Below are 57,671 nucleotides of genomic sequence, written 5' to 3' on the forward strand. Positions count from 1 at the left end.
ATTAATTCAGTACCTCATTTATTTTTCAAAATTAAAAAATAAGTATAAGATTTAAAATAAATTAAGTTGTTCATTTTCTTTTTCTATTGTCCCCCCTCCTTTTTTAAATGTTCTTAAATAACGTTGTTGACAAAGGCGTAATACATTTCTTTTATCTTGCGCGCTCATCGTTGACCAATTAAATCGCTCTTGCCGATTACGATAGCATCCCATGCAATAACCTTGAGCATTCATTTCACAGCGCCCAATACAAGGGCTAGGAATATCAAAAAATTCTAATTGATCTTGCATTTGATTTCCCCCCCCTGTTGTTTGTTACTATAGAGTATAGTTAATGGAGAGATTATCTGCACAATGCACAGATTGAACTGTTAAGGGTGTAGTAAAATTGAACTTTAGGGCTTTAACGCGCTATAGTACTGCGCCATCAGTTTATCTGTAAGGTTTAATCATTAAAAAACACGAGAGGTTTATATGCGAGTACTTCATACCATGATTCGTGTAGGCGATTTACAACGTTCTATCGATTTTTATACCAAAGTATTAGGTATGCAACTTCTACGCACTAGCGAGAATGAGGAATATAAATACTCGTTAGCTTTTGTTGGCTATGGTGATGAGAGCACGGGTGCAGTTATTGAGTTAACCTATAACTGGGGCGTAAATAGTTATGAAATGGGAACGGCTTTTGGCCATGTTGCGCTAGGTGTTGATGATGTCGCAGCAACCTGTGAAGCGATTCGCCAAGCTGGCGGTAATGTTACCCGTGACGCAGGCCCAGTAAAAGGAGGTTCAACTATTATTGCTTTTGTTGAAGATCCAGATGGGTATAAAATCGAACTCATCGAAAATAAAAGTGCAAGTCACGCACTAGGTAACTGATTTTATTTAAACCAGAAAGATAATTTATTTATCTTTCTGGCCTTGCTTATTATTAATTTCCGATATTTTATTTTTATCGGATAAGTACAATTTGATGCCTGAAATAAATAATCCCAATAAGCTTTGTAACCGTTTTCGAGGTTACTACCCTGTTGTTATTGATGTTGAGACAGGTGGATTTAATGCAAAAACAGATGGTTTACTTGAAATTGCAGCCATTACATTAAAAATGGATGAACAAGGTTGGTTAAAACCTGATAATACGCTACATTTTCATGTTGATCCCTTTGAAGGTGCTAATCTAGAACCTGCTGCCTTAGAATTTACAGGCATTGATCCAACAAACCCACTTCGTGGCGCAGTCAGTGAATATGAAGCCTTGCATGCTATTTTTAAAATGGTACGCAAAGGAATGAAGGATGCTGATTGTAACCGTGCCATTATTGTGGCGCACAATGCAAATTTCGATCATAGCTTTGTAATGGCGGCTACAGAACGTGCCGGGTTAAAACGAAATCCTTTTCACCCTTTTGCCACCTTTGATACTGCGGCATTAAGTGGATTAGTATTGGGGCAAACTATTTTGGCTAAAGCCTGTATCACCGCAGGAATACCTTTTGATAGTAAACTTGCTCATGGTGCGTTGTATGATACGAATCGTACATCATTACTTTTTTGTGAATTAGTTAATCGTTGGAAAAAACTCGGTGGATGGCCATTACCAACACCTTAATCCTATCATTTCAATGATAACGATATGAATAACAGAAAAAAGCCAGTTCATCACTGAACTGGCTTTTCTTATTGAATACTTAATTTCTTTTTATCGCTTTCAATACCAATATACTAAAAGAAAAAAACAATAATTAGGCTTCTTCTTCGCCGCGATATTTATCAGCAGTCTCTTTTAATAACTTCTGTAATTCACCGCGCTGATACATTTCTAAAATGATGTCACATCCACCGACTAATTCACCATCTACCCATAATTGTGGGAAAGTTGGCCAGTGTGCATATTTTGGTAATTCTGCACGAATATCTGGGTTTTGCAGGATATCAACATACGCAAAACGCTCACCACAAGCAGAGATAGCTTGAACTGCCTGAGCAGAAAAACCGCAACTTGGTAATTTTGGTGAACCTTTCATGTATAAAATAATTGGGTTTTCATTGATCTGGCGTTCAATTTTTTCAATAGTCGTCATTTGTAAGTCCTTACAGCCTTTTATATTCAATATGCTTTATAGGGGAAAACATGAAAGAAGAATACCACTTTATATTGGAAAGCTCTATATAAGTTTAGTTATCAATATAAAACAATAGGTTGGTGTTAAATCACAATGCTATTGACGAGAAAATACACGATAATACATAAAAAATAAATCAATACGTTACAGATGTTTATGGGTGTGTTTTATCTCATTATTTCACTACCTACTACCAGCACATTCACTTTCTAAAATGCTAGAAAAAAAGCCTCAATTAAGAGGCTGAGAATATTTCGATTGAGAAAACTCTCAGTACTCGAATCGATTGGCTTAATTACATGAATTATTACTGTATGGTTCCGTTGTCCAAAAGGATCAAGCAACCCAGTGTATTAGCAATATCCGTTATTTCACCTTTCATTTTTGCAGTTTGTCCTTTCTTAATTTTAAGAACATTTTCTTCTTCACTTGGTTTTAAAGTATATGAAGCACTGGCTTTATTATTAAATGAAATAGCAACGACTTTAGGTGGTGTTGGTTTATAGAGGTCATATCTGACTACCTCATCCAAACTTGCAATCGTAGTCACCCTTCCTTCCAAGATAACCCACTTTCCTCTCCATTTTTTCTTAGCGGCTATCTCATTATCACTAAAGTCCTTACATATTCCTGCATAAGTCGCTTCAGTTACTGTCGATTCCATCGATGGAACTATTTGGTTTACAGCACTATTAACTGAACGGATAGCTTCGTTTATTTTACACCCTGATAATAATGTAATTATAGATAATAATAACACTTTCTTTTTCATACAAATTCCTTTACGAAGTCAAAAAAAGACATATAAAAATAGAGATCTAATAGATAAGTAATCACTTAATTAAATAAAAAACTTCCTCGCCAACATCGTGGAGAAATGCATTACCGCTTTAAAAAAGCTTAATGTTTTTATTTTATATTAATTGAATATACAAAAGAATAACACTATAAATTTCTACTATATTATTTAAAATAAGAAAAGTCTTGTCACATTGTTTTTTCATAAAAAAATAAAAAAAATATCAAATTACGATTACTTTCTCTCTCATCCATATTTATCATTGACTTACTTATTTTTATATTTTGACAACTCATCTCTAGATCTCTAATTTTTCACCCCACTAAAACTTCTCATTAAATTAACTTATCCAATTTTAATATACCGATTTAAATACAAAACTTATTGTAGCAACACTCGTAAAATGCCCAAACAATATCTTTATTGGAGTACATTTAGTTATTTATCTCACCAAGTTAAAAAATAAAGAATAATGTAAAAAAATAAAAAACAAGCATCTCTATATATAAGATAATAATAAAAGCCTGCCATACGGCAGTTATAGTAGTTTATGGAATAATCAACAACCTGAGTGTCGAGTTTTTGAGAATTAGAGCTTTAAAGCTATCCTCCCAAAAAGATATAATGTATATAGATAGGCTTGTTATAAATCCTGATGAGTATTAATTATGGACATGATTTTACTGTTTCTTTTAGTTGGATGTATCACTGGCTTTTTTGCTGGGTTACTTGGTATTGGCGGCGGTGCAATCATTGTTCCAGTGGTTATGTATGTGGTCAGCCAGCAAACCATTCCAACAGATATGATAATGAAGATAGCCTTATCTACCTCATTTTCTGTCATTATATTTTCCACTGCGTCTTCGGCGTATTCCCATAACAAGCATAAAGCCATTTTATGGCAACAATTTCCTTTATTATCCATTGGCACTATCATTGGTATGCTTGTAGGGACATTTTTAGTACAGAAAATGTCAAACACGATATTACAAATCGTATTCTGTATTTTTATGGTATATACCATCTATGGTTTATTAACCAAAAAGAAAGAAGCGGAACGCATTGAAAACGTAAAAGATCCCGTTATTTCAAAACCTGCCTTAACAAGTGGTGGCTCTTTAATTGGTTTTATATCCAGCTTTATCGGCATTGCTGGTGGCACTATTACTATCCCTCTTTTAAGTCATTGGGGATTTAATACACGTAAATGTATTGCAACCTCTTCAATGATTGGTGTCATCATTGCTTCTATCGGCACAACAATGGGCATTGTCTACGGTTGGAATCAAACAAATATTGATGACTATTACTTGGGTTTTATCTATTTACCTGCCTTTATCGGAATAAGTATAACTAGCATACTCTTCGCACCTGTCGGTGTTAAAGTTGCTTATCGACTTCCCATACCAAGAGTTCGTCAAATATTTGCATTATTTCTATTTTTAGTCGTGGTAAAAATGCTATATACGCTTATTACAGGGTAAGCAAGTGATCTAAAAATCATATTCCGTTAAATTATTCTATACAAACAATACTAAAATCTAATATTTATAATAGTATTAGATTTTAGTAAGTTAGCGTATTTATAGATAAAATAAAATGGACGAGTCTTATTAGGTAATCTTCACCTAATTAAAATAAATATATTTAAGTATCACGGATAGCTTTATTCTTTTCTCACTTTGACTTGTAAAGCAAAAACAGGATCCGTTGTACCACACATAGTACGCCCTACTGTGGCTTTTATTTTTATCCGTACATTGCCACTTTTAGGTGCTGTTCCTTGTAAACGAGCAAAAATGATAGGACGCTCTTCTTGGCGTATGACATGCTTTTGCCAATCTTCATGTGTAATAAGAGAAAGCCACTCCCCATCTTTATTTTTCACCATTAATGTCACAGTAACCCATTCTGGGTTTTCCACAATATAATAGGGGGCTAAACCAGAAAATACGCCAATTTCAACCTGTTGATCATAATTTTGATTAACAATAGCTTCCGGCATATAGATTTTTTCTTGCGATTCTGACGGTGTCAATAAAATACTGGTACTACATGCAATGCCATAGAACATGCCGCAGCCATTTAGCACACTACAAAAAATAAGTAGAAATAGACTCTGGACTAATCGTTTCATAGAAAAATACTTGAAAATAATACTTCCGTGCATGCTTTTATCACTCCATTGAAAAAACTTAAACTATTGTCGGCAAATTTAAGTCAACCCTTATATCATCTCAAATATTATTTTTATTGTTTAGCATTAAATACCGTTCCTTGCTGCCAATCAAGGACTGAAATTCCCATTTTATTTGCTAATTCAATAACAACAGGAAGAGCTTCATCTACTTTAGAGTAAACAAAACCAATAACTGGGATTTTGGTCATAAAGTTATTAATTAAAGGCCCATCACACCACACACTATCATCTATTTCATCATCGGGTAATTCGCAAAGGCACGGATATAGATGATAAATTTCTTGATAAAAATGCAACATTGATAGGCTTACTTCCTGAATATCTTCATCTTCATATTTTTCAAAGTATTCACACGCTTTTTCAAAATCATTCGGAATAGGAAAATCAAATAGTGCAATATTATAACTCATTTTAACTCCTACACTCTATTTACGTAAATTCAATCTAAAATATCGCTACTACGATAAATATATAAATAATAAGGCTTATGTGAATACATTATTTCTATGCTCCCTTCTTTAGCCTCAATATTCTCTATTTCAGAGAATACAAATGTTTTATTCTCACTTAATGATTCATATTCGATTATTTCTAATTCCTTGCAGTTATTTACCAAAGCTAACAATGCTTTTTTATCCTTAACTAAAGGATAAATATTTTTCATTTTCTGAGCTAAAATATCACAAACAGAGTCGATGTCATTGCCACCAAAATAGGATAGATTTACGCCGATTAACTTACCCTTATAAAATTTTAATGCATTTCTATCAGAGTCTTTTTCAAACGGAGGCTCATTATTAAAAAAACAAGTGATAATATCTTCCTTTGTTTCACACACGCCATTTTTTATAAAAGGAATATCATCAATTGATCTTCCAAAATCTAATTTCAAAGGTTCATTACTTTTAAATCCAAACCCAGATAAAAATATTATCATGCCAATAGCTATAAATATTTTTTTCATATTTGTACATTCCTTTGAGAATAAATTTGTTACGATGTATCAATTGTAGTCTCTTACCCCAATCCATCCAAACTAGGTGACGCTATTAAATCATATTAATAGAATAAAATTTACTCTCTCCTTTTTTGCTTCTCTCATTATAAATGCGCTTTTGCTACTTTACGTGTAGGCAAGAGGGATATACTCTTATGAGTATTACTAATCTATATGGCTTATAACTATAGATAAAATATATTTAGCTGTTATTTCAGCAGGTTTTTGTTAAAATAATTAGCAAAATAGCAACAAATTAGTGATTCATTTGCCTCATTTTATCAATTTAGATGAAATGATTTCAGGCACAAAACCCGAAATAGATAGTATAAAGGAGTACGCAATGTCTTTCGAATTACCAAAATTACCTTATGCGTTAGATGCTCTTGAGCCACATATCTCTAAAGAAACATTAGAATACCACTATGGTAAACATCACCAAACCTATGTAACCAACTTAAACAATCTGGTTAAAGGTACTGATTTAGAAAGCAAATCTTTAGAAGAAATCATCAAATCTACTGATGGTGGTATCTTCAATAACGCGGCTCAAGTATGGAATCACACTTTCTACTGGAACTGTTTAGCACCAAATGCAGGTGGCGCACCAACAGGTAAAATTGCTGATGCTATTAACAAAGCATTTGGCTCTTTTGAAGAATTCAAAAAGCAATTTAATGATGCTGCTGCTAAAAACTTCGGTTCTGGTTGGACTTGGTTAGTTAAAAAAGCAGACGGTTCAGTTGCAATTGTTAACACCTCTAATGCGGCAACCCCAGTTTCAGGTGCAGACAAACCTCTGTTAACTGTGGATGTGTGGGAACACGCTTACTACATCGACTACCGTAATGCACGCGTTAAATATTTAGAAGAGTTCTGGGCACTGGTTAACTGGTCATTTGTTGAAGCTAACCTAGCTTAATGGAACTTAGTGATCAAAAGTGAATGATTGCGATTCATTTTTGGTGACATAATAACAAAGGGCCTTAAGCCCTTTGTTATATTCAGATATTCGATAATTTATTATTTCAATTGATCGGATATTTCATAAAGCAGTAATTAGAACAACATAGTTGAAAATAAAACAATCATAACAAGCGCTGCTACTGCTGTGCTCAAACCAAATTTCAGATCCGTATCCATCTATATCTCCCTCAATATGATTATAATACACGTTATTAACCATAACCTTGTCATGGTTAATTATTATCACATATCAAAATTTGCTAAAATAGCGACCAGTGCACAATTTATAACATTGATTAATACTTTCACTTTTGAGCTAGATCATACAAAATTCATAGCTAATCGCTAAATTATTGCCAGTGTTTGCCCTATGTATGACTATACTGGCAGTTAAACCACAAAATTAGATAAAAGAGACCAATGAAGGTCAGGAGTTTTCCACACCATGGCAACAATAAAAGACGTGGCAAAACGCGCAGGCGTATCAACCACGACTGTTTCTCATGTGATCAACAAAACACGTTTTGTTGCTGAGAACACACGGGCAGCAGTTTGGGCCGCTATAAAAGAATTAAATTATTCGCCTAGTGCCGTTGCGCGTAGTTTGAAAGTCAATCACACCAAATCTATTGGCCTGTTAGCCACGTCCAGTGAAGCTCCTTACTTTGCTGAAGTGATTGAAGCAGTTGAAAACAGTTGTTATAGCAAAGGCTATACACTGATTTTATGTAATTCACACAATAATCTTGATAAACAAAAAGCCTATTTAGCGATGCTGGCACAAAAACGTGTTGATGGATTATTAGTGATGTGTTCTGAATATCCCGATCATCTGCTGACTCTTTTGGAAGGCTATCGTAATATTCCCATGGTTGTCATGGATTGGGGTAAAGCCCGTGGTGACTTTACAGATACCATTATCGATAACGCTTTTCATGGTGGTTATATCGCAGGCCGTTACCTTATTGAACGAGGTCATCGCGATATCGGTATTATTCCTGGACCATTAGAGCGCAATACTGGTGGTGGCCGTCTACAAGGTTTTTTAAAAGCCATGGAAGAAGCCAAGATCACAGTAAAAGATGAGTGGATTGTACAAGGTGACTTTGAACCTGAGTCAGGTTATAAAGCAATGTATCAAATGCTAAATCAAAAACAACGCCCTACTGCAGTCTTTTGTGGCGGTGATGTGATGGCAATGGGAGCAATCTGTGCTGCGGATGAGTTAGGTTTACGTGTTCCTTTTGATATTTCAATTGTAGGTTATGATAATATTCGTAATGCACGTTATTTTACCCCGGCACTAACCACTGTCCACCAGCCTAAAGAACGTTTAGGTCAAATGGCCTTATCAATGTTGCTTGATCGCATCGTTAACAAACGCGAAGATGCCCAAACAATCGAAGTACATCCTCGATTGGTTGAGCGTCGTTCAGTTGCTGATGGTCCTTTTATCGACTATCGCCGCTAATTTCTATTCAGCTAACTGAGATCTAGCGAAGCCATTCCTCATTTAAGGTTTGGCTATCTCCAAGATAATCTAACAACCACGTCAAAGCAGGCGATTCACTTTTATCAACCCACGTCAGACAGCATGGACTGTCTGGCAATGGCTGTGCAAGTTTTAATGTAACTAGCTTACCTTGGGCTATCAATGGCTCAGCACGATGCCAAGGCACCATTCCTACACATAATCCTGCCAACAAACACTCAAGCCCCATATCCCATGTTGGTACAACCATTCTACGTTGGTTATTTAACGCCCAAGTGTCACGCTTTGGTAAACTACGTGATGTATCCTCTAAACATAAGCTAGGATAGGGTCGCATTTCATCATCGGTTAATGGATGCTCTGCTTTAGCTAATGGGTGATCAACATGACAAACACAGCGCCAAGGCATAAAACCCATATCCCTGAAACTATAACGCTCACCAATAGGTGACGCTCTTGTTGCACCAATTGCCAAATCAACACGACCATTAACTAAGGAGTCCCATACCCCATTAAATACTTCTGGGTAGACATATAACTCAATATCAGGAAAATGGCGATAAAAATCGAGAATAAGTTGTTGTGTTCTTTCGGGTTTAACAATGCCATCAACTGCTATACTAAATTGACCACGCCATCCATTGGAAACTTGTTGGCATAGGTGTCGAGTGTCATTCATTTTTTTGATAACAGATCGCGCTTCTTTGATGAAAATTTTACCCGCATCGGTTAATTCCACATCACGATGACGACGCTCAAATAAAGGAACGGCAAGCCATTCCTCTAATTGCCGAACAGTATAACTAACGGCGGAGGGCACTCTGTGCAATTCTTGAGCAGCGGAGCTAAAACTTCCTGTTCTTGCGACTGCATCAACAACTTCTAAAGAGTATTCTGACCACATAGAGTTTATTCCTTTGAAAATTTTTCACAGCATTAACCAAATATTCCCGTTTCACAAGTAAAATAGGTCTTAGTTACAATACATAAAATGTTCTACATCACATAGCATAGAAAATAAAATGAATACTAAAACGTCCACACAATCAAAAACACCTATGAGCTTCATGGTGTACCTAGCAGGTTTGAGTATGCTGGGTTACTTAGCAATTGATATGTATTTGCCTGCATTCGGTATGATGCAACGTGAACTTGCTATCAGCGAAGGCGCTATCAGTAATAGCTTAAGTATCTTTTTATTTGGTTTTGCTGTTGCTCAATTACTTTGGGGACCACTTTCTGACAAAGTCGGTCGTAAACCTATTCTTCTTATTGGTTTAAGCCTTTTCTCTTTAGGCTGTCTTGGTATGTTGTGGGTTGAAAGTGCAACAGGCTTACTTGCGATGCGCTTCTTACAAGCCTTTGGTGTCTGCTCTGCGGCTGTTATTTGGCAAGCATTAGTTATTGATCGCTTTGATGAGTCTCGCGCTCAACATGTTTTTGCTCTAATTATGCCACTGGTTGCATTATCACCTGCGCTCGCCCCTTTAATTGGTGCATCGTTATTAAATCACGGCGGCTGGCGTATGATTTTCATGCTATTAATGGCAGTAACACTTGTTTTAATGTTACCAACATTAATGCTGAAAAATATTAAACAAAAATCAGTCTCCGATGCAAACCAATCTACTGCGTCATTTATGACATTACTGAAATCTCCTCTATATACAGGTAACGTATTAGTTTACGCTTCTTGTAGTGCAGGCTTCTTTGCTTGGTTAGCAGGTTCACCTATTATTCTCGAGAAGATGGGTTACTCACCACAGGATATCGGTTTAAGCTATATTCCACAAACTATTGCATTTATGGTCGGTGGTTATGGTTGTCGTATTTTACTATCAAAAATGACGGGTAAGGCATTATTACCCCTGCTGTTAATTGGTTATGCCGTTAGTATGACTGCATTATATCTTGTTGCTAAATTTACTGAACCAACATTAACCACTATCTTAATTCCGTTCTGTATTATGGCTGCAATGAATGGTGCTTCTTATCCAATTGCTGTATCTAATGCTTTATCAGCTTATCCTGAAATCAGTGGTAAAGCTGCGGCATTACAAAATGCGCTACAACTGGGCCTTTGTAGTTTAGCAAGTTTTATCGTGTCTGCATTTATTAGCCAACAACCGCTTATTAACACCACCGCAATTATGGCGTTAACTGCGATCCCAATGGCGGTTGGTTACTTTATTCAGCGTAATAAATCCGTTAGCAAACACACAGTTCAAACAGCAGAATAACCGCACTCCATATTTTAGGAATATTCTTAAAAAGGCCATTTTATAAAAAATGGCCTTTTTCTTTTCTAGAGAAAAGTAATCCACATCTCTATACTTACCTATACGCTGTAATGGCGTTTTATTTATTTTTCTTTCGGATTTTGAGGCATTAAACAGATTATTAGCTGATTATGTCAGATTAGTTGTCTTATTAATTCTATTCGTTCAATCCATATTGAACACAATACCATTTTAATACTGTCAATCTGCACACATCCTTTCTTAGCTTTATGTCTCAAAACCCGCTTAGTTTACGCCGGAGAGTATATGAGTACATCTTGTGTAGAAGAAGGCCGAAAGACCTCTAATGATCCTTATAAAAGGATCGCTATAGAACTATTAACTCATGCAGATATTCGAGTAAATGGCTCTGAACCTTATGATATTCAGGTTCACAATCAAAATTTTTATAAAAGAGTATTGCAACAAGGCTCATTAGGTCTCGGTGAAAGCTATATGGACGGTTGGTGGGATTGTGAGCGACTTGATATATTCTTTCATAAAGTATTGCGTGCAGGCCTTGAAAATAAGCTTCCACAAAACCTACGTGATATTTTCAAAATTGCGACGGCCCGTCTTTTTAATCTACAAACACAAAAACGTGCATGGATGGTTGGTAAAGAGCATTACGATCTTGGTAATGATTTATTTACATCTATGCTTGATCCTAATATGCAATATTCCTGTGGCTATTGGAAAAATGCAGATAACTTAACGCAAGCTCAAGAGCACAAATTAGATCTTATTTGCCGGAAGCTAGATTTGAAACCCGGTATGACTTTATTAGATATCGGTTGTGGTTGGGGTGGGCTCGCCGCTTACGCAGCAAAACATTTTGGTGTTTCTGTCACAGGTGTCACCATTTCTGTTGAACAGCAAAAATTGGCACAAGCACGATGCCAAGGACTTGATGTTAATATTATTTTAGAAGATTATCGCGATTTACATGAACAATTTGATCGTATCGTTTCTGTCGGTATGTTTGAGCATGTTGGTCCTAAAAATTATGCGACGTACTTTAAAGTAGTTCGTCGTAACTTAAAAGAAGACGGTCTATTTTTACTGCATACCATCGGATCTAATCGCGATAAAGTGAATGTAGATAGTTGGATAAGTAAATATATTTTTCCTAATGGTTGCTTGCCGTCGATTCAAAAAATTGCACATGCAATAGACGGTAATTTTGTGATGGAAGATTGGCACAACTTTGGTGCCGATTATGATAAAACTCTAATGGCATGGTATCAGCGCTTTTTAACCTGTTGGCCAGAAATTGAATCAAATTATACACCGCGTTTTAAACGCATGTTTAGCTATTATCTAAATGCTTGTGCTGGTGCATTTAGAGCCAGAGATATTCAATTATGGCAAATCATGTTGAGCCCTAAAGGGCAAATTGGTGGTTTACAAATTCCACGTTGATTTTTCTTAAAAACAAAAAAGCCAGTTTAATAATTGAACTGGCTTTCTCTTTAGTCTGGCTTGAAAAACAATAAAGCTAATAAGTCATAATGTCATTATTGCTCTTCGTTTTCACTTTGTTGTGTTGCTAATAAAGCTTGTTGCTGTGCCATAACACGTTCGACTGTATCCACAATCGCTTGAGTCTGAGGATCAAGTTCAATATTCACTTTATCGCCAAGGCGTTTACGACCGAGTGTCGTTCTATCACGTGTTTCTGGAATTAGATGAACACAGAATCGATTATTAACCACATCACCAATAGTCAGACTAATACCATCAATACCGATAAAGCCTTTATGCAAAATGTATTTCATCATCGATTTATCAAAGATGCGAAACCAAATTTGTAAATTGTTTTCTGAAGTAATAATTTTGGCAACTTCGGCAGTTGTGGCAATATGACCAGACATCACATGCCCTCCTATTTCATCACCGTATTTAGCTGCGCGTTCAATATTAACTTCAGAGCCCACGTTTAATTCACCAAGGTTAGTAAGACGTAACGTCTCTTTCACTAAATCAAAGCTAATGTGCGTACCTTCAATTTTAGTAACCGTTAAACAGCAACCATTATTCGCAACAGAGGCTCCTGTTTCTAAGTTACCGACTAACTCTTTTGGTAATTCAATGATATGGGTACGAAAATCGCCTTTATCTTCTATAGCAATAACTCGCCCTTTTCCCTGAACAATACCTGTAAACATCTTACATCTCCTTGGGTAGATAAACTGGTAAACTCAATTTAGGCTTATGTTAGTTAGAATAACATAGCTCTTATTAATACGAAGGAACAATTATCGTATTTATTCCTTGCTGAGAATTGCCGTTAAATATAACGTAAAAACACCTAATAAATTATCAAAATCCTGTGTTTAAAAAGCTAAACATCTTTCGTTGCTAATTAAACTTTTATCATTAGAATATGCGTTCTTGAGGATCTCTTTACGCCATTTTAACAATATGGCGTTTGTTCTCTTCCTTTCCTTCCTTTTTCTTATAATAAATAAAGGTGTATGCGTGCAGAAGTACATAAAAGAAGCGCGTAGCTTACTTGCTTTAGGTATTCCCGTTATCATCGCGCAATTTTCCCAAACAGCAATGGGTGTGGTTGATACTGTTATGGCGGGTGCTGTAAATGCGACAGAAATGTCAGCGGTGGCAGTAGGTACGTCTATTTGGTTACCAACGATTTTACTGGGTCAAGGCATATTAATGGCATTGACGCCAATCGTTGCACAATTAAATGGCTCAGGGCAACGAAAACATATTGCAGATCGTACACAGCAAGGTTTTTGGCTCGCGACGTTCTTATCAATTATGGTTATAGCCATACTTTATAACAGCCGATTTATTATTGAAGCACAGCATGATATTGAACCCGAATTGGCGGAAAAAGCCATTGGCTTTATCCACGCCATTATGTGGGGTGCTCCTGGCTGTCTTTATTATCAAGTTCTGCGAAGTCAATGTGAAGGGTTATCCAAAACGAAACCCGGTATGATCATTGGTTTTGTTGGCTTATTAATTAATATCCCTGTTAACTACGCCTTTATTTACGGTAAATTTGGTGCGCCACAATTAGGGGGTATTGGTTGTGGTGTCGCAACTGCCTCTGTTTTCTGGGCAATGTTCTTGATGATGCGTTATTACGTACGCAGGGCACCAACACAGCGGGATGTAATGCCAGTAAAACGGTTAGTGCTTCCACAATTTCATACCATAAAACGTATTACTTTTTTAGGCCTACCTGTTGGTTTAGCTTTATTCTTTGAAGTCACACTGTTCGCCGTTGTTGCATTATTAGTATCACCTTTGGGCGTTACTGCAGTTGCAAGCCATCAAATCGCACTGAATTTTAGCTCATTGATGTTTATGTTCCCTTTATCGTTAGGTATAGCGGCAACTATCCGTGTGGGTTATAACTTAGGACAACGTTCTACAGAGCAGGCTCGTATTTCAGCAATTACAGCCCTTGTGGTTGGTTTAATACTGGCAAGTTGTACCGCCGTTTTCTCTATTATCTTTAGAGAAAAAATTGCCTTAATGTATAACGATAATATTGAAGTCGTGACACTGGCCTCTCATCTAATGTTATTCGCTGCGCTTTACCAGTTATCAGATTCGGTGCAAGTTATTGGCTCGGGTGTGTTACGTGGGTATAAAGATACACGTTCTATCTTCTTTATTACTTTTATTGCCTATTGGGTCATTGGTCTACCTTCAGGTTATATCTTAGGTCGTACTGATTACGTTGTTGAAGCGATGGGCCCAGCCGGTTTCTGGATTGGCTTTATTCTTGGCTTAACTGCATCCGCAATTATGATGGGTTCTCGTATTTGGTGGATCCAACGTCAATCTGATGAAGTGGTGTTATTACGCTCAGAACGTTAAACAAAAAGGTTAATTCGGCAAGAGAATGACACAAATATCAACAAATAGCTTTAAATACGAGCAGTTGAGTATAAATTTGTGTTTTTCCTCTTGCCAGAATCGGATCATCTCGTTAATATTCGTTCCCGTTGTTACCCAGAATAGATAATGCGTCCATAGCTCAGTTGGTTAGAGCACCACCTTGACATGGTGGGGGTCGGTGGTTCGAGTCCACTTGGACGCACCATTTATTTTTCAACAACATCTCAATACAGTGCGTCCATAGCTCAGTTGGTTAGAGCACCACCTTGACATGGTGGGGGTCGGTGGTTCGAGTCCACTTGGACGCACCATTTTTCTTTCTCTTTTTCTGATTTTTACTCATCTTACCTACCCTACAAAATAATTAATTCAGCTTGCAAAAATTTATTGCGCAACAAAATGTTTAAAAAACAAGCAGTCAGCACCGTATTTTGATCACATCACTTAAATTTACCTTTTTTCGATTTTATTCATAGAAATTAACCTCTATAATACGAAACATAATTTTGTTGAAAGGTTTCAGCGTGTTGATTTACAGGCATCTTTAGAAAACAGAACAAATGAATCGTGATAGACTATAATGTATGATGTCTACCAACCTTTGATACAAAATAGTGATAAGTTTTTTATGATGTTGCTGGAACATTAACATGTTGCGCAACTTATCCATTAGAGATGAGTTTACATATTCTGTTTCGCACAGTTGATTAAAAATCAGCGACATTAACCCTTATTCATCCATTACAATACAACCATTAAATAGACTGCCATGAAAAAGACAAAAATTGTTTGCACCATCGGACCAAAAACCGAATCTGAAGAAAAACTGAATCAATTACTGGACGCGGGCATGAATGTTATGCGTCTAAACTTCTCTCACGGTGACTATGAAGAGCATGGCAACCGTATCAAAAACCTGCGTAACGTTTGTGCTAAAACAGGCAAAAAAGCCGCTATTTTATTAGATACTAAAGGCCCAGAAATCCGTACCATTAAATTAGAAGGTGGTAACGATGTCGCTTTAGTTGCTGGCCAAACTTTCACTTTTACTACAGACAAATCTGTTGTTGGTAATAAAGATCGTGTCGCTGTAACTTATGAAGGTTTCGCAAAAGATTTAACCGTTGGTAATACTGTATTAGTTGATGATGGCCTTATCGGTATGAAAGTAACAAAAGTTACTGATACTGAAGTTGTTTGTGAAGTTTTAAACAACGGTGACTTAGGTGAAAACAAAGGCGTTAACTTACCTGGCGTTTCTATCGGTTTACCTGCATTAGCAGAAAAAGATAAACAAGATCTTATCTTTGGTTGTGAACAAGGCGTTGACTTTGTTGCAGCTTCATTCATTCGTAAACGTTCTGATGTTGAAGAAATGCGTGCACACTTAAAGGCACACGGTGGCGAAAACATCATGATCATCTCAAAAATTGAGAACCAAGAAGGCCTGAATAATTTCGATGAAATTTTAGAAGCTTCTGACGGTATCATGGTTGCACGTGGTGACTTAGGTGTTGAAATTCCTGTTGAAGAAGTTATTTTTGCGCAAAAAATGATGATCGAAAAATGTAACGCGGCGCGCAAAGTGGTTATCACTGCAACGCAAATGTTAGATTCGATGATCAAAAACCCACGTCCTACTCGTGCTGAAGCGGGTGACGTTGCGAATGCTATCTTAGATGGTACTGATGCTGTTATGCTCTCAGGCGAAAGTGCAAAAGGTAAATACCCAGTAGAAGCGGTTACTATCATGGCTACGATTTGTGATCGTACTGACCGTATCATGCAATCTCGCCTTGATTACAAACAAACAGCTGCGAAATTACGCGTAACTGAAGCAGTTTGTCGCGGTGCGGTTGAAATGGCTGAGAACTTAGATGCACCTCTGATTGTTGTTGCTACTTTCGGTGGTAAATCAGCACGTTCTATCCGTAAATATTTCCCAACAGCACCAATTTTAGCCTTAACAAACAACGAAGAAACCGCTCGTCAACTTCTGTTAGTTAAAGGTGTTACAACTCAATTAGTTAACGAAATTTCTTCTACTGATGACTTCTATCGCATTGGTAAAGAAGCCGCATTAGCGAGTGGTTTAGCTCATACAGGCGATCGCGTTGTTATGGTAACAGGTGCATTAGTTGATAGCGGTACAACAAATACTTCATCTGTTCACGTTCTGTAATTTAACAATACATTAATTGTTCAAACGCCACTTTTTAAGTGGCGTTTTTTATTATTTACTTACATTCCATTTATTTTTTCTCTTTTCTTTGCCACTTCTTCTATCTTTTTAGTAAGCCTTTTATTCATATACGCTAAATAAGGATATAAAATGTCTGATGACACAATAAATTCTAATGTCTTTGCTTGTACTACCCTTGCGATTAAAGATAAAAAAAGTCGTATTTACCATGGTAGAACAATGGAGTTCTCAACAGACAAACCCGCTTCAATATTTGCATATTATCCTAAAGCACATACTTTCCAACAAAATGCTCCTGACGGCACACCAGGACTAAAATATGCCGTTAAATACCCTTTTATTGCCATTACAGCGCCAATTAATTTAGAAGGGACAAAAGACGTACTTGAGGGCGTCAATACTCAAGGACTTTCTTTTAGCTTGAATATGCTTCCTGATTCAAAGCTCGACGATATTCTCCCTCAAGATTACGCAACGTCAGTGCCAATTGCAGCAATCGGTGAATGGGCTTTAGCACAATATGCAACCGTTGAAGAGCTAAGACAAGCCATTCCTAAAACGGTTTTTTGGTCACAAAAACTATTACTTTTACGTAATTTACCCAGCCCTTTTCATTATGCTTTTTACGATAAAACTGGAGCTTGTATTGTTGTTGAGGTTTCTGATGGTCGTTTACATATTTATGACAATCCAACTTATTGCATGACCAATGGCCCATTATTTCCATGGCATCTTACTAACTTAAATAATTACACTCATCTTTCTAATGTTAATATCTCCACCAGCACATTGGGAAATGTAAAGGTCAAACAACCAGATAGCGGGATTGCTTTAGCTTCCCTACCAAGCTCTGATACTTCTGTCGATAGATTTATTCGTGCCGTTTACTATACAACTTATTACCACCAAGTGTCTGATCCTGATATACAACTCATTGAATTAGCCCATATCATGAACCGTTTTGATCGCCCTAAAAATTCCACAATCGATCCATTGCTAGGCCATGACACGTTAAAAGCGCTTCATACAAGTGAATTTTCAGTGTGGACAACGCTCACCGATTTAGAACGAGGAATACTCTTTTTTAGAGGATATAACAATCTCAACTTCCAAAAATTTACGCTTGAAGCATTTAAAAATGAAGCAGAACCTATTTTCATAAAAGTAAATTTAAAAGGTGATTTATAGATAAAAGCGTGAATAATAATGAAAAGCACAGATAATATGTTTTTCTATCAGACTTTTATGAATAAAATTCTTTTGTGAAATAACACGCATTTTTTGTACTGAATATTTGCGTTTTAGGTGCTATTTTTCCTATTGTTCAGTTAATGAGTAAGTAGAATATGGTAAATAAATCCAGCATTTTCTTATATCTGTGCCATACTTATTAGTGGCTTCATATAAATGCTACTTGTTCCTTTACACAAATTAATAATAGAGGTTGTAACTATGAAAGCGAAACTTGTACTAGGTGCGGTAATTCTGGCTTCAGGCTTATTGGCAGGTTGTTCTTCTAGTAATAATGCACAGTTAGATCAAATCTCTTCTGATGTAAGTAGCCTGAATTCTCAAGTTCAGCAACTGAGTAGTGATGTACAATCTGCTCGTGCTGAAGCTAAATCAGCTTATGACGAAGCAGCTCGTGCTAATCAACGTTTAGATAACCAAGTCACTACTTATAAAAAGTAGTTTGACTCACCGATAAGCTAAAAAGCTTTAGGTAAGCATTAATCACAAAGCCCTAACAATGTTAGGGCTTTGGTTTGTACACTATTAGGTTTTATATAAAATTATATTCTTTTAGATTTTCTTGAAGCTTGTCGAATTTCTCAAATTTTAAGTTATTTTTATATAAGGTAACTCCCTATAAAAAAAACAGATACCTATAAGCATCTGTTTTTTCTATAAGTTTATGGGGAATTAATCAATCGTCACATCCACAGGTATCCCCGAGCGACGAATAAGCTCTGCATCGACTTTATCTTTATCGATTTTGCCACTTTCATACCAAGCATTAAATTGCTTCGTGAATGTAAAAGGCATGGTTTGTGGATCATCATCTTCATTGCGTGATAGTGGCTGATGCACTTCAATAAACTGTCTACCGTCTGTGGTTTCAGTAAATTTAATCGGTTTATTAATAATCTGAACTCGGCTTCCTTTCGGCACCACATTAAATAATGTTTCAATATCATTTGGACGTAAACGAATACAGCCTGAGCTCACTCTTAAACCAATACCAAAATCAGCGTTAGTACCATGAATAAGGTATTCCCCTCTGCTATGAGCCAATCTTAAAGCATAAGCTCCCATAGGGTTTTCAGGGCCTGCAGGGACAACCGCGGGCAATGTTATCCCTTTTGCAGCATAATTTTTGCGAATATTGGTCGTTGGTGTCCAGGTGGGATCTTTTATAAGTTGAGAAATGGACGTCACCATTTCAGGTGTTTCACGCCCTAATTGACCAATACCAATAGGATAAACATCAACTGTGCCACCTTCCTTGGGGTAATAATAAAGGCGCAATTCGGCGAGATTGATAACAATACCTTTTCGCATAGTGTCTGGTAAAATCATTTGCAGTGGAATAGTTAATGTTTTACCAGCATCGGGTAAAAGAGGATCAATACCTGGGTTTGCCTCCATCATATTGAGCAATCCCACTTGATATTCAGATGCTATCGCTTCTAGTGAACGCTTATCATCAGGTACAATGTAAGATTGATTATCACCAATAATACGCTGACCATCATCGGGTAATAGGTATTCTGTAGCATAAGATAAGTGACTACTCATCCCTAATAGCGATACCCCCAAGAGAGTTAACCATTTTTTCATCGTTTATCCCGTGTGTTAGAAATAAAATAAACTGACTATTATGATGATAACATTATCATTGTTATGCTATTCATATAATTAGTCAGTTTAGATCATTAATGAGGGATCTGGTAACATTTACGCCACAGTGTATTCTGAAAAACGCTTAATAAGCGTCGTCACCATTGCATGTAAACCTTGTGTTCTAGATGGCGTTAAGTGACTTTCCAGTGCTAATGATGAGAAGTAATGTTTTACATCCGTCGCTAAAGCTTGCTCAACTGTTTTACCTTGAAATAAGATAATAACCAAGGCTACTAGCCCTTTAACAATACTTGCATCGCTATCACCAGCAAGGATAAGTTGTTTATTCTCATTAAGAGAAACCGCGATCCAAACTTGGCTTTGGCAACCTTCAATAAAGTTAGCTGAAATACGTTGTTTATCTGTTAGAGGAGGAAGACGCTCACCTAGCTCCATCATATAAAGATAACGTTGTTCCCAATCCTGACAACGGGAGAAATTGCGTAATAATTTTGCTTCATCTGGCAAATTAGCAACTGCCATGAATAACCTCTTTGTTTTAATCTTTAACCTAATAGCATTTCGACACGCAATAGCGCATTAACCAGTGTATCTATATCGTTTTTATTGGTATACAACCCAAGAGATGCGCGACACATTGCAGGAACCTGATAATAATCCATAATTGGCATTGCACAATGGTGCCCAGTACGGATCGCAATACCATAATTATCAAGAAAAGCACCCACGTCATACGCGTGATGTTTACCTAAATTAAAGGCTATCACACCTTGGCGAGAATCATTGCCATACAGCGTTAATGATTTTACTTTTTGTAGCTGCTCTTGTGCATACTTCATTATACTATTTTCATATTCCGCAATATTGTTCATGCCTAAATTTGAAAGATAATCTAATGCTGCACCTAAGCCAATCATCCCCATAATATTAGGTGTACCTGCTTCAAAACGCCAAGGCGCATCCGCATAGGTAATATCACCATTGATATGGACATGTTTTATCATTGCACCACCGCCTTCCCAAGGTGGCAATTCATCGAGCACTGTTTTTTTACCGTACAACAAACCAATTCCTGTTGGCCCATAAAGCTTATGAGCACTACAAACAAAAAAGTCGCAATCGAGTTGTAAAACATTAATGGATTGATGCATTGCACTTTGCGCACCATCAACTAAAACATGTAATTCACCACCATGTTGATAAGCATATTGGCGAGCATCATAAATAATTTGTGCAATAGGGTTCACTGTACCGAATACATTTGATTGATGAGTAATACTAAGTAATTTTGTTCGTTCATCAATTAAACTAGGTAACTGACTTAGGTCCAGCGTACCATCATGTAATAACGGTAAAATACGGACATGAAAACCATACTGTTTTGCCAGCATATACCACGGAACAATATTCGCATGATGTTCCATTTCTGTGATGATGATATTGTCACCATCATTTAAAAATCGTTGGCTATAAACATTCGCAATTAGGTTGATCCCTTCCGTTGTTCCTTTAACAAAAACAATCTCTTCTTCGCTATTGGCACCTAAAAAATCACAGGCTTTTTTACGGACATTTTCAACTAACGTTGTCGCATTTGCACTTAACGTATGAATGCCGCGATGAACCGCGGCATATTGTGTTAAAGCAAATTGTTTTTCATGTTCAATGACACAAGCCGGTTTTTGAGCACTTGCGGCACTGTCGAGGTAGACCAGTGATTTTCCTTTCACTTGTTGTGAAAGGATTGGAAAGTCATCTCGCGCTTTTTCAATGGAATGCGTCATAATGCCTTATTTTATACCTCTAATAAGCGCTGATTAATTCTGTCTAATACAAGCGATTTAATCACACTATTTTCTAGTGATTCAGTTAATTCAGCAGCAAATGCATGAATGATCATTTTACGGGCATCACTTAAAGAAATTCCGCGTGAGCGCAAATAAAACAACTGTTCATCATCAATTCTACCCACAGTAGCGCCATGACTACATTTCACATCATCAGCATAAATTTCAAGCTGCGGTTTAGTATCAATTTGCGCTTTATCACCCAGCAACAGATTGTTATTAGTCATTTGACCATCTGTTTTTAGTGCTTGTGGTGTAACAGTGATCATACCGTTAAATACGGCTTTTCCCGCGTCCATTGCAATACTTTTATGCAGTTGGCGACTTTGGCAATTTTTCTCACCATGAACCAACCAAGTACGAGTATCAGCAATTTCACCGGCTTTAGGTAATACAACGCTATTCATCGAAAGCTCTGTATTTTCACCTTTTAGCGCAGAGCTAGTGTGATGTCGGCTGAGTTTAGCGCCCAATAAGAAAGCATAACTATTAACTCGAGCATCACGGCCGATTGTCAAATCGTTATGTGCAAAATGCTGGCTTTCTGCATTTTCAAAACTTAATTTGATATGGCTAAAAGAGGCATTATCACCAATCGTTGCTGTTAGTCTTGCACCTGTAAAGTGGCGATTTTCATTATTACTGCTGATATAGTGCTCAATTATCTGCATTTGTGTATTAGCACCCACATCAAGATGAAAACGGTAATTCGCGTTATTCACCTCTGCACCATGTTCACCTTGTGTAATACTAAGGATATAAAGCGGTTTATCCGCAATAACACCGTTTTTCAGTGTAATAAGCAAAGGATGTGGCGCCAAACTTTCAACTAAATGCAGAAAAATTTCACCGTTGACGGCTTCAGGTAATTCGCTCTGATTATCAAGTAAGGTCACTTGATAAGGGCCAAATTCTTTACTACTTTCTGTTGGTGAAAACGTACCATTCACCATCACAACACGATAGCAATCAAGCGCTAAAGCATGTTTAGTAATTAAACTTTGCACATCAAAAGGTGGCAACTGTTGATAGCTTTGGCTTAATGTCTCATCTAATGGTGTATAGTGCCAATCTTCATGGCGATAAATAGGGAAACCTATTTTCTCAACTTGCAACCAATGATTACGAGCGTTGAGGTTATCGTCACCTTTACGTTGATGATATAACGCAGAAAATGTTTTTAATGCTTGTTGATTACGTAATTCAACTTGGCGCTGTTTTTCACGCTTTTCATTGAGGGTCAATAAGCCAGCCATAACCTTGTTCCTCCAATTTTTGCGCCAATGAAAAATCACCGGATTTAATGATTTTTCCCTGATAAAGGACGTGTACAAAATCAGGTTTAATATAATCAAGAATACGTTGATAGTGTGTTACAACAATAAACGCACGTTTGCCATCACGTAGGCTATTAACACCATTAGACACGATTTTTAATGCGTCAATATCAAGGCCTGAGTCAGTTTCATCTAAAATGCATAACTCAGGCTCTAGTGCAGCCATTTGCAAAATATCGTTACGTTTTTTCTCACCACCTGAGAATCCCACGTTAACAGAACGTGTTAACAAATCTTGAGGCATATCCAATAATTTGATTTTATCTTCAATAAAATCTTCAAAATCAAAGCGATCTAATGGCTCTAGACCACGATATTCTCTTACCGCATTTACTGAAGATTGTAAGAAAAACTGATTACTGACACCGGGTATTTCAACTGGGTATTGAAATGCCATAAAAATGCCTTCACCTGCGCGATCTTCAGGTTCTAGTTCTAATAAATCTTTATTTTTAAAAGTGATAGAACCTTCATCTACTTCATATTCTTCACGGCCAGCAAGTGTTGCAGATAAGGTACTTTTACCTGAACCATTTGGCCCCATAATCGCATGAACTTCACCTGCACGAACTTGCAAATCTAGTCCTTTCAGGATTTCATTGCCTTCAACACTGACATGTAAATTTTTAATATCTAACATAATATATGCCTTCGGTATCGTTACACTCAGAATTTGGTTAATGCTTAACCAACGCTATGTTCTAAGCTGATTGCTAATAATTTTTGTGCTTCTACAGCAAATTCCAGCGGTAATTCTGAGAACACGTCTTTACAAAATCCGTTTACAATCATTGAGATTGCATCATCTTCACTTAATCCACGTTGACGACAATAAAACAGTTGATCTTCACCAATACGTGACGTTGTCGCTTCGTGTTCAAGCTGTGCTGAGTTATTCATTACCTCAACATATGGGAAAGTATGTGCACCACATTGCGTACCAATTAACATCGAATCACATTGTGTGAAATTACGGGCATTTTTTGCGCCAGGAAGAACTTTCACAAGTCCACGGTAACTATTTTGACTTTTACCCGCTGAAATACCTTTAGAGATAATGGTTGATTTGGTATTTTTGCCAATATGGATCATTTTAGTACCAGTATCTGCTTGTTGATTGCCATTAGTTAGAGCAACCGAGAAAAATTCAGCAGTAGAATTATCCCCTTTTAAAATCACACTTGGATATTTCCACGTGATTGCAGACCCCGTTTCTGACTGCGTCCATGACATCTTGGCGTTTTCACCTTCACAGATGGCACGCTTAGTTACAAAGTTAAGAATGCCCCCTTCACTATCGCCACCAGAGAACCAGTTTTGTACAGTAGAATATTTTACTTCGGCATCTTTATGGATAATGACTTCAACCACAGCTGCGTGAAGTTGATAACTATCACGAACGGGTGCTGAACAACCTTCGATATAACTGACATAACTGCCTTCATCTGCGACCAGAATAGTTCGTTCAAATTGACCTGTTTGAGCCGCATTGATACGGAAATAAGTCGACAACTCCATTGGGCAACGTACCCCTTTGGGAATATAGACAAAAGTTCCATCAGACGCGACAGCGGCATTCAGTGCGGCAAAGTAGTTATCATGGCTTGATACAACGGTACCTAAATATTGACGTACTAAATCAGGATATTCTTGAATAGCTTCGCTAAATGAGCAGAAAATAATGCCGTGTTCCGCAAGCTCTTCACGATAGGTTGTTGAAACTGAAACTGAGTCAAAAATTGCATCAACTGCAACCGCTTGCCCTTCTCTTACAGGTACGCCCAGTTGGTTAAAAGCATCTTCAACTTCTTTAGTTAAATAATCTTGCGCAACTTGTTTATCATTGGTTACTGCTTCATTTGTACCTCCAGCACAACTGCCGTTAGCACAACATGAACTACAAGAAGGTGCAGAATAATAGCTATAATCTTGATAATTAAGCGATGGATAATCTGCTTTTAGCCAATGTGGCTCTTCCATTTCTAGCCAATGGCGATAAGCATCTAAACGAAATTCCAGCATCCACTCTGGTTCGTTTCTTTTAGCTGATATTGCACGTACAACCGCTTCATTTAATCCTTTTTCTAAGGTGTCGGTTGATATATCAGTATAAAAACCTTCTTTATAGTGGTGATCACTTAGCCATCCCTGAACTTCATCACCAATTTCAACATTGCTCTGAGACATAATCTGACTTCACTATGTTATACCCCAAAGCTCTCACCACATCCGCAGACGTTTTGAGCTTTAGGATTATTAAATTTAAACATTTGATTAAGTCCTTCACGAACATAATCAACAACAAGCCCATCGATGAATGGCATTGCTTTCAATGAAACAAACAGTTTTGCGCCATTATGTTCATACACAATATCATCTTCATTAGGGCCTGCGGCGAGTTCAATAACATAACCATACCCAGTACAACCAGAGGGTTTGATATTTAAGGAAAGCCCCTGTTTTTCAGGGTTTTTCTCAACTAAATGGCAAATATGTTTTGCTGCATTATCCGTCAGTACAATGCCTTGCCAAGCTGTGTCGTTAAGAGAAAAAGTTTCAACGTTGTTTGTCATTTCTGACCTCATTTCGAAAGGAGATTGATATCTTTCCTGACACTAATGGTAATGATAACCCTTATCACTTCAACCATGTCTTTTGAAAGGATATTATGCAAATGTATACTTTTTGTTCCATTATTGCGTTAAATTTGTTAAGTTTTGTTTTTAACGCTATGTTATATATCACTTTTGTCTTTTTTTATAATAAAAAATAAAACTTTTAATTTTTCTTATATTTCGCACAATAAGCATATAAGTTGCAATATAAATACACTTTATATGTTATCACTGAAATCGAGAGAAAAAAGCATAAAAATGCGTATCCATACGATGGTATTTACAGTACATACGTTTCATTTTTATGCTGATCATGAAGGATAAGATAGCACCACTGATGGAGTAACTTCTTATTGTATTGTGTGTTTGCTGGACTTATTTATTAATTGAAATAGTTTGAATATGTTCTCTTGTACATTCAATGACTTGTTTGTATTTTTGTTTATTCGACTGACTGTTTATTGCACTAATAAATTGTAATTGCCAAACACGATTTGTACTAAGATCCGCCACTAAGACACCCTCATAGCTCACATTTTCTCTTGCCATATTTCCTTCAAAAAGGACATGTCGGCTTTCAACACTTGGAATGGTTAATGGTTTTATTGATGTAAAAATTTCATTCATGCCATCAATTATCGCAATATTATCAATGATGCCTTGTGCTCCGGCATCAACGTCGTAAGTCATTGCATCGGCCATTTTAAAATAAACCAGACGAACTTCTGACAAATCACAAATAGGCTTTGACTTATAAACTATCATTTCTGTTGTGACGTCCTGAACATTATCAGGCAATATTTTAAAATAATTTTCAGTATTTTCTCTGCTCATTGAAAATGAAGAGGGATACTTCATATTAAAACCAGAAACAGTTTGTACTGGAATATTACTTATATTATTACTCGTATTAGAGGTGGTATTATTATCACATCCCGTGAGTAATAAACCTGCAATTAATAATGCTGCTGTGTTGAATTTTGAAATAGTTAACATTGTGAGCGTCTTTTCTTTTATTATGAAGATAATGATTATCATTAAAAATAAAATCTAAATAAAGAATAATTTCTATTTTCCTTCTCTATTTTTATTCTTTTTTCTCATTACCTATAAACATAAAAAACGCACAAAGCGAGTATTTCACTTTGTGCGTTTAATCTTTTACTTTCTTAAGAAATAACCGATGTGGTTAATCTTGAAATACACACTTGCCGATTTTCATCATCAAATATTTCTATTGACCACACTTGGTGAGAACGACCTAAATGAATAGGTTTACATATTCCTCTCACCTTACCTTCTCTTGCTGAACGAATATGGTTAGCGTTAATTTCCAAACCCACAATTTTCTGTTCCCCTTCGGTGCAAAGATACCCAGCAACCGATCCTAGGGTTTCAGCTAAAACAACAGAAGCACCGCCATGCAACAGACCTAGAGGTTGTTTTGTACGATGATCAACAGGCATTGTTCCTTCAAGATAATCATCACCGAGGCACGTTAATTCAATACCTAAATGGCTCATCATATTGTTTTGGCCAATATGATTAAGATGCTCGATTGTCGTTTCACGTTTCCATATCATGGCATAATCTCCAATAGCGCCTGTAGTGGGTGTTTAAGCTCAATATTATCAATACGTTTTACTTGACTACGACACGAATACCCCGTGCTTAAGCAACGCATTGTTGGCAATGTTTTTAGTGCATTACCCCATGAGAGTTGGTAAATGCCTAGTGAGTTTTCATAATTGTTCAGTTCATGTCCATAAGTACCAGCCATTCCACAACATCCCGTACTTACAAATTCGAGTTGTTGCCCATAACGTTGGAAAATTGTCTGCCACTGTTTCATGCTTTGTGGTAGTGCCGTCACTTCAGTACAATGTCCGAAAAGATACCATTTTTCAGCATCATCACGAACAGCTATTGGTTCACTCACTAATTTATTTAGCCATTCATGAACAAGTTGAACATTAAAATCCCCACGTTTATCACCCAGTATTTCACGATATTCATCGCGATAACAAAGCACTAATGCAGGATCAACTCCCACCATTGGAATGTCTAATTTTGCAACACGATTAAGCATAATTGACGTTTTTTGTGCTGTTTTACTAAATTGCCGCAAAAAGCCTTTAATATGTTGTGCTTTTCCATTGGGTGAAAAAGGCAGTAAAACAGGTTTAAACCCGATTTTTTCAATGAGCTTGATAAAGTCTGCAACTACTTTCGCATCGTAATAACTGGTAAAGGGATCTTGCACCACCAGCACATAATGGCTTCGTTGCTTATCAGATAAACGTTCTAAATCTTCTAACGTCATATCTAGAGCATGGTGACCTGCTAATTGCTGTTTTAGTGTTGGTGATGACAGCAACGGTAAATCAACCATACCTATAGTATGTTTACTTAATGACTGTACCAAGGGTTGCTTCATAAAGAAATTAAAGAATCTCGGCGCTTTTGCCATGATAGGGGTTGTTAGTTCAACATTCGAAACAATATGGTCTTTTAATGGCCGTAAGTAGCGCTGGTGATACAGTTCAGTAAACTTAGAACGAAAAGACGGTACATCAATTTTAATCGGGCACTGAGTTGAACAGGCTTTACAAGCTAAACAACCATTCATAGCAGCTTTCACTTCATGTGAAAAATCATATTCGCCACGTTTTGCTTTCCATGTATTACGTGTTTTTTCAATCAAACTTCTTAAGCTAGGCTTGTTATTTTCTAGGCTAGATGCGAGTAGTTTTGGGTTAACACCTTGTTCTGTTAATAAGCGCAGCCATTCTCTCACAAGCGCTGCTCGCCCTTTAGGTGAATGAATGCGTTGCCCGCTAATTTTCATTGAAGGGCACATTGGACTTTTCGCATCAAAATTAAAGCAAAGCCCATTACCATTACAATCTAAAGCCCCTTTAAAATCTTGACGGACGGATAAAGGGATTGTGCGATCAAAGGTGCCTCGTTTAATGGTATCAACTTGTTTCATAGGTTCATCAACCTCTAACGGAGGACAGATTTTCCCAGGATTAAGTCTATTTCGCGGATCGAACACCGTTTTTATTTGACGAAGTTCGTGATAGAGCGTTTCACCAAAAAATTCAGGGCTGTATTGCGCTCTAAAGCCTTTTCCATGTTCACCCCAAAGTAACCCACCATATTTGGCTGTTAACGTGACAATGTCATCGGAAATAGATTTCATCAATAATTCTTGTTGTGGATCGCACATATCAAGTGCGGGTCTTACGTGCAATACACCTGCATCGACATGCCCAAACATACCATAATTGAGTTGATGGCTGTCAAGTAACGCTCTAAATTCTGTAATATAATCAGCAAGATGCTCTGGTGGTACACAGGTATCTTCCACAAAAGGAATTGGCTTTGCTTGCCCTTTTGCATTACCTAATAAACCGACCGCCTTTTTACGCATGGCATAAATACGGTTAATATCCGCTAAATCATCACATACTTGATAACCAATAACACCGCTTTGCCCCCCTTTCATTAATGAGTCTAAACGTTGACATAATGATGTAACTTGAGAATGAATTAATACTTCATCATCACCCGCAAATTCAACGATATTGAGGCCTTGCATATCTTTGTCTGGCACATCGGTGATCAATTCTTTAACGGAATGCCACACAATATCTTCACGAGCAAGATTCAAGACTTTAGAATCAACGGTTTCAACAGAAAGTGCGTTGGCTTTAACTAAAAAAGGTGCGTTACGCAATGCAGAATCAAAAGAGTCATATTTTACATTCACTAAACTGCGTTGTTTAGGAATTGGCGTGATATCCAATGTTGCTTCAGTAATAAAAGCCAGTGTACCCTCTGAACCGGTTAAAATTCGCGTTAAATCAAAACGTTTCATGTCATCACTAAAAACATGGCGCAAATCATATCCCGTTAAAAAGCGGTTTAATTTAGGGAATTTTTCAAGAATAAGTTTTCGTTGCTCTTTGCATCGGGATAAAACAGTTTGATAAACTTTCCCGATAGCAGAACCTTCTTGTGCAATATTCTCAGCTAATGCCGTATCCATGGCTCGGGTTTCAAGAAGTTCCCCCCCTAACAAGACGGCTCTAACACCAAGGACATGATCAGAGGTTTTACCGTAAACCATAGAACCTTGCCCTGAGGCATCGGTGTTAATCATCCCACCTAATGTGGCTCGGTTACTGGTAGAAAGCTCTGGTGCGAAAAAAAAACCATAGGGTTTTAAAAACAGATTGAGCTCATCTTTTATCACACCCGCTTCAACTTTAACCCAACGTTCTTCTGGGTTTATCTCTATAATACGTTTCATATAACGAGATAAATCGACCACTATACCATCAGTCAATGCCTGTCCATTGGTTCCGGTACCTCCGCCTCTTGGTGTCAAAGAAAGCGAGTGAAATTTGGGTTCATCGACCAGGCGTGCAACAATAGTTACGTCAGCCGTTGAGCGAGGAAAAACCACCGCCTGTGGCAATAACTGGTAAATACTATTATCTGTTGCCATAGTGAGTCTATCAGCATAACTACTGGAGATATCACCGGTGAAACCATTTTTTCGAAGAGTATCAAGAAATTCTGTTGTGAGTTCACTAACTTGCGGTGCTTGCGATATACGTGGGATCATTTGTTATAGCTCTTTAATCTAATAGTCCACATTGCTTAATTTTTGATATTGAAATGTATGCTAAGAGGTACTTTGCCTCATTTTGTACTTTCAGACCGATACCTGTTCACCTTATCATACAATTCTGGCAAATTGCGTAGTGATATAAACAACGTGATATTTGCAATGTTTATTCATCTGCTTCTAGCATTTTTATTCGTGTAGGGATTTAAAACCATGGAAAAACCGCAGATCCATACAGATATACCCAAAGTTTTATTCACTGTTCTTTTTATTTCTTTTTTTATTATCGCCAGTTTTTGGATACTTAATCCCTTTATTGTGGGTTTTATTTGGGCTGGAATGATTGTTGTTGCCACATGGCCTTTACTACTCATTATTGAAAAACGAGTAAAATATCGTTGGCTATCTACCATGATAATGATGATCTTGATATTACTGATCTTTGTTATTCCTATTATCTTGTTAATTAGTAGTGTTATTGATAATAGTGCTCCACTAATTGAGTTAGCCAAATCACCTTCGAATATTCAGCCTCCTCAATTATTATGGCTTAATGATATCCCGATGATAGGAAGCAAGCTTTATGATACATGGCACTCTATTCTCGTTTCTGGTGGCAATGCGTTAATCACCAAAATTCAACCTTATGTTGGGCAAGCCGCAAACTGGTTTTTTGCTCAAGCCTTAAATATCGGTCGATTTGCTTTGCATTTAGGTGTGATGTTGTTATTTTCTGGCCTACTGTTTTTACAAGGTGAGAACGTTGTTGCTTGGTTACGTCATTTTGCTATTCGCTTAGCAGGTCAACGTGGTGATGCAGCTATTTTACTAGCATCAATGTCTATTCGTGCCGTTGCTCTAGGTGTGGTATTAACCGCCTTAATTCAAGCGATTGTCGGTGGTATTGGTCTTGCAATATCGGGGGTACCTTATGCCACAGTACTTACCGTTGTCATGTTCATTTGTTGTCTTGCTCAAATAGGCCCTTTATTAGTGCTGATCCCTTCTATTCTATGGTTATTTTGGACTGGAGATACAACTTGGGGCATTGTCATGGTGATTTGGGGAGGCGCTGTGGCAACAATGGATGGTGTATTACGCCCATATTTAATCAAAATGGGGGCTGATTTACCGATGGTATTAATTCTAACGGGAGTTATTGGCGGCATTTTGACATTAGGTATGATTGGATTATTTATTGGCCCTGTTGTTCTTGCTGTTGCTCATAGTTTATTAAATGCATGGATAAATGAAGTACCAAAGCCTAATCCTGATCTAACTGAAACTGTAGAATTTATGAATAAAAACTTTATTGAAAAAGAATAAATAATAATGAGCGTGTAAGTGTAGCTACTTACATGCTCTAAAAATAATAGACTAAAGTTTAATAAAGATTATCAATTTAGGAATGAATTATTATATTTTTATATTCAAACTTACAATTTGAAACAAATTACATTTTTTTAAACCTGTTTGTTACCAGCTAGTTATATTCACTTTGAAATAGACCAATATTATTTTTATTGAGATAATTCTTAGAGCATAATTAACACATTTCTCTTAATATAAATATCAACGAAACAAATGTTTCACCGAATTAATGGTTCCGCCTTTCATATTAATAGAATAATTGGCGGAATTAAAGAATATAAAATATTGCTGTGTGTAGTCTTTGCCTGTCAGCCCATGATAGGCTTTTTTTTTGCCTATTATTTAATAATTGTATAAAAAAAGCTCACATTATTTTGTGAGCTTTAATTTATAACATTTATATTAATTTTATTGTGCTAATTTCACCCAAGTTTTAATTACAGTATCTGGATTTAAAGATAAACTATCAATCCCTTCTTCCATTAACCATTGTGCGAAATCTTCATGATCAGAAGGTCCCTGACCACAAATACCCACATATTTACCGTTACGTTTAGCCGCTTGAATCGCCATTGATAACAGCGCTTTTACCGCGTCATTACGCTCATCAAACAACGAAGAAACCACACCTGAATCTCGGTCAAGACCTAATGTTAATTGGGTCATATCATTAGAGCCGATAGAGAAACCGTCAAAATGCGCTAAGAATTGATCTGCTAATAATGCATTTGATGGAATTTCACACATCATAATCACTTTTAAGCCATTTTCACCACGTTTTAAACCATTTGCAGCTAATTCTTCGATAACTTCTTCAGCTTGGCGTACCGTACGAACAAATGGGATCATCACTTCCACATTATCTAACCCCATATCGTTACGAACACGTTTCACTGCTTCACACTCAAGCGCAAAACAACGACGGAAATCATCAGATACATAACGACCAGCACCGCGGAATCCTAACATTGGGTTCTCTTCATCTGGCTCATAACGATCGCCACCAACTAAATTGGCATATTCATTAGATTTAAAGTCAGACAAACGAACAATCACACGTTTAGGCCAAAATGCTGCCGCTAATGTCGCAATCCCTTCTGTTAATTTACTAATGTAATATTCAACAGGAGATTCATAGCCAGCCATCATCTCATTAATTTCAGCTTTTAACGCTTCGCTTTGATCGTCATACTCTAATAATGCGCGAGGATGGACACCAATCATACGGTTAATGATAAATTCTAAACGCGCAAGACCCACACCGTCATTTGGTAATCCAGCAAAATCAAATGCACGATCAGGATTACCGACGTTCATCATGATTTTCAGATCAAGTTCAGGCATGTTATCGATTGCGGAGCTCTGAATAGAAAAATCCAGCTTGCCATCATAGACAAAACCCGTATCACCTTCTGCACAAGAAACCGTAACGACTTGGCCCTCTGTAATACACTCAGTGGCATCACCACAACCCACAACAGCAGGAATACCTAATTCACGAGCAATAATCGCAGCATGACATGTTCTACCGCCACGATTTGTCACAATCGCAGAGGCCTTTTTCATAATAGGTTCCCAATCTGGATCTGTCATGTCAGTAACCAGTACATCACCCGCTTCAATTCTATCCATCTCATTTAAATTATGGATAACTTTAACTGTGCCGGTACCAATACGATGACCAATAGCACGACCTTCAATGATGACAGATCCACTTTCATTTAACTGATAGCGTTCCATCACTTGTTGGTTAGATCGAACGGTTTCAGGTCGAGCTTGCACAATGTACAAACGACCATTATGCCCATCTTTAGCCCACTCAATATCCATTGGACGACCATAGTGGCGTTCAATCAATACGGCTTGTTTTGCCAACTCTTGAACTTCATTATCCGTCAAAGAGAAACGATTGCGCAGTGATTCTGGCGTATCTTCAATGCGTACTTGTTTGCCATGCTCAACACTGTCTGCGTAAACCATTTGGATCTTTTTAGAACCTAAGTTGCGACGGACAATTGAAGGCAGGCCTTTTGCTAAAGTTGGCTTGTGTACATAAAATTCATCAGGGTTTACCGCACCCTGAACAACCATTTCACCTAAACCATAAGCTGATGTAATAAAGACAACTTGATCGAAACCTGATTCAGTATCGATGGTAAACATCACACCTGAAGAAGCAAGATCAGAACGCACCATACGTTGAACACCCGCAGATAATGCAACACCACGGTGATCGTAGCCTTGATGGACACGATAAGAAATTGCTCGGTCATTAAATAACGAAGCAAATACGTGTTTAATTGCAACGAGAATGGCATCAATACCTTGAACGTTTAAAAACGTCTCTTGTTGGCCCGCAAAAGAAGCATCAGGCATATCTTCTGCGGTTGCTGATGAACGAACGGCAAAAGAAGCTTCTGATTCACCTTCACTTAATGTGAGATAAGCATCACGAATATCTTTTTCAAACTGAGGCGTAAAAGGTGTATCAATTACCCACTGGCGAATTTGATTACCTGCTTGAGCCAGTTGATTAACATCGTCAACATCAACGCTATCAAGTAATTCATAAATTCGCTGATTGATACCACTCTGTTCCAGAAAATCATTAAACGCTTGCGCTGTGGTAGCAAACCCATTAGGAACAGAAACACCCAGTTCCGCGAGGTTTGTGATCATTTCACCGAGGGAAGCATTTTTCCCACCAACACGATCAACGTCATTCATACCTAATTGGTTATACCAAAGTACATTGCACGGGGTGAGGCTATTGCTGGACATTGAGAACAATCCTTTTTTAAACAATTATGAGAGAGAAAAAAAAAGAAAAACCCGCTGCCAAAACGACAACTTAAATAAGCGTATCACAATGTTATAGTGAATATAGAAAGGTGAATCGATCAACCAGAAAACTTTATTTTTTTATCCTTTATAATCACTAAAAATGCTATAGATAATGTTGTTTGATTCGCTAATTCAGCTAAAAAAAGGTGAGCGTTATGATATTAAGCTTAAATTCTATTAATTGTGATAATAATGAACCCATTGATAGAACAGTCTTTTTTATCTCTGATGGTACAGCTATTACAGCAGAAGTTTTAGGTCACGCTGTACTTTCTCAATTTCCACTAAGAATGAAAAGTTATACATTACCTTTTGTTTCTACTGTAGAAAGAGCTGAAGAAATAAAACAGAAAATCTCTGAGATTTATAAAAAGAGTGGCGCTAAGCCCCTTGTTTTTTATTCTATTATTAGCCCTGAAGTTAAACAGGTAATAAATAGCAGTGAAGGTTTTTGTCAGGATATTGTACAATCTCTCGTATTACCGCTTGAAAAAGAAATGGGTATTCAAGCCTCACCTAAATTAAATAAAACGCACGGACTAACAGAGAAAAATCTTAGTAAATATGACGCCCGTATTGCAGCTATTGAATACACGCTTTCTCACGATGATGGAATATCATTACGTAATCTCGATCAAGCACAAGTTATCTTAATTGGTGTTTCTCGTTGTGGTAAAACACCCACCAGCCTCTATTTAGCCATGCAATTTGGTATTCAAGCAGCCAATTATCCATTTACTGCTGATGATATGGATTTCTTAAAACTCCCTGCTGAATTAAAAGAGTATCAACATAAATTATTTGGTTTAACTATTGCACCAGAACGCCTTGCTGCTATTCGTGGTGAACGTCGTGAGAATAGCCGTTATGCATCAATTCGCCAATGTAGAATCGAATTAGCAGAAGTGGAAGCCCTTTTTAGAAAAAACAATATTCCTTATCTCAATACCACAAATTATTCTGTTGAAGAAATTTCAACCAAGGTAATTGATTCCATGGGATTAGCGAGAAGAATGTTCTAAGTCTTAACCACATTTTTTTATTGGTTTTTCTCTGACAACGCTGTTGAAATTAGCTGAATTTCGTTTATTGTGATCTTAATCACTGGGTAGACTTACCCTGTATATTTATTGAGATGAATTATGTTAAAAACAGACGAACTACGGACTAAGGCTTTAGACAGTCTGGTAACACCAGAAACCTTAGCAAAAGAGTTCCCCATTTCTGATGAGATAATCCAAAATATCACATCAGCACGTAAACGAATTGAGGCTATCCTTACTGGTGAAGACAAACGACTTTTAGTGATTGTGGGCCCTTGTTCTATTCATGACCCCAAAGCAGCCAAAGAGTACGCCACGAAACTTAACCAGCAAAAAGAACGTTATCATGACCGCTTAGAAATCGTTATGAGAACCTACTTTGAAAAACCACGTACTGTTATTGGTTGGAAAGGCTTAATTTCTGATCCTTATCTTGATAATTCTTGCAATGTCAATGAAGGTATCCGCCTTGCAAGAAAATTATTAATTGAGATAAATACATTAGGTTTACCAACTGCAACCGAGTTCCTTGATATGGTAACGGGTCAGTATATTGCTGATTTGATTAGCTGGGGCGCTATCGGAGCAAGAACCACAGAAAGCCAGGTTCATCGTGAAATGGCATCAGCACTTTCTTGCCCTGTGGGCTTTAAAAATGGTACGGATGGTAATACCCGTATTGCTATTGATGCAATTCGTGCTTCTCGCGTTGGTCACACTTTCTTATCACCTGACAAAAATGGTCGAATGACGATTTACCAAACTAGCGGTAATCCTTATGGCCACATTATTATGCGAGGTGGTAAAAAACCAAATTATCATGCAAGCGATATTGCAGATGCTATTGATGCACTAAAACAAGTGGATTTACCTGAGTATCTTATTATCGATTTTAGTCATGGCAATTGCGAAAAGATCCATCGTCGCCAATTAGAAGTGGCTCGCAATGTCAGTCAACAAATTAAAGATGGCTCACAAGCAATTGTTGGCGTGATGGCTGAAAGCTTTTTACAAGAAGGTTCACAAAAAGTATTGCCAGAAAAACCGCTTGTTTATGGACAATCTATTACTGACCCATGTTTAAGTTGGAATGATACCGAGCAATTGCTTGAATTATTAGCACAAGCCGTTGAAAGTCGGTTTTAATAAATTGACTTCTTAAGGGGATAATCCTATCCCCTATTATTTCCCTTTTATATTCATTCTGTATTGTTCTTATTTTTTGGTAAAAAGATAAGCCTCTTTTATTCCTTTGTTTTAAATTTCATCACATACCGCTTTATCACTCACAATATGACTTAAATTTACCTGTTTACGTTAAAAAAAGCTTGTCTAAACACATTTGTTAACGATAATGATTATCATAATGATAACGCTTATTACTCTTAGTGTATTATGAATAAAAAAGCTAATAATTTGGATAGTTCATTAGTTAAGCAGAACTCTCATTCTTCAATGGTTCAATCTATTAATAGTGTTGAATTATTGGACAAAAACGGTGTGGTTTACATTCAACATAACGGAGAGTTGTATCAACTACGTCAAACTAAAGCAGGAAAGCTTATCCTGACTAAATAATCATTTTTGACAATAACTCGCAAGCCACCTATCAGTTCAGCTAGGCAGCCAGCTAAATAACTCCATATACAAGGACTTTTTATGGACATTTATGGTATGTGTATGCTGAAAAAACATTTCAAATATTCAGGTATAGCAACAGCACTTTGTCTGTTGTATTCCCCTTTTGCCTCTGCACATCACGACAACAGTGATAAGGGAACACTCACGGTTGTCGGCTATCAAGACAATAAAATCACCGATTTTCATTCTGTTATTAACGTAGATTCTGCGAAAAAACAAACCGCATCAACCTCTGGTGAAATGCTAAAAGACGTTGCAGGTGTCACCTTAACAGGCACCGGAGTGACAAATGGTAGCAATATTTTAATGCGGGGTTATGACCAGAAGGGAGTGAAAATTCTCGTGGATGGGATCCAGCAACCACTAGAAAACACCATCAATAACTTAGGGGGGATTTTTATTGATCCCGCTTTAATTAAACGTATTGATGTTAAACACGGAGGCTCATCCATATTACATGGTGAAGGTGCTATGGGGGGTGTAGTTGCGTTTAATACGCTTGATCCACAATCAATATTAAGCACAGGTAAAAAATTAGGTGCAAAATTATTTAGTACAATATCATCAGCCGATCGTCATTTCACTTATGGTGGCGTTATTGCAGCAAGACATGATATTGCAGAAGGAGTATTTGCTTATAGCCAACGCCAACGTGGTCCTATTCGCCTAGCAAATGGTGAAAAGATGGAAAACCACGAATATGTTAAAAGCTTCTTAGCCAAAGCTTATATCTATCCAACTGAAAGCCAAACATTTATTTTTTCAGCTCGACACTATAATAATAATGGTAGACAAAGAGAAGTCCTGCATCGAATGGGAGGTTTTGGCAAGAATGAAAGTAACCACGTAGAACGTAAATCAGAACAACAAAATTATTCTGTCACTTATCATTATGAGCCTGAAACAAATGCTTGGGTTAATTTAACCAGCCATTTGTATTATACCCAGTTTAATATTGATCAAAAATTTCTCACCGATACTTCACTGTCTGATATTCAACGCCGACGCAATGAGCAAGGAAAAATCGGTAGAGATGAAGATCGTACGCAATTCACTTATGGATTAAAACTTGAGAATACTTCACAGTTTTTCTATTCAGGACAATTAAATCAAAAAATTACGCTGGGAAGTGAAGCTTATCAGCAAAAAATGGTTTCTAATCAAAATGCTAAAAATTTCCCACTCGCTAAAACGATTTATGTTGGTAATTGGCTAGAAAGCCAAATTTCAACACCTATTTTACCGTTAACCTTAACTGCAGGTTTACGTCACCACTATTATAAAAATAAACCACAAAGCGAATTAAATTCGCTTTTAGATTTTTTCAAAAAAAATAAACCTGATTTTCATCAAGCAAGTGAGAGCGATATTAGTAAAAATGTTGCACTAACATTTACACCAACACACTGGTTGCAACTCTATGCCTCTTATTCAACTAATATCAGAGTCCCGACGCTTAATGAGATGTTTAATGATTCGCTTCATTTTTCTATTCCCACTTTTTTCGGTAGCTCAATAAAGGCATTTTGGATCCCGAATCCTAATCTTCGCCCTGAAAAAAATCGCATTTGGGAATATGGTGGAAAACTCACATTTAACCAACTATTAATGCAAAATGATACGCTTGCGTTTAATGCCTCTTATTTTGATACCAAAGCCACCGACTATATTACTTATGGTACTTGGGATGCGCGTATATTAACTAAAAAGCTTCATTTACAAGCAATTAATATTTCTCAAGCCATTATTGAAGGTATCGACCTTAGTCTACGTTATTCACATCCATTGATTGCCCTGGGCGTAAATTATAACCGTACTCATACTCTTGAGTTAACCACTCATGAAACGATTTCTCCTGTTCGCCCAGAAATACTCACTGCTTTTATTGATTTACCTATTGCCCAAACACCATTTTCATTAGGCTGGGCTGGGAAGTTTGCTAGCGCAACGGCAAATAAAGGAACTCATAAGGGACAAGCTCCCCATGTGAAAGGGAAAGCCACTAATCGTCTGCAGGAGTTAATTCAACAACACAGTGGTTATGGTATTCACGATTTTTCAATTAGTTATCAATCACAAAAAAATAAAGATATTCAAGCTGCTGTGGTATTGGCTAATGCCTTTAATCGAGAATATTTCTCGGCAATGGGCGTACCGCAAGAAGGCAGAAATATAAAAATGTCCGTCAGTTATCGCTGGTAGATGAGGAGCAATGATTTATATAACAAAGGGCTGTTTTAACAGCCCATTAAAATAACGGAGATCCATCTGCATGTCTCAGTCCCCCCTATTGATTAAGTTTAGTTTACTGGCTATTGCTGTTTCTTCTGCTTGTGTATCAGCACAAGAGAAAACACAAACTAGCGAGGAGAAAAAAACAGAAGTACTTACCGTTTATGCGACTGGTAATGAGCGTGATAGTTTTACGTTACCCATGATGTCAACTGTTATTAAAAATAACAATGCGTTGTCAGAAACCGCAGGCAGTGCTTCTGAACTACTTCGTCATGTCCCCGGAATTTCTATTTCAGGTGCAGGTCGTACTAATGGTGAAACCATCAGTATGCGTGGATACAGTAAAAATGGAATATTGACACTTGTAGATGGTGTACGTCAAGGAACAGATACTGGCCATATTGACAGTGTTTTTATTGACCCTCTTCTTATAAAGCAAGTTGAAGTGGTTCGGGGTCCTTCTGCATTGTTGTATGGTAGTGGAGCACTTGGCGGTGTTATTGCTTACGATACTGTTGATGCAAGCGACCTACTTTCAAAAAACGAACAAGGTGGTGTGCGAGTCACCGGCCTTGGTAATACAGCGCAACATAGCCAAGGTTTAGGTGTTACTGCTTTTGGTAAACACGAAAACCTTGATGGTCTCGTTGCATTATCGGCTCGTGATAAAGGTGATACTCGTTACGGTGGAGGTTATCGTGCTCAAAATGATGAAACCATTATTAACCTACTCTCTAAAGGGCGTTGGCTTATTGATGATAGCAATACTTTAAGTGGCCAATTCCGCTATTACCATAATGATGCTCATCAACCTAAAAACCCTCAAGTTGCTGAAAATCCCACACTGGCAAATGTGGAAACTGACCGAACAACGACACAAAAAGATGCACAGTTAATCTATCAATATAATCCTTCGGATTTACAATGGGTTAATCTAAAAACACAAGCTTATTACAGTGAAATTGATATCAACGCCAAAACAGCACAAAAAGGATTTGAAGGTCGAGAGCAAAAAACGTATGGCGTAAAACTTGAAAATCGCTCTCAAGTGGGGGTGAATAGCTTTGCATCGCATGGACTTACTTATGGTGGTGAAGTCTATAAACAGAAGCAATCACCAAGTCAAAATACAGAAAGCTTCCCACAAGCCGATATCCGTTTTATGTCAGGCTGGGTTCAAGATGAAGTCACTTTACGTGATTTGCCTGTCTCCTTAATTTTAGGAACCCGTTTTGATAAATATAAAAGTCAAAACAATCGTTATGATGATATTACCGCTGATAAATGGTCATCCAAAGGAGCCATCAGCATCACACCTACTGATTGGTCAATGCTTTATACCTCTTATTCACAAGCGTTTAGAGCCCCCTCTTTAGGCGAAATGTATAACGATGCTAAGCACTTCGATGCGCCATTCCCTGGGGCACCAACAAACTATTGGCGCCCTAACCCTAATTTAAAGCCTGAAACCAATTCAACCACCGAATACGGATTTGGTTTTCAATTCGACGACTTATTATCTAATAATGATAATCTGAAAATCAAAGCTGCCCATTTCAATACTCGTGCAAAAGATTATATTGATGCAGATGTCGCTATTTTTCAGGGATATACACAATCAACAAATATTCCAAGAGCAACTATTTGGGGGTGGGATGTTTCTATGAGCTACCAATCTAAATTCTTTAATTGGGACATAGCGTATAACCACACCAAAGGAAAAGATAATGCCACAAATGCCTCAATTACTTCAATTGAGCCAGATACATTAACCAGTCGCTTTGATGTTCCAGTTCCAAGCACAGATTTTTCTGTAGGTTGGGTCGGTCAATTTACCAAAAAAACGGATTTTACCAAACATGACCGTTTTAATCGCCCTACCAATCGCCAACAAGCAGGTTATGGCATCAATGATTTTTACCTTCGTTATGAAGGTAACGCCTCCTTAAAGGGGCTAACAACTTCATTTGTACTGGGTAACGCATTTGATAAAACTTATTATTCTTCTGCTGGTATTCCTCAAGAAGGCCGTAATGCAAAAGTACTTGTGAGTTATCAATGGTAATTAACAATAAAATCAACGATAGATACAATAGGAGTTTCTGTGAATAAACCTCTTTATGAGAGCTACCTGCAAGCAAAAGCGGATAAAAAAGCACCTTATGCTCGTGATCTAGCCGCCTACTTAAATGTAAGTGAAGCCGAATTAACACATGCACGCGTAGGACATGATGCAAAACGCTTACGTAACGATGTACAAGAATTATTAAAAGCCTTAAGTAAAGTGGGTGAAGTCAAAGCCATTACTCGTAACGATATCGCCGTTCACGAACATCTTGGTGAGTACACTAATGCACGCTTTAACGATCACGCAGGTTTGATTTTAAATCCTCGTGCAATGGATTTACGCTTTTTCTTCGCTTATTGGTCTAGCATTTTTGCACTCGCAGAAGAAACCTCAAAAGGAACTCGTTATAGCATTCAGTTTTTTGATATGCATGGCGATGCATTACATAAAGTCTATGCAACCGACAATACCAATATGGATGAATGGGATGCGTTAAACCAATCATTCTTATCGGAGGAAAATCCTGCTCTCGACATTACCCCTATCGAACCTTATTCAAAAACACCTGTTAGTCATGAATTGGCAGAGCAACTTGAACAACAATGGCGTTCAATGACCGATGTTCACCAATTTTTCAAACTACTAAAAGAAAATAATTTGAGTCGTCAACAAGCCTTTAAAGCCGTTGCCGACGACCTTGCTTATCAAGTCGATAACAGTGCACTAAAAACCTTATTAACCCTCGCTAAAGAAGCACAAAATGAGATCATGATTTTTGTCGGAAGTCGTGGTTGTGTGCAAATCTTTACGGGTCAGATTGACCGTTTAGTTCCTCATCAATTTGAGAATAGCGATCAAATTTGGATTAATGTTTTCAATCCTGCATTTACACTTCATTTAATTGAAAGTGAGATTGCTGAAAGCTGGATCACTCGTAAACCAACTCAGGATGGTTTTGTCACCAGTCTTGAAATCTTTGATAGCAAAGGCCAACAGATTGCCCAACTTTATGGACAACGTACTGAAGGCACTGCAGAGCAACAACAATGGCGCGAGCAAGTTAATACCCTTGCCAAAATAGCCTAACCGGAGAATGAGTTAATGAAAAAATGGCTTCTTTTGATCCTGTGTAGCGTCATGTCGTTTGTCAGTTCCGCCAACGAGCGTATTGTCACTATTGGCGGTGATGTCACAGAGATCGTTTTCGCGTTAGGTTCGGGTGAACAAATTATTGCAAGAGACAGCACTAGTTTAGTCCCAGAACAAGTGAAAACACTCCCTGATGTGGGTTATATGCGAATGCTAAATCCTGAAGGCATCTTATCTGTCAAACCAACATTAATTATTACCAGCGAATTAGCTCGCCCTTCTTTGGCACTACGCCGAATAAAAGAAGCGGGTATAGCTGTTAAAACAATTACAGGTACACACTCATTAGAAGCCATTAATGAAAAAATAGACACCATTGCCACTATTTTAAATAAACAAAAAGAAGGTAATCAGCTAAAAGAAAAACTCATCCTATCTATTAGCCGGATACCCACAACACCTATAGATAAAAAAGTCATTTATATCATGAGTCATGGTGGTGTTGTTCCTATGGCCGCAGGTCAAAATACCGCAGCAGATACCATTATTTCACTAGTTGGAGGTAAAAATGCAATGCAAGGTTTTACAAGTTATCGCCCCCTTTCTCAAGAAGGTGTCATTGCAAGCCAACCTGATATTTTGCTGGTGACTAAAGAAGGTATTAAAGGCATTGGTGGTATTGAAAAACTGTGGAATTTACCTGGTATAAAGTACACACCTGCAGGTAAAAATAAACATTATGTCGTCGTCGATGATATGGGATTGTTAGGTTTTACGCTTTCAACACCTGAAGTAATGCATCAAATCCGTCAAGCATTGGAGCAATAATGTCTCGTTTTCGTTCACCGTGGATGAGTATTTTAGTTTTACTCTTTTTACTCACCATGGTTACATTAATTTCTGTGAATAGCGGTGCACTGGCACTATCATTTCATACATTATGGAATAGCTCTTTTGATGATATGGAGTGGCAAGTTTGGCTTGATATACGTTTACCTCGTGTGCTATTGGCTATTCTTGTCGGTGGCGCATTAGCGATATCAGGTGCGATCATGCAGGGATTATTTAGAAATTCATTAGCTGATCCTGGATTGCTTGGTATAAGTAGCGGTGCGGCACTAATGGTTGCTATCGTGATTATACTGCCCTTCTCTTTTTCACCCGTATTCGCATTTTACAGCCATATCATTGCCGCCTTTGTTGGCGGCTTAATTGTGGCAATGATCATCTTCTCACTACATCAGTTAAGTGATGGTAATTTAGCAAGATTATTACTTGCGGGGATCGCTATCAATGCACTTTGTATGTCCTTTATTGGTGTCTTAAGTTATATCAGTACAGATCAACAATTACGCCAGTTTTCTCTGTGGATGATGGGTTCATTAAGTCAAATTGACTGGAAAACCTTATCGATTGCAACGCTTGTGATCATTCCAGTCAGTCTTTTAGCCTGTTGGCAAAGCCATAAATTAAACCTGTTACAACTTGGTGATGAAGAAGCGCACTATTTAGGATTAAACGTAAGACGAACAAAATTTATTTTATTACTCCTTAGTGCCATCTTAATTGGTTGTGCTGTCGCACTCAGTGGTGTCATTGGATTTATTGGACTTGTGGTTCCACATCTTATTCGCATGCGCATTGGCAGTAATCACGTATGGTTATTACCTGCCACCATTTTAGGTGGTGCAACACTGTTACTCGCCGCTGATACATTATCAAGAACACTGGTATCTCCAGCAGAAATCCCTGTAGGGCTCATTACAGGATTAATTGGGGGCCCTTATTTCCTTTGGCTTATCTTACGACAACCCGCGGGAAGGATGTCATGATTCAAAAACAAAACACTTCGTTGCTCTATGGAAATAATTTGACGTATCAAATTGGTGAAAAAACCATTATTGATAATGTGTCTCTTTCACTTAATGCCGGAGAGTTAGTCACTATAATTGGACCTAATGGTGCAGGAAAATCATCATTACTACGCTTATTGACAGGTTATACGACACCAACACAAGGTGAGTGCTATTTTAAACAAAAGACCTATTCGCAATGGAATAGCCAACAATTAGCACAAAACCGTGCTGTTATGCGCCAGAATAGCCAACTCTCATTTTCTTTTTCTGTAGAAGAAGTGGTTGCAATGGGAAGGACCCCTCATGGGCAACAACATAAAAAAATAGCTATCGAAACAGCTCTACTACAAACAGATTGTTTAAAATTTAAGGACAGAGACTATCGTCAATTATCAGGTGGTGAACAACAACGAGTACAACTTGCCAGAGTATTAGCTCAATTATGGCATCCTACACCACAAGAAGCCGTATTATTCCTCGATGAGCCGACTTCAGCACTTGATCTTTATCATCAGCAACACAGCTTACGTTTATTAAAACAATTAGCAAAAACACAACATCTTATGGTTTGTTGCGTTCTACACGACCTTAATTTGGCCTCACTTTATGCCGATAGAATTTTATTATTGCATCAAGGAAAATTAGTTTGTGAAGGTACTCCACACGATGTCCTCACAACAGAAAATATCCAAAAATGGTATGGTGCAGATGTGAGTGTCGATACTCATCCTGAGCATTCGTACCCACAAGTTTTTCTTCGCCCTTAAGTTATCTTAATTTTACTCAGTTACCTTCTAGCACATGCTTTCTAGATTGTGACTGAGTTAATTTATTTTTATATACTTATTTATTTCAAATAAAATACACTAAGTAACACCACCTTAATTGATTAATAAATCTTATTTTTAAACTTTCCTATTTAGTCAAATAAATTGACTTTAAAATACACCTTAATCACTGATTAGCTTATAAAACACGCGAAAAAATATAACAATATGAAAAATAAATGATATAACAACATTACCAATAAAAAAATAAATCAATAAATTCAACAAAATAAAATATGTTTAAAACTATTTTTTTAATCAAAAATATCTATTAAGCTCTACCTTACTTGAGATATATAGCTTTCACCTATTAATTTGATAATGATTATCAATAACAAAAAGCACTTTTTGCCTACCTGTTATTTTCCCCATGCTTAAAATAGGTTATAAATAACATACGTTACTATTCTATTTACTTGGGCACTGTGTCCCCACCATTTTTGTGGGAGGTTTTATGGCTGAAAATGTCGTTAATGATATTCTAAAATGGTTAGAAACCCAGTTACAACGTAACGAAGGTATAAAAATCGATACTATTGCGAACAAAAGTGGCTATTCAAAATGGCACTTACAACGCATATTTAAAGATTTTAAAGGCTGTACATTAGGCGAATATGTCCGCAAACGTCGCTTATTAGAAGCGGCTAAATCATTACAAGAAAAAGATATGTCCATTTTAGACATCGCTTTAATGTATGGCTTTAGCTCTCAAGCAACATTTACTCGTATTTTTAAAAAACATTTCAATACTACACCGGCTAAGTTTAGAGAAAATGGCACAATGCCGGATACTCATTGTTTCATGTCATGCGAAAATCACTAATTGGTTTAGCATCATATTAATGTTACTTGTTATAAAAAAAACCAGCTTTTTAAGCTGGTTTTTTCTTTCTTTCAGAAAAATTAAGCAATTGCAGTTACAAGCCATTCTTCAAGCTCATTAAGCTCCCCTTTATTATTAGGATAACGCTGTATAAGTTGTTGAATAAGTTCTTCTAAAGACTCAGGCGTATAACGTTTACCAACTAGCATATCTGAAAATGCTTCTAATGCTGCGGGTTCTAAACTATCTGTATATATTTGACTTCTAACTACATTACCACGCTCAATATCAAAATGCAGTTCAACACCACCCCATTTAAAACGATTATCTAACAAATGAGAAAATGCGGGGGCCTGTCCAAAATTCCATTCCCAGCTACTTTGCTTAGCGAATGTCTCTTCAAAACCGGGTAAGTTTGGTAGTTTTTGCGGTGAAATAATTTCCGCATCGACTCGCTCACCATAGTACTCAAAAAAGCTTTCCGTGATAGTTTTACATAGTTTTTCATGGGTTATATTAGGATCCAACTCGACCAAATTAGCTACTCTAGAGCGTACTGAAGTAATACCTTTGGCTTGCAGCTTTTTAGGATCTGGATTTAAGTAATTAGCGAGCCTAGATAAATTAGCGTTAATTAACAGAGTACCATGATGGAAACCACGATCTTTCGTCTCTTTATAAGCCGAACCTGAAATTTTTCTTTCACCTTCTTCTTGAGGTACGACTAAATCATTACGTCCTGATGCTGTAGCTTGTATACCTGCTTTTGATAAGCCATCAAGTATAATTTGAGTTGAGATCGTTTTATTATATTCTGGTTTTCCCGCCATAAAGGTAAAACAGGTATTACCGAGATCGTGGAAAACAGCACCACCACCACTTGAACGACGTGCTAATTTCACGCCATCTTCATCCATTTTTCGCGTATTACACTCTTTCCACGGATTTTGGGCTCGTCCAATAACTACCGTATTATCATTACGCCACAGAAAAAGTACACGTTGATCTGCGGGCATTTGTCTAAAAATACACTCTTCAACAGCAAGGTTAAACCAAGGATCATAAGATTCGGAAATTAACAGTCGCAACTTACCTGACATAAGGAATACCTATATGAAGAAAATAAGGTATAAGATAGCATAACTTTCAATATATTAGGGTCTTAAATGGCACGAAATTACAATCGGCGAGCTTGCCAGAATGTTTTTTTCCAATAGATATTATCAAGAGAAGAGCGAGTAACCCCTTTGCTAGTTGATGCGTGAATAAACGTGTTGTCAGTATCATAAATACCGACATGAAGTCCATTTTCACCGCCACCTGTTTTGAAAAATACTAAATCCCCTGGCATTAAATCGCTTTTACTGATTTGCGTTCCATATTTGGTTTGATCGATAGTCATTCGAGGCAATTTAATATCAAAACGATCACTATACGTTTTATAGACAAACCCTGAACAATCAATACCTGAAGATGTCATTCCACCATAACTATAAGGTGTACCATACCACTGCTCAAGTTGTGATTTAAGTTGCACTATCACCATAATAGGATCGGAAAGCTGTGTTTTTAAAGGAGGTGCAGGTGGAATGCGTTTTGATGGACTTGATGAACATCCAGCCAGTAGGATAATACAGAGTAAGAAAGGATAGAAAACGGACTTTCTCATTGCATCCACCATTATTATTACGAGAGATTTTAAAATCTATCTGCTTTTTTAAGCAAAAACAAGTTATTGAAGGTGAATGAATCAAGATTAATAGAATAAATAGCACAATAACCAACAAGCTACAGAAAATAAAATCCAAACTCTGAATTTAGTGTGATGTCGACTCTTTGGGTTTCTGGCTAATCAACCAAACGCCTATCATAATAAAAGCAACACCCACTGTTTTTGTCCATGAAGGGTTTTCTTGAAACCAAGGTAATATCACCGCAAGAACATAAACAAAAACATAGCTCAAGCTAATAAGTGGATAAGCTTTATTTAAAGGGATAGTACGTAAAGTGAACAACCAACAAACCATTGACAGCACATACCCTACAAGCCCAGCAAATACAATACTTAATGGTGTAATATTGGCCCACAGCCATGAGAAATCAACCCACTGTTTTTCTAACTGTAATTTCGGTAGTTCAGACATACCAAATTTTAACAATAATTGAGCAATAGTGACTAATAGCGCACTTCCCATCGCCCATAAATAGCCTTTCATGCTTGCATACTCATCAATACAATACCAACCATAATCGATGCAATACCAATCCAATGCTTCACATTAACAGGCTCTTTATAAACAAACTGTCCGATTAATGTTACCACTATAAAATTGATACTTAACATGGGATAAGCAATACTTAGAGGAAGGATTTGTAATAATCGTAACCAAAACAGCATCCCAAAACCAAGCATTGCAATGGCAACAAAAAGCCAGAAAATTGTTTTCCTGACTTTTGTTAATGAGTCACTTTGCCAGCTAACTACTGCTTGTTTTTGACATACTTGTCCTATGCAGGTCAAAAAACTCACGATCAGCAATAAAACAAAGGACATTAATTACGCTTCTCATACGTTAAAATAGCAACTCGATGATTTGTCACAAGCTCTTCAGGTCTTGGCAACTGAGCTAATTTTTTCGGATCTTTAAACGTAATAACGACTGAAACATTACCTTCTTTTCTTGCTTGCTCTAACCATTGAGCAAAATTATCAGGTTTAATTAATTTATGCTGAGAATCAGGATACTCTTTAATACCATAAGTTAACTCGCCTGTTCTTTCATAAAGGTAAATATCACTACGTTGTAATTCCCACGCCAATCCAGCACCAATACCTACACTGTTACTTACAATGTATTTGCTCGCATTGAGTGTATCAATATTTTGACGAATAAATTCTTGAGGTAGCTTTCCATCAACACTGCTGTTAGGTATTGCCTGCCCAATACACAAACTTACGCCTAACGAGCAAGATGCCGCCCATAACCAATGTTTACCATTAAGTGTAGAGCAAAGGTAACCTATAATACCCCATAAAGAGAATGCGACGATGGCTAAAACCCATTTAGACCACTCATAAGGCATGTAAATAGGTTTTGAAGAAGCAAGTTGAATGACTAAGATAGCAACAACGGCAGCAACACCAATAAAGATATTGATATAGCCATTAATACGTAGTGCTTTCATTCTAAATTTACGCGCACAATCTACACCATATTTCGCCATTAGCATTGCAAGCGGTGCCATAAATGGCAACATATATGTCGGTAACTTGCCCTTCGCAACACTAAAGAATAAAAAAGGAACAACAAACCAACACAATAAGAAAAATAGCTCTGGACGTTTACGTCTTTTCTTCCATGCTCCCATTAATGCGCCAGGCAATAAACCAAGCCAAGGTATTACCCCTAATAATACAATAGGGATATAGTACCAGAATGGGGAACTATGCTGAGCATCCTCACCAGAAAAACGCTGAATATGTTCAATCCAAAAGAAATAGTGCCAATAGTCAGGCTCTGCTTTTGCAATAGCTAACGCCCACGGCAAACTAATTAATGCAGCACTAAACACCGCAAGTAAGCCATAGAGCAACATTTGAGTAAATTGTTTTTGATAAAGAGTAATAGGTATCATCACAATGACAGGGATCGCTAATGCTAAAAATCCCTTAGTCATAAATGCCATACCACAAGCCAAACCTAATGTTATCCAAGCTAATATTCGCGTTTTTATCGTCGTCGCTTTCAGTGCCCAAAAACAGCAGACCATACTCGCGGTAACCCAAAGTGCTAACATAGGATCTAATACACTGTAAGTACCTACGCTAAACACTAAAAACATGGATAAATAAATTAAGCTAGAAACAAAAGCGACTTGACGGTTACGCCACATCATTCTTGCCAGTAAATAAACAAGTAATGTGCTTAATAGAATAGAAATAACTGAACCAAAGCGCACAGCAAAATTTGTGTGGCCAAAAATCAATTGGCTAACATTATTGATCCAATAACCTGCAACAGGCTTTTCGAAATAGCGAATATCGAGCATATGAGGAACAATCCAGTTCCCGCTCACCACCATTTCGCGGCTAATTTCCGCATAACGGGTTTCATCTGGTTGCCATAATAACCGGCTGTTCAATGGAAATAAGTAGGTAAGAACAAAAAAAAGAGCCAAGAGGATGGCCCCGATTTTACTCGCCCGGTTATTCAACATAGTTTCGTTAGACCTCTTGTTGGCACCCTAACCAGCCTTCTCGACCTGGAAAGTCAGATCGAACAACTTTACCCATCGGAAGCGTTTCTTTATCTTGTGGTAATAAATCGCTTAACGGACAGAATTCGATGCCTTCATTTGCAATCATTGCCAGTAACTGCTCAAACTGAGCTGCTTTTGACATTCCTTCAACTTCGGTATGGATAGTATAAACAGGTATTCCACTGTCTTTTTTGATTTCATCAATAATAAATTGATTAAAATCCTCTTCCTTTACCTTTGTGCCGACGACTTCATCATAAGTTGGTAATGTTACTGGAATTTGCACCGTACCGATAGAACCATTTTCTAAAATAGGTCTAAAAGGATGCGTTCCTCGGCAATCGCTATTGTAATCAAATTGAAAAGTTTCTTTAACTGTTAATACGCGCTCATCAGCACGCCATCCAGCAACTGCTGAACATTTTACAGGGTTTTCAAGTGCTTTTTCCAGTGCTTCGACACCTAAACGAACTTGTTGCATTAATTCTTCTGTTGACCAACGAGCGACTTTTGCTTGCCAACCTTGGTGATCCCATGAATGTAACCCTACTTCATGCCCTGCATTTTGGGTTTCTTTCATCAAATAACCTAGATCCTTAGCAATTTTTTTGCCTGGCCATGCCGTTCCTGCTAATAAAATATCTAATCCATACAGCGATGCAGCGTTAGATCTCAGCATTTTCCATAAAAATTTTGGTTTTAAAAGGCGCCATAAATGGCGCCCCATATTATCTGGACCCACACTAAAAAAGAAGCTGGCATGAATGTTATGTCTGGCAAATACATCCAGTAGTTGTGGAATACCTTGCTTCGTTCCTTGATAAGTATCCACATCAACTCTCAAACCAACTTTCTTCATTATTTGATCCTATTTATCGCCTAATTCTTCAACCGCACCACGTAAGAAGAAGTCTAATGTTTCTTCTACAGTTTGACGGGTTTCAATACTCGGTTTCCAATTCAATAAACGCTCTGCGTTTTTAATGCTTGGCTTACGGTGTTCAACATCTTGGTAGCCTTTACCGTAGTAACTACTACTTTCGATTTTCTTGAAGCCTGCAAATGGAGGGAAATGACCCCGTAACTCATGTTTTTCAAAGCAATCTAACAGCATTTCTGCTAATTCGCGAATACTTGCTTCGTTAGTTGGGTTACCAATATTGATAATTTGGCCATCACATTTGTTATCACGGTTTTCAATAATACGGAATAACGCCTCAATACCATCATTGATATCAGTGAAACAACGTTTTTGCTCACCACCATCAACCAATTTAATTGGTGAACCTTCAACTAAGTTCAGAATTAATTGTGTAATGGCACGAGAACTACCAATACGCGCTGAATTTAAGTTGTCTAAACGAGGCCCCATCCAGTTAAATGGACGGAATAATGTAAATTTCAGACCTTCTTTAGCACCGTAAGCCCAAATAACTCGGTCTAATAACTGTTTAGATACAGAGTAAATCCAACGTTGTTTATTAATAGGACCAACAATCAGACGTGAATTATCTTCATCAAATTCTTTATCATCACACATACCATAAACTTCTGATGTGGATGGGAAAATAATACGTTTATTATATTTAACGCAATAACGTACGATTTTTAAGTTTTCTTCAAAGTCTAATTCAAATACACGTAATGGATTACGGGTATATTCAATTGGCGTTGCAATAGCCACTAATGGCAGAATAACATCACATTTTTTAATGTGATATTCAATCCATTCTGTATGAATACTCACGTCACCTTCAATAAAGTGGAAACGTGGATTACCAATAAAGCGTTCAATTGCAGAAGAACCGATATCCATACCATAGATATCATAGTTATCATCTTTCAATAGGCGCTCAGTTAAATGGTTACCAATAAAGCCATTCACACCTAAAATAAGAACACGTTTACGACGTTTAACTTGTGCAGTTGCTTTTGGCCCAACACGAACATCTGTCACAATGCCCATTTCAGTCGCTAAACGACTTCCTTGAACATAAAGACCATTTTCACTTTGACCAGTTACCACTTCGATTGCGCCTTTCTCACATGCAATCACTAAAGGTTCTGTTGATATAACCGTACCTGGACGTTTACCTTGATTATCTGCAACAACACGAGAACGCCAGATAATCATTTTACGTTCACCTAAGAAAGTAAATGCACCTGGATATGGTTCAGTAACGGCACGTACTAAATTGTGGACTGTTTTTGCGTCTGCATTCCAGTCGATTAAACCATCATCAGCACAACGACGACCAAAGTAAGTAGCTTGGCTTTCATCTTGTGCAGTTGTTGAATAATCACCTGATACAATATGCGGTAATGCACTAGAGAGTAACTTACTCGCTGCTTCTCTTACTTTTTCATGTAAAATCAGAGAAGTATCATTATCTGCGATGGTAACTTTTTCTTGAGCAACGATATCACCCGCATCAGCTTTCGCTGTCATTTTATGCAGAGTAACACCTGTTTCTGTTTCACCATTCACAATCGCCCAGTTAATTGGTGCACGACCACGGTATTTTGGTAATAAAGAACCGTGTAAATTAAATGCGCCTTTTGGTGCCAAATTCAGGATCTCATCACTTAACATGTGACGATAATAGAAAGAAAAAATGACATCAGGTTTCATTTCACGGATACGTTCAACCCATAATGGGTGATTGACATTTTCAGGCGCGAATACTGTCAATCCCATTTCTGCACTCACACGAGCCACAGATGAGAAAAAATGGTTTTCGTTTGGATCGTCAGTGTGGGTAAATACAGCCTGAATATCATAACCTGCTTTTTCAAGTGCTTTTAAACCAACACAGCCAATATCGTGATAGGCAAATACTATTGCTTTCATTAGTCTTTTTCCTGATCTTCGTTGGGTTTGTTAACACCAACCACTTTTTGGATAAAATACCGAGGACGCGCTCTTACATCATTATAAATCCGGCCTATATATTCACCTAATAAGCCCATTGCAACGAACTGCGCACCGATAAACATAAATAAGATTGCGAAAAGTGTGAATACACCTTCAGCGGCCCACATTGCACCGAAAATAATACGCAAAACAATTAGAAGTAATGCTAAGACAAAGCCAGAAACAGCGATCACACTGCCGACAATGCTTAATAAACGTAACGGTGCCGTAGTAAGGCAAGTTAAAAGGTCGTACATCAGATTAATTAGCTTTAAAAAACTATATTTTGAATCACCATATTCACGCTCTGCGTGTGCGACATCAATCTCAATAGTACGACGAGCAAATGTGTTAGCAAGAATAGGAATAAAGGTACTTCTTTCGTGACACTGTAACATAGCTTCAACAATATGGCGACGATATGCACGTAGCATACATCCATAATCTCCCATAGAACGACCTGTCGCCTTGGTTATCATGGAGTTAATCATTTTTGAAGCTGTTTTACGAAACCATGAGTCTTGACGATTGCGACGACGAGTACCCACAACATCATAACCTTCTTCTGCCGTTGTAACGAGTCTTGGGATCTCTTCAGGTGGGTTTTGTAAGTCTGCATCTAATGTAATGACTAAATCACCATCAGCTTGATTAAAGCCAGCCATAATTGCAGAGTGTTGGCCATAGTTACGATTCAAAATAATTGCAATTATGTGATTCTCTTCAATAGCAGCCGCTTCTTCTAGCATTTTGGCTGAATTATCACTACTGCCATCATCAACAAGGATCAGTTCATACTCTTGTTCTAATTGTTTACAGCTTTTTATAGTACGCTCTAAAAGCTGGGGAAGGCTTTCTTCTTCGTTATAAACGGGGATTACAACCGATACTTTTTTGATTTTATCAAATGTTGACACTTAGATATGCTCCGAAAGAATTTCATTGATCGCATCTACAACGCGAATAACATCTTCATTACTCATATCAGGAAACAACGGCAACGAGCATAACGTTGCAGAGTTCCATTCTGATTGAGGAAGGGATAAAGCGGGATAGCGCTCACGATAATATTTTTGTGTATGCGCTGCACGGAAATGAAGTCCTGTACCAATTTCCTTTTGCTTCAATTTTTCCATAAAGGTATCACGATCGATACCACAAATATTTTTATCTACTCTCACCATAAATAGGTGATTAGCATGCAAATGAGGGTATTCAGGAATACTCAACATCTCTAATGGTGAGTCCTTTAGTTTTTCACGATATAGTGCTACTAATTCAGCACGTTTCGCGTTCATTTCCTCTAAACGCCCTAATTGCACCACAGCAATAGTGGCGTGAATATCAGATAAATTATATTTATAGCCCGGTTCAACAACTTCAGCTTGAGGCTTACGCCCTTGAATTTGTCTGTCAAAGGCATCAACACCTAAGCCATGAAATTTTAAGCAACGTACTCTATTGGCTAATTCATCATTATCAGTAACAACCAACCCACCTTCAGCACAAGTTACGTTCTTAATAGCGTGAAAAGAGAAAATAGAGGTTCCTTTTTCACCAATCCATTCATTTTTATAACGAGTACCAATCGCATGTGCGGCATCTTCAATCAGAGGAATTCCCGCATCTTGTGCAACTTTTCGTAATGCATCCAAATCACAAGGTGCACCTGCATAATGAACCGGAATAATTGCCTTCGTTTTAGGGGTAATCGCCTTTTTGACATCTTCTGCACTTACCATCAAAGTATCACGGTCGACATCAATCATCACCGGCTCTGCACCAAGTAACGTAATGATGTTAATGGTTGACACCCACGTTTGTGATGGCGTGATAACTTCATCACCAGCACCAATTCCCATAGCCATTAGAACAACATGCATACCCGCAGTGGCAGAGCAAATTGCAATAGCATGCTTGCTACCAAATTTTTCACAGAAGTCTTGCTCTAATTGATGGTTCTGAGGGCCGGTTGTGATCCAACCTGAACGCAATACATCTTCAACGGCTTTGATTTCTTCATCGCCAATCGCCGGACGAGAAAAAGGAAGGAAGTGACTCATAAAAAATGTAGCCTAATTAATGAATGAATAAAAACAATTATATACAAACTATTGTTCATCGACATCCGTCTTATTAAGAAAACATTAAAAAAACCTTAATAATTACTTGGGGATGATCGCCTCAATAGTCATAATATTAAAAAATTTGCCAATCAATATGATCAACATCATTGATGCATTTGATATTTGTATTAAATGTAGTTGATAATAATTTTTCGTCCAATAAGAGCGCAGGTGATCCAGAATCAACTAAATATCCATTTTTTATTAGCCAAACTCTGTCTGCTTTTTGATAGGAATGATTTAAATCGTGTGTACTTAGAATAACAGCGCCACCTTGTTGGCAAAATATATCAAGCCATTTGTCTAAAATCGCCAATTGTACGATATCTAGATTATTCGTTGGTTCATCAAGTAACATTAACTTTCCTTTTAAATCGTAACTTGACCATAACTGAATAAATGCGCCAGCGATCCTGATCCGTTGCCACTCTCCTCCAGACAAATGATGAATATTTTTTGATAAAAAATTATCAATCTGAAAATCACGCAACAATACATTTAGTTGCTCAACATCCATTTCAGATACTTTGTGATATAAAGCGAGATAATGAAAAACGGGCATAAACGACAAAGCCTCTAATTGTTGTACAACAATGCTTTGCATTCTAGAAAGATCATCATATTTATAATGTCTTATTGAGGTTTCGTTTAGAATAATTCCGCCACTAAATGGGAGTTCTCCCGCTATAGCCATTAAAAGAGTACTTTTTCCTGCACCATTCGCGCCAATTAAGTGAATACGTTCACCATAATTCACAATCCCTGTGAATGTGTGGAGTCGATTATCAACACTCAAATTATCAAGTTTAAGTAGCGCCATATCACAAACGTCCCATCTCTTTCGTTACTAATAACCAGATAAACAAAGGGGCACCAAGTGTTGCCGTAATCACACCTATCGGAACTTCTGCACCATTTAGTATTAAGCGAGATAAAAGATCAGCAAATAATAACAATCCACTCCCCGTGAGTGCGCATGCAGGTAACAATGTTTTATAATGAGTTATGCCACTCAATCGTAATAAATGAGGTACAACAAGACCGATAAAGCTAATAGCCCCCGCTATAGCCACACTAAGCCCTATCAATAATCCGACAGCTAAGATAAATCCATTGCGCCATCGATTAACTGATACTCCTAATTGCTTTGCCCTAAACGAACCTAATGATAAATAATTCAGAGTATCTGCGTGTAGAATTAGGATCGCGACTATCGGAAGAAGAGCCCAAAATAATGCTTGATGACGCCAATCAATACCACTAAAACTCCCCATCAACCAATACATTAGTTGTCTTAAATCTAAAGCTGAACTGAAATAAACCAACCAAGTCATGACTGCACTCGCCATAACCCCCAATGCCACACCAATTAATAGTAGTTGGGCATTAGAAAGTTTTTTTATTTGAGCAAAACACATTAATAGAATTGTAATACCTAAAGCGCCTAATACCGCCACACTGCTTATTAACCAAGGATTTGACCCAAGATGTAAAACAAACAGTAATATAACACACACACCAGCACCACTGCTTACTCCCAATAATCCTGGTTCTGCCAACGGATTTTGAAATAAAGCCTGCATAATAGCACCAGCAATGGCTAAGCTTGCTCCTACCATCATGACTGCAAGTATTCTTGGTAGTCGAATTTGCCAAATAAATAATTTAGCTTCATTGGTTAACCACTTATGTGGAAATAAGGTAATTTCGCCGAGAGAAAGGGAAAAAACAAAAAGAAGACACAACATTGATACCATCAAAAATAATTTTTTTCTATCGCCAATACTTTGTTTTTTTTTAAGTTCAATAAGAGGATTATCTTTACTCATTTTATTCCCTATCAACACACTATCGCTTTTTTCATCGTTTTTATTTATAAAATACCTTTAATGCAACATAACATGTTCGTATTCAATGATGAAAAGCTAATTTTAAAACATCTTAATTGGGAGTGAATAATAACGGAGAGATGTGTCTGTTATTAGAGTATTTAACTAAATGATAAATAATAAGAAATGCAGGTTATTAAAAAATACTCAATCTAAATACAAACGCCTATTTAGTTGATATTAATAAATAAATCATCCTCTAAACTAAAATATCATAATAAAATTACAGATAAAAAAGCAAAAAAACGGCCTTCAATAGAAAGCCGTTTTGGGTGTTTTTAATTTTTACTCTTTTGGTGTTGCGCTCTCAACCCGGCTTTTTAACTTTTGTCCAGGGCGGAAAGTAACAACACGGCGAGCCGTAATAGGAATGTCTTCCCCTGTTTTCGGATTACGACCTGGGCGCTGATTTTTATCACGCAGGTCAAAGTTTCCGAATCC

The 57,671-nt window shown here is 37.4% G+C and carries 54 protein-coding genes and 2 tRNA genes (1 of these 56 running past the window's edge); 24 read left to right on the forward strand and 32 right to left on the reverse strand.

The features are described 5' to 3' along the window. Positions 1 to 51 precede the first annotated feature (51 nt). A complete protein-coding gene (locus JEP40_RS14475; RefSeq protein WP_198624101.1) occupies positions 52 to 291 on the reverse strand; it encodes a DUF1289 domain-containing protein in 240 nt (79 codons plus the stop codon). Positions 292 to 474: 183 nt separating this feature from the next. Here JEP40_RS14475 and gloA point away from each other — a divergent pair, with 183 nt between their 5' ends. Both gloA and rnt read left to right on the forward strand, forming a co-directional pair. After that, positions 475 to 882, forward strand: coding sequence for a lactoylglutathione lyase (gene gloA, locus JEP40_RS14480; protein WP_036937247.1), 408 nt, complete (start codon positions 475 to 477; stop codon positions 880 to 882). 94 nt (positions 883 to 976) lie between these two features. Next, positions 977 to 1,615: a ribonuclease T gene (gene rnt / locus JEP40_RS14485; protein WP_198624102.1), complete on the forward strand. Its 639-nt coding sequence runs from the start codon at positions 977 to 979 to the stop codon at positions 1,613 to 1,615. A gap of 133 nt (positions 1,616 to 1,748) precedes the next feature. Here rnt and JEP40_RS14490 read toward each other — a convergent pair whose 3' ends face one another. After that, complete coding sequence (locus JEP40_RS14490; protein WP_072070287.1) at positions 1,749 to 2,087, reverse strand: Grx4 family monothiol glutaredoxin; 339 nt, start codon at positions 2,085 to 2,087, stop codon at positions 1,749 to 1,751. Between the two features lie 349 nt (positions 2,088 to 2,436). Further along, the gene (locus tag JEP40_RS14495; protein WP_198624103.1) at positions 2,437 to 2,901 is read right to left on the reverse strand and encodes an OB-fold protein; all 465 of its coding nucleotides are present in this window, start codon (positions 2,899 to 2,901) and stop codon (positions 2,437 to 2,439) included. A 695-nt stretch (positions 2,902 to 3,596) separates the two neighbouring features. On the opposite strand from JEP40_RS14495, the gene JEP40_RS14500 reads away from it, so the two are divergent. Then, entirely contained in the window at positions 3,597 to 4,412 is an 816-nt protein-coding gene (locus JEP40_RS14500) for a sulfite exporter TauE/SafE family protein (protein ID WP_198624104.1), read from the forward strand. Between the two features lie 182 nt (positions 4,413 to 4,594). On the opposite strand, the gene JEP40_RS14505 is transcribed toward JEP40_RS14500, so the two are convergent. The 3 genes from JEP40_RS14505 to JEP40_RS14515 all read right to left on the reverse strand — a co-directional run bounded on the left by JEP40_RS14505 (position 4,595) and on the right by JEP40_RS14515 (position 6,092). Then, a complete protein-coding gene (locus JEP40_RS14505; RefSeq protein ID WP_198624105.1) occupies positions 4,595 to 5,065 on the reverse strand; it encodes a hypothetical protein in 471 nt (156 codons plus the stop codon). A 113-nt stretch (positions 5,066 to 5,178) separates the two neighbouring features. Continuing rightward, the gene (locus JEP40_RS14510) at positions 5,179 to 5,538 is read right to left on the reverse strand and encodes a hypothetical protein (protein ID WP_198624106.1); all 360 of its coding nucleotides are present in this window, start codon (positions 5,536 to 5,538) and stop codon (positions 5,179 to 5,181) included. Positions 5,539 to 5,567: 29 nt separating this feature from the next. Next, on the reverse strand, positions 5,568 to 6,092 hold the full coding sequence (locus JEP40_RS14515; protein ID WP_198624107.1) for a hypothetical protein: 525 nt from the start codon (positions 6,090 to 6,092) through the stop codon (positions 5,568 to 5,570). Between the two features lie 376 nt (positions 6,093 to 6,468). Between JEP40_RS14515 and sodB the strand changes: the two genes are divergently transcribed. Continuing rightward, positions 6,469 to 7,047, forward strand: coding sequence for a superoxide dismutase [Fe] (sodB, locus tag JEP40_RS14520; protein WP_072062546.1), 579 nt, complete (start codon positions 6,469 to 6,471; stop codon positions 7,045 to 7,047). A gap of 137 nt (positions 7,048 to 7,184) precedes the next feature. On the opposite strand, the gene JEP40_RS19285 is transcribed toward sodB, so the two are convergent. Continuing rightward, entirely contained in the window at positions 7,185 to 7,268 is an 84-nt protein-coding gene (locus tag JEP40_RS19285; protein WP_103004765.1) for a YnhF family membrane protein, read from the reverse strand. Positions 7,269 to 7,536: 268 nt separating this feature from the next. Here JEP40_RS19285 and purR point away from each other — a divergent pair, with 268 nt between their 5' ends. Beyond that, positions 7,537 to 8,562: an HTH-type transcriptional repressor PurR gene (purR, locus tag JEP40_RS14530; protein WP_036937255.1), complete on the forward strand. Its 1,026-nt coding sequence runs from the start codon at positions 7,537 to 7,539 to the stop codon at positions 8,560 to 8,562. 22 nt (positions 8,563 to 8,584) lie between these two features. Here the strand turns inward: purR and punR are convergent, their stop codons facing one another. After that, positions 8,585 to 9,487: a DNA-binding transcriptional activator PunR gene (gene punR / locus JEP40_RS14535; protein ID WP_072070292.1), complete on the reverse strand. Its 903-nt coding sequence runs from the start codon at positions 9,485 to 9,487 to the stop codon at positions 8,585 to 8,587. Positions 9,488 to 9,605: 118 nt separating this feature from the next. Here punR and punC point away from each other — a divergent pair, with 118 nt between their 5' ends. Further along, entirely contained in the window at positions 9,606 to 10,823 is a 1,218-nt protein-coding gene (gene punC, locus JEP40_RS14540) for a purine nucleoside transporter PunC (RefSeq protein ID WP_109408699.1), read from the forward strand. 306 nt (positions 10,824 to 11,129) lie between these two features. Next, positions 11,130 to 12,284, forward strand: a complete 1,155-nt coding sequence (gene cfa / locus JEP40_RS14545; RefSeq protein WP_198624108.1) for a cyclopropane fatty acyl phospholipid synthase — start codon at positions 11,130 to 11,132, stop codon at positions 12,282 to 12,284. A gap of 95 nt (positions 12,285 to 12,379) precedes the next feature. Here the strand turns inward: cfa and JEP40_RS14550 are convergent, their stop codons facing one another. Beyond that, positions 12,380 to 13,030, reverse strand: coding sequence for a riboflavin synthase subunit alpha (locus JEP40_RS14550; protein ID WP_198624109.1), 651 nt, complete (start codon positions 13,028 to 13,030; stop codon positions 12,380 to 12,382). A 313-nt stretch (positions 13,031 to 13,343) separates the two neighbouring features. On the opposite strand from JEP40_RS14550, the gene JEP40_RS14555 reads away from it, so the two are divergent. The 6 genes from JEP40_RS14555 (at position 13,344) to JEP40_RS14580 (ending at position 18,633) form a co-directional block, all read left to right on the forward strand. Next, on the forward strand, positions 13,344 to 14,717 hold the full coding sequence (locus tag JEP40_RS14555) for an MATE family efflux transporter (RefSeq protein WP_198624110.1): 1,374 nt from the start codon (positions 13,344 to 13,346) through the stop codon (positions 14,715 to 14,717). Between the two features lie 149 nt (positions 14,718 to 14,866). Continuing rightward, positions 14,867 to 14,943: transfer RNA gene (locus tag JEP40_RS14560), tRNA-Val, on the forward strand. Positions 14,944 to 14,972: 29 nt separating this feature from the next. Next, positions 14,973 to 15,049: transfer RNA gene (locus JEP40_RS14565), tRNA-Val, on the forward strand. A gap of 458 nt (positions 15,050 to 15,507) precedes the next feature. Then, the gene (pykF, locus tag JEP40_RS14570; RefSeq protein ID WP_198624111.1) at positions 15,508 to 16,920 is read left to right on the forward strand and encodes a pyruvate kinase PykF; all 1,413 of its coding nucleotides are present in this window, start codon (positions 15,508 to 15,510) and stop codon (positions 16,918 to 16,920) included. A gap of 150 nt (positions 16,921 to 17,070) precedes the next feature. Continuing rightward, positions 17,071 to 18,129, forward strand: coding sequence for a linear amide C-N hydrolase (locus tag JEP40_RS14575; protein ID WP_198624112.1), 1,059 nt, complete (start codon positions 17,071 to 17,073; stop codon positions 18,127 to 18,129). Between the two features lie 264 nt (positions 18,130 to 18,393). Further along, entirely contained in the window at positions 18,394 to 18,633 is a 240-nt protein-coding gene (locus tag JEP40_RS14580) for a major outer membrane lipoprotein (RefSeq protein ID WP_036937280.1), read from the forward strand. Positions 18,634 to 18,864: 231 nt separating this feature from the next. On the opposite strand, the gene JEP40_RS14585 is transcribed toward JEP40_RS14580, so the two are convergent. The 10 genes from JEP40_RS14585 to JEP40_RS14630 form a co-directional block, all read right to left on the reverse strand. Next, a complete protein-coding gene (locus tag JEP40_RS14585; RefSeq protein ID WP_198624113.1) occupies positions 18,865 to 19,782 on the reverse strand; it encodes a L,D-transpeptidase family protein in 918 nt (305 codons plus the stop codon). Positions 19,783 to 19,899: 117 nt separating this feature from the next. Continuing rightward, positions 19,900 to 20,328: a cysteine desulfuration protein SufE gene (gene sufE, locus JEP40_RS14590; RefSeq protein WP_198624114.1), complete on the reverse strand. Its 429-nt coding sequence runs from the start codon at positions 20,326 to 20,328 to the stop codon at positions 19,900 to 19,902. A 23-nt stretch (positions 20,329 to 20,351) separates the two neighbouring features. Continuing rightward, positions 20,352 to 21,590 (reverse strand): cysteine desulfurase SufS, encoded by a 1,239-nt coding sequence (sufS, locus tag JEP40_RS14595; protein WP_198624115.1) that lies wholly within the window; start codon positions 21,588 to 21,590, stop codon positions 20,352 to 20,354. Positions 21,591 to 21,601: 11 nt separating this feature from the next. Further along, positions 21,602 to 22,909 carry a Fe-S cluster assembly protein SufD gene (sufD, locus tag JEP40_RS14600; protein ID WP_198624116.1) on the reverse strand — a complete coding sequence of 436 codons (1,308 nt, stop codon included), beginning with the start codon at positions 22,907 to 22,909 and terminating at the stop codon, positions 21,602 to 21,604. After that, complete coding sequence (sufC, locus tag JEP40_RS14605) at positions 22,884 to 23,630, reverse strand: Fe-S cluster assembly ATPase SufC (RefSeq protein ID WP_198624117.1); 747 nt, start codon at positions 23,628 to 23,630, stop codon at positions 22,884 to 22,886. Before sufC ends, sufD begins: the two co-directional genes overlap by 26 nt. A gap of 44 nt (positions 23,631 to 23,674) precedes the next feature. After that, positions 23,675 to 25,177: a Fe-S cluster assembly protein SufB gene (gene sufB / locus JEP40_RS14610; RefSeq protein ID WP_198624118.1), complete on the reverse strand. Its 1,503-nt coding sequence runs from the start codon at positions 25,175 to 25,177 to the stop codon at positions 23,675 to 23,677. A gap of 17 nt (positions 25,178 to 25,194) precedes the next feature. After that, positions 25,195 to 25,563, reverse strand: a complete 369-nt coding sequence (gene sufA, locus JEP40_RS14615; protein WP_198624119.1) for a Fe-S cluster assembly scaffold SufA — start codon at positions 25,561 to 25,563, stop codon at positions 25,195 to 25,197. Positions 25,564 to 25,980: 417 nt separating this feature from the next. Next, positions 25,981 to 26,601, reverse strand: a complete 621-nt coding sequence (locus JEP40_RS14620) for a hypothetical protein (RefSeq protein WP_198624120.1) — start codon at positions 26,599 to 26,601, stop codon at positions 25,981 to 25,983. A 173-nt stretch (positions 26,602 to 26,774) separates the two neighbouring features. Further along, positions 26,775 to 27,188: a 1,4-dihydroxy-2-naphthoyl-CoA hydrolase gene (gene menI, locus JEP40_RS14625; protein ID WP_198624121.1), complete on the reverse strand. Its 414-nt coding sequence runs from the start codon at positions 27,186 to 27,188 to the stop codon at positions 26,775 to 26,777. After that, complete coding sequence (locus JEP40_RS14630) at positions 27,185 to 30,241, reverse strand: FAD-binding and (Fe-S)-binding domain-containing protein (RefSeq protein ID WP_198624122.1); 3,057 nt, start codon at positions 30,239 to 30,241, stop codon at positions 27,185 to 27,187. The genes menI and JEP40_RS14630 overlap by 4 nt, the downstream gene beginning before the upstream one ends. A gap of 216 nt (positions 30,242 to 30,457) precedes the next feature. Here JEP40_RS14630 and ydiK point away from each other — a divergent pair, with 216 nt between their 5' ends. Next, positions 30,458 to 31,570: an AI-2E family transporter YdiK gene (gene ydiK, locus JEP40_RS14635; protein WP_198624123.1), complete on the forward strand. Its 1,113-nt coding sequence runs from the start codon at positions 30,458 to 30,460 to the stop codon at positions 31,568 to 31,570. A gap of 453 nt (positions 31,571 to 32,023) precedes the next feature. Here the strand turns inward: ydiK and ppsA are convergent, their stop codons facing one another. Continuing rightward, positions 32,024 to 34,396, reverse strand: a complete 2,373-nt coding sequence (gene ppsA / locus JEP40_RS14640; RefSeq protein WP_072070330.1) for a phosphoenolpyruvate synthase — start codon at positions 34,394 to 34,396, stop codon at positions 32,024 to 32,026. Positions 34,397 to 34,614: 218 nt separating this feature from the next. Between ppsA and ppsR the strand changes: the two genes are divergently transcribed. The 10 genes from ppsR (at position 34,615) to JEP40_RS14690 (ending at position 46,041) form a co-directional block, all read left to right on the forward strand. Beyond that, entirely contained in the window at positions 34,615 to 35,481 is an 867-nt protein-coding gene (gene ppsR / locus JEP40_RS14645) for a pyruvate, water dikinase regulatory protein (RefSeq protein ID WP_198624124.1), read from the forward strand. Between the two features lie 120 nt (positions 35,482 to 35,601). Beyond that, the gene (locus tag JEP40_RS14650) at positions 35,602 to 36,648 is read left to right on the forward strand and encodes a 3-deoxy-7-phosphoheptulonate synthase (RefSeq protein ID WP_198624125.1); all 1,047 of its coding nucleotides are present in this window, start codon (positions 35,602 to 35,604) and stop codon (positions 36,646 to 36,648) included. 270 nt (positions 36,649 to 36,918) lie between these two features. Further along, positions 36,919 to 37,080 carry a hemin uptake protein HemP gene (gene hemP / locus JEP40_RS14655; protein ID WP_420094341.1) on the forward strand — a complete coding sequence of 54 codons (162 nt, stop codon included), beginning with the start codon at positions 36,919 to 36,921 and terminating at the stop codon, positions 37,078 to 37,080. An 81-nt stretch (positions 37,081 to 37,161) separates the two neighbouring features. Further along, positions 37,162 to 39,345 (forward strand): TonB-dependent receptor domain-containing protein, encoded by a 2,184-nt coding sequence (locus tag JEP40_RS14660; protein ID WP_198624127.1) that lies wholly within the window; start codon positions 37,162 to 37,164, stop codon positions 39,343 to 39,345. A gap of 70 nt (positions 39,346 to 39,415) precedes the next feature. Then, positions 39,416 to 41,443 (forward strand): TonB-dependent hemoglobin/transferrin/lactoferrin family receptor, encoded by a 2,028-nt coding sequence (locus tag JEP40_RS14665; RefSeq protein ID WP_198624128.1) that lies wholly within the window; start codon positions 39,416 to 39,418, stop codon positions 41,441 to 41,443. A gap of 39 nt (positions 41,444 to 41,482) precedes the next feature. Next, positions 41,483 to 42,532: a hemin-degrading factor gene (locus JEP40_RS14670; protein WP_198624129.1), complete on the forward strand. Its 1,050-nt coding sequence runs from the start codon at positions 41,483 to 41,485 to the stop codon at positions 42,530 to 42,532. A 15-nt stretch (positions 42,533 to 42,547) separates the two neighbouring features. Continuing rightward, a complete protein-coding gene (locus JEP40_RS14675; RefSeq protein WP_198624130.1) occupies positions 42,548 to 43,363 on the forward strand; it encodes a heme/hemin ABC transporter substrate-binding protein in 816 nt (271 codons plus the stop codon). Further along, a complete protein-coding gene (locus tag JEP40_RS14680; protein ID WP_198624131.1) occupies positions 43,363 to 44,367 on the forward strand; it encodes a FecCD family ABC transporter permease in 1,005 nt (334 codons plus the stop codon). Before JEP40_RS14675 ends, JEP40_RS14680 begins: the two co-directional genes overlap by 1 nt. Then, complete coding sequence (locus JEP40_RS14685) at positions 44,364 to 45,158, forward strand: heme ABC transporter ATP-binding protein (RefSeq protein ID WP_198624132.1); 795 nt, start codon at positions 44,364 to 44,366, stop codon at positions 45,156 to 45,158. The genes JEP40_RS14680 and JEP40_RS14685 overlap by 4 nt, the downstream gene beginning before the upstream one ends. 514 nt (positions 45,159 to 45,672) lie before the next feature. Continuing rightward, entirely contained in the window at positions 45,673 to 46,041 is a 369-nt protein-coding gene (locus JEP40_RS14690) for a helix-turn-helix domain-containing protein (RefSeq protein WP_072070346.1), read from the forward strand. Between the two features lie 80 nt (positions 46,042 to 46,121). Here JEP40_RS14690 and JEP40_RS14695 read toward each other — a convergent pair whose 3' ends face one another. The 12 genes from JEP40_RS14695 to ihfA all read right to left on the reverse strand — a co-directional run. Then, positions 46,122 to 47,141: a lipoate--protein ligase A gene (locus tag JEP40_RS14695; protein WP_198624133.1), complete on the reverse strand. Its 1,020-nt coding sequence runs from the start codon at positions 47,139 to 47,141 to the stop codon at positions 46,122 to 46,124. A gap of 77 nt (positions 47,142 to 47,218) precedes the next feature. Continuing rightward, on the reverse strand, positions 47,219 to 47,710 hold the full coding sequence (locus JEP40_RS14700; protein WP_198624134.1) for a C40 family peptidase: 492 nt from the start codon (positions 47,708 to 47,710) through the stop codon (positions 47,219 to 47,221). 148 nt (positions 47,711 to 47,858) lie between these two features. Further along, positions 47,859 to 48,257 (reverse strand): 4-amino-4-deoxy-L-arabinose-phosphoundecaprenol flippase subunit ArnF, encoded by a 399-nt coding sequence (gene arnF / locus JEP40_RS14705; RefSeq protein ID WP_198624135.1) that lies wholly within the window; start codon positions 48,255 to 48,257, stop codon positions 47,859 to 47,861. Then, positions 48,254 to 48,595 (reverse strand): 4-amino-4-deoxy-L-arabinose-phosphoundecaprenol flippase subunit ArnE, encoded by a 342-nt coding sequence (gene arnE / locus JEP40_RS14710; RefSeq protein WP_198624136.1) that lies wholly within the window; start codon positions 48,593 to 48,595, stop codon positions 48,254 to 48,256. Before arnE ends, arnF begins: the two co-directional genes overlap by 4 nt. Continuing rightward, positions 48,595 to 50,259, reverse strand: coding sequence for a lipid IV(A) 4-amino-4-deoxy-L-arabinosyltransferase (gene arnT / locus JEP40_RS14715; RefSeq protein ID WP_198624137.1), 1,665 nt, complete (start codon positions 50,257 to 50,259; stop codon positions 48,595 to 48,597). The genes arnE and arnT overlap by 1 nt, the downstream gene beginning before the upstream one ends. A 7-nt stretch (positions 50,260 to 50,266) precedes the next feature. Next, positions 50,267 to 51,160 (reverse strand): 4-deoxy-4-formamido-L-arabinose-phosphoundecaprenol deformylase, encoded by an 894-nt coding sequence (gene arnD, locus JEP40_RS14720; RefSeq protein WP_198624138.1) that lies wholly within the window; start codon positions 51,158 to 51,160, stop codon positions 50,267 to 50,269. A 9-nt stretch (positions 51,161 to 51,169) separates the two neighbouring features. Further along, positions 51,170 to 53,152 (reverse strand): bifunctional UDP-4-amino-4-deoxy-L-arabinose formyltransferase/UDP-glucuronic acid oxidase ArnA, encoded by a 1,983-nt coding sequence (arnA, locus tag JEP40_RS14725; RefSeq protein WP_198624139.1) that lies wholly within the window; start codon positions 53,150 to 53,152, stop codon positions 51,170 to 51,172. Then, the gene (arnC, locus tag JEP40_RS14730) at positions 53,152 to 54,132 is read right to left on the reverse strand and encodes an undecaprenyl-phosphate 4-deoxy-4-formamido-L-arabinose transferase (protein ID WP_198624140.1); all 981 of its coding nucleotides are present in this window, start codon (positions 54,130 to 54,132) and stop codon (positions 53,152 to 53,154) included. Before arnC ends, arnA begins: the two co-directional genes overlap by 1 nt. Further along, positions 54,133 to 55,278: a UDP-4-amino-4-deoxy-L-arabinose aminotransferase gene (arnB, locus tag JEP40_RS14735; protein WP_198624141.1), complete on the reverse strand. Its 1,146-nt coding sequence runs from the start codon at positions 55,276 to 55,278 to the stop codon at positions 54,133 to 54,135. It abuts the gene before it with no gap. A 136-nt stretch (positions 55,279 to 55,414) separates the two neighbouring features. Beyond that, a complete protein-coding gene (locus JEP40_RS14740) occupies positions 55,415 to 56,161 on the reverse strand; it encodes an ATP-binding cassette domain-containing protein (RefSeq protein ID WP_198624142.1) in 747 nt (248 codons plus the stop codon). Position 56,162: 1 nt separating this feature from the next. Further along, positions 56,163 to 57,170 carry a vitamin B12 ABC transporter permease BtuC gene (btuC, locus tag JEP40_RS14745; protein ID WP_198624143.1) on the reverse strand — a complete coding sequence of 336 codons (1,008 nt, stop codon included), beginning with the start codon at positions 57,168 to 57,170 and terminating at the stop codon, positions 56,163 to 56,165. A 345-nt stretch (positions 57,171 to 57,515) separates the two neighbouring features. Beyond that, positions 57,516 to 57,671, reverse strand: the 3' portion of a protein-coding gene (ihfA, locus tag JEP40_RS14750; RefSeq protein ID WP_036937394.1) for an integration host factor subunit alpha. It continues 141 nt past the right edge of the window; the window shows 156 of its 297 coding nt (coding positions 142–297); its start codon lies beyond the right edge, outside the window; it ends in the stop codon at positions 57,516 to 57,518.

The sequence above is a fragment of the Proteus vulgaris genome, from assembly GCF_016239305.1.
GTDB lineage: Bacteria > Pseudomonadota > Gammaproteobacteria > Enterobacterales > Enterobacteriaceae > Proteus > Proteus vulgaris_C.

What these genes read in the sequence shown, in the direction of transcription:
- JEP40_RS14475 (WP_198624101.1), bottom strand. Translation starts at nt 291, where the DNA reads ATGCAAGATCAATTAGAATTTTTTGATATTCCTAGCCCTTGTATTGGG.
- gloA (WP_036937247.1), top strand. Translation starts at nt 475, where the DNA reads ATGCGAGTACTTCATACCATGATTCGTGTAGGCGATTTACAACGTTCT.
- rnt (WP_198624102.1), top strand. Translation starts at nt 977, where the DNA reads ATGCCTGAAATAAATAATCCCAATAAGCTTTGTAACCGTTTTCGAGGT.
- JEP40_RS14490 (WP_072070287.1), bottom strand. Translation starts at nt 2,087, where the DNA reads ATGACGACTATTGAAAAAATTGAACGCCAGATCAATGAAAACCCAATT.
- JEP40_RS14495 (WP_198624103.1), bottom strand. Translation starts at nt 2,901, where the DNA reads ATGAAAAAGAAAGTGTTATTATTATCTATAATTACATTATTATCAGGG.
- JEP40_RS14500 (WP_198624104.1), top strand. Translation starts at nt 3,597, where the DNA reads ATGGACATGATTTTACTGTTTCTTTTAGTTGGATGTATCACTGGCTTT.
- JEP40_RS14505 (WP_198624105.1), bottom strand. Translation starts at nt 5,065, where the DNA reads ATGAAACGATTAGTCCAGAGTCTATTTCTACTTATTTTTTGTAGTGTG.
- JEP40_RS14510 (WP_198624106.1), bottom strand. Translation starts at nt 5,538, where the DNA reads ATGAGTTATAATATTGCACTATTTGATTTTCCTATTCCGAATGATTTT.
- JEP40_RS14515 (WP_198624107.1), bottom strand. Translation starts at nt 6,092, where the DNA reads ATGAAAAAAATATTTATAGCTATTGGCATGATAATATTTTTATCTGGG.
- sodB (WP_072062546.1), top strand. Translation starts at nt 6,469, where the DNA reads ATGTCTTTCGAATTACCAAAATTACCTTATGCGTTAGATGCTCTTGAG.
- JEP40_RS19285 (WP_103004765.1), bottom strand. Translation starts at nt 7,268, where the DNA reads ATGGATACGGATCTGAAATTTGGTTTGAGCACAGCAGTAGCAGCGCTT.
- purR (WP_036937255.1), top strand. Translation starts at nt 7,537, where the DNA reads ATGGCAACAATAAAAGACGTGGCAAAACGCGCAGGCGTATCAACCACG.
- punR (WP_072070292.1), bottom strand. Translation starts at nt 9,487, where the DNA reads ATGTGGTCAGAATACTCTTTAGAAGTTGTTGATGCAGTCGCAAGAACA.
- punC (WP_109408699.1), top strand. Translation starts at nt 9,606, where the DNA reads ATGAATACTAAAACGTCCACACAATCAAAAACACCTATGAGCTTCATG.
- cfa (WP_198624108.1), top strand. Translation starts at nt 11,130, where the DNA reads ATGAGTACATCTTGTGTAGAAGAAGGCCGAAAGACCTCTAATGATCCT.
- JEP40_RS14550 (WP_198624109.1), bottom strand. Translation starts at nt 13,030, where the DNA reads ATGTTTACAGGTATTGTTCAGGGAAAAGGGCGAGTTATTGCTATAGAA.
- pykF (WP_198624111.1), top strand. Translation starts at nt 15,508, where the DNA reads ATGAAAAAGACAAAAATTGTTTGCACCATCGGACCAAAAACCGAATCT.
- JEP40_RS14575 (WP_198624112.1), top strand. Translation starts at nt 17,071, where the DNA reads ATGTCTGATGACACAATAAATTCTAATGTCTTTGCTTGTACTACCCTT.
- JEP40_RS14580 (WP_036937280.1), top strand. Translation starts at nt 18,394, where the DNA reads ATGAAAGCGAAACTTGTACTAGGTGCGGTAATTCTGGCTTCAGGCTTA.
- JEP40_RS14585 (WP_198624113.1), bottom strand. Translation starts at nt 19,782, where the DNA reads ATGAAAAAATGGTTAACTCTCTTGGGGGTATCGCTATTAGGGATGAGT.
- sufE (WP_198624114.1), bottom strand. Translation starts at nt 20,328, where the DNA reads ATGGCAGTTGCTAATTTGCCAGATGAAGCAAAATTATTACGCAATTTC.
- sufS (WP_198624115.1), bottom strand. Translation starts at nt 21,590, where the DNA reads ATGACGCATTCCATTGAAAAAGCGCGAGATGACTTTCCAATCCTTTCA.
- sufD (WP_198624116.1), bottom strand. Translation starts at nt 22,909, where the DNA reads ATGGCTGGCTTATTGACCCTCAATGAAAAGCGTGAAAAACAGCGCCAA.
- sufC (WP_198624117.1), bottom strand. Translation starts at nt 23,630, where the DNA reads ATGTTAGATATTAAAAATTTACATGTCAGTGTTGAAGGCAATGAAATC.
- sufB (WP_198624118.1), bottom strand. Translation starts at nt 25,177, where the DNA reads ATGTCTCAGAGCAATGTTGAAATTGGTGATGAAGTTCAGGGATGGCTA.
- sufA (WP_198624119.1), bottom strand. Translation starts at nt 25,563, where the DNA reads ATGACAAACAACGTTGAAACTTTTTCTCTTAACGACACAGCTTGGCAA.
- JEP40_RS14620 (WP_198624120.1), bottom strand. Translation starts at nt 26,601, where the DNA reads ATGTTAACTATTTCAAAATTCAACACAGCAGCATTATTAATTGCAGGT.
- menI (WP_198624121.1), bottom strand. Translation starts at nt 27,188, where the DNA reads ATGATATGGAAACGTGAAACGACAATCGAGCATCTTAATCATATTGGC.
- JEP40_RS14630 (WP_198624122.1), bottom strand. Translation starts at nt 30,241, where the DNA reads ATGATCCCACGTATATCGCAAGCACCGCAAGTTAGTGAACTCACAACA.
- ydiK (WP_198624123.1), top strand. Translation starts at nt 30,458, where the DNA reads ATGGAAAAACCGCAGATCCATACAGATATACCCAAAGTTTTATTCACT.
- ppsA (WP_072070330.1), bottom strand. Translation starts at nt 34,396, where the DNA reads ATGTCCAGCAATAGCCTCACCCCGTGCAATGTACTTTGGTATAACCAA.
- ppsR (WP_198624124.1), top strand. Translation starts at nt 34,615, where the DNA reads ATGATATTAAGCTTAAATTCTATTAATTGTGATAATAATGAACCCATT.
- JEP40_RS14650 (WP_198624125.1), top strand. Translation starts at nt 35,602, where the DNA reads ATGTTAAAAACAGACGAACTACGGACTAAGGCTTTAGACAGTCTGGTA.
- JEP40_RS14660 (WP_198624127.1), top strand. Translation starts at nt 37,162, where the DNA reads ATGGACATTTATGGTATGTGTATGCTGAAAAAACATTTCAAATATTCA.
- JEP40_RS14665 (WP_198624128.1), top strand. Translation starts at nt 39,416, where the DNA reads ATGTCTCAGTCCCCCCTATTGATTAAGTTTAGTTTACTGGCTATTGCT.
- JEP40_RS14675 (WP_198624130.1), top strand. Translation starts at nt 42,548, where the DNA reads ATGAAAAAATGGCTTCTTTTGATCCTGTGTAGCGTCATGTCGTTTGTC.
- JEP40_RS14680 (WP_198624131.1), top strand. Translation starts at nt 43,363, where the DNA reads ATGTCTCGTTTTCGTTCACCGTGGATGAGTATTTTAGTTTTACTCTTT.
- JEP40_RS14685 (WP_198624132.1), top strand. Translation starts at nt 44,364, where the DNA reads ATGATTCAAAAACAAAACACTTCGTTGCTCTATGGAAATAATTTGACG.
- JEP40_RS14690 (WP_072070346.1), top strand. Translation starts at nt 45,673, where the DNA reads ATGGCTGAAAATGTCGTTAATGATATTCTAAAATGGTTAGAAACCCAG.
- JEP40_RS14695 (WP_198624133.1), bottom strand. Translation starts at nt 47,141, where the DNA reads ATGTCAGGTAAGTTGCGACTGTTAATTTCCGAATCTTATGATCCTTGG.
- JEP40_RS14700 (WP_198624134.1), bottom strand. Translation starts at nt 47,710, where the DNA reads ATGAGAAAGTCCGTTTTCTATCCTTTCTTACTCTGTATTATCCTACTG.
- arnF (WP_198624135.1), bottom strand. Translation starts at nt 48,257, where the DNA reads ATGAAAGGCTATTTATGGGCGATGGGAAGTGCGCTATTAGTCACTATT.
- arnE (WP_198624136.1), bottom strand. Translation starts at nt 48,595, where the DNA reads ATGTCCTTTGTTTTATTGCTGATCGTGAGTTTTTTGACCTGCATAGGA.
- arnT (WP_198624137.1), bottom strand. Translation starts at nt 50,259, where the DNA reads ATGTTGAATAACCGGGCGAGTAAAATCGGGGCCATCCTCTTGGCTCTT.
- arnD (WP_198624138.1), bottom strand. Translation starts at nt 51,160, where the DNA reads ATGAAGAAAGTTGGTTTGAGAGTTGATGTGGATACTTATCAAGGAACG.
- arnA (WP_198624139.1), bottom strand. Translation starts at nt 53,152, where the DNA reads ATGAAAGCAATAGTATTTGCCTATCACGATATTGGCTGTGTTGGTTTA.
- arnB (WP_198624141.1), bottom strand. Translation starts at nt 55,278, where the DNA reads ATGAGTCACTTCCTTCCTTTTTCTCGTCCGGCGATTGGCGATGAAGAA.
- JEP40_RS14740 (WP_198624142.1), bottom strand. Translation starts at nt 56,161, where the DNA reads ATGGCGCTACTTAAACTTGATAATTTGAGTGTTGATAATCGACTCCAC.
- btuC (WP_198624143.1), bottom strand. Translation starts at nt 57,170, where the DNA reads ATGAGTAAAGATAATCCTCTTATTGAACTTAAAAAAAAACAAAGTATT.